The sequence below is a fragment of the Streptomyces sp. NPDC051664 genome (assembly GCF_044453545.1).
GTDB lineage: Bacteria > Actinomycetota > Actinomycetes > Streptomycetales > Streptomycetaceae > Streptomyces.
Window position 1 is genome coordinate 54,340 of record NZ_JBITCU010000016.1, and the last position, 56,313, is coordinate 110,652.

The 56,313-nt window shown below is 71.2% G+C and carries 54 protein-coding genes (2 of these 54 cut by a window edge); 24 read left to right on the forward strand and 30 right to left on the reverse strand.

Features of this window, described 5'->3' with window-relative positions; all coding sequences use genetic code 11:
• Positions 1-488: the beginning of a heavy metal translocating P-type ATPase gene (locus ACIA8E_RS26550; RefSeq protein ID WP_399301812.1), read on the reverse strand. It extends 1,792 nt beyond the left edge of the window; only the first 488 of its 2,280 coding nucleotides appear in the window; its start codon is at positions 486-488; the stop codon falls past the left edge of the window.
• A 247-nt stretch (positions 489-735) separates the two neighbouring features.
• Here ACIA8E_RS26550 and ACIA8E_RS26555 point away from each other — a divergent pair, with 247 nt between their 5' ends.
• Complete coding sequence (locus tag ACIA8E_RS26555; protein WP_399301813.1) at positions 736-1,443, forward strand: copper homeostasis protein CutC; 708 nt, start codon at positions 736-738, stop codon at positions 1,441-1,443.
• A gap of 97 nt (positions 1,444-1,540) precedes the next feature.
• Here ACIA8E_RS26555 and ACIA8E_RS26560 read toward each other — a convergent pair whose 3' ends face one another.
• The gene (locus tag ACIA8E_RS26560; protein ID WP_399301814.1) at positions 1,541-3,634 is read right to left on the reverse strand and encodes a HelD family protein; all 2,094 of its coding nucleotides are present in this window, start codon (positions 3,632-3,634) and stop codon (positions 1,541-1,543) included.
• A 398-nt stretch (positions 3,635-4,032) separates the two neighbouring features.
• Here ACIA8E_RS26560 and ACIA8E_RS26565 point away from each other — a divergent pair, with 398 nt between their 5' ends.
• The gene (locus ACIA8E_RS26565; RefSeq protein ID WP_399301815.1) at positions 4,033-4,260 is read left to right on the forward strand and encodes a hypothetical protein; all 228 of its coding nucleotides are present in this window, start codon (positions 4,033-4,035) and stop codon (positions 4,258-4,260) included.
• Positions 4,261-4,354: 94 nt separating this feature from the next.
• On the opposite strand, the gene ACIA8E_RS26570 is transcribed toward ACIA8E_RS26565, so the two are convergent.
• Positions 4,355-5,998: a DNA repair helicase XPB gene (locus ACIA8E_RS26570; protein ID WP_399301816.1), complete on the reverse strand. Its 1,644-nt coding sequence runs from the start codon at positions 5,996-5,998 to the stop codon at positions 4,355-4,357.
• A 211-nt stretch (positions 5,999-6,209) separates the two neighbouring features.
• Positions 6,210-8,666, reverse strand: coding sequence for a helicase C-terminal domain-containing protein (locus tag ACIA8E_RS26575; RefSeq protein ID WP_399301817.1), 2,457 nt, complete (start codon positions 8,664-8,666; stop codon positions 6,210-6,212).
• A gap of 76 nt (positions 8,667-8,742) precedes the next feature.
• Here ACIA8E_RS26575 and ACIA8E_RS26580 point away from each other — a divergent pair, with 76 nt between their 5' ends.
• Complete coding sequence (locus ACIA8E_RS26580) at positions 8,743-9,822, forward strand: hypothetical protein (RefSeq protein ID WP_399301818.1); 1,080 nt, start codon at positions 8,743-8,745, stop codon at positions 9,820-9,822.
• Positions 9,823-10,306: 484 nt separating this feature from the next.
• Here the strand turns inward: ACIA8E_RS26580 and ACIA8E_RS26585 are convergent, their stop codons facing one another.
• The 3 genes from ACIA8E_RS26585 to ACIA8E_RS26595 are packed head-to-tail and all read right to left on the reverse strand — an operon-like array spanning position 10,307 to position 13,238.
• Positions 10,307-11,158, reverse strand: a complete 852-nt coding sequence (locus tag ACIA8E_RS26585; protein WP_267003394.1) for an ABC transporter ATP-binding protein — start codon at positions 11,156-11,158, stop codon at positions 10,307-10,309.
• On the reverse strand, positions 11,155-12,231 hold the full coding sequence (locus tag ACIA8E_RS26590) for a FecCD family ABC transporter permease (protein WP_399301819.1): 1,077 nt from the start codon (positions 12,229-12,231) through the stop codon (positions 11,155-11,157). The genes ACIA8E_RS26585 and ACIA8E_RS26590 overlap by 4 nt, the downstream gene beginning before the upstream one ends.
• On the reverse strand, positions 12,228-13,238 hold the full coding sequence (locus tag ACIA8E_RS26595) for a FecCD family ABC transporter permease (protein WP_399301820.1): 1,011 nt from the start codon (positions 13,236-13,238) through the stop codon (positions 12,228-12,230). The genes ACIA8E_RS26590 and ACIA8E_RS26595 overlap by 4 nt, the downstream gene beginning before the upstream one ends.
• 137 nt (positions 13,239-13,375) lie before the next feature.
• On the opposite strand from ACIA8E_RS26595, the gene ACIA8E_RS26600 reads away from it, so the two are divergent.
• On the forward strand, positions 13,376-14,002 hold the full coding sequence (locus tag ACIA8E_RS26600) for an HAD family hydrolase (RefSeq protein WP_385640375.1): 627 nt from the start codon (positions 13,376-13,378) through the stop codon (positions 14,000-14,002).
• A gap of 51 nt (positions 14,003-14,053) precedes the next feature.
• On the opposite strand, the gene ACIA8E_RS26605 is transcribed toward ACIA8E_RS26600, so the two are convergent.
• A complete protein-coding gene (locus ACIA8E_RS26605) occupies positions 14,054-14,290 on the reverse strand; it encodes a hypothetical protein (protein WP_399301821.1) in 237 nt (78 codons plus the stop codon).
• A gap of 197 nt (positions 14,291-14,487) precedes the next feature.
• On the opposite strand from ACIA8E_RS26605, the gene ACIA8E_RS26610 reads away from it, so the two are divergent.
• Positions 14,488-14,871, forward strand: coding sequence for a cold-shock protein (locus ACIA8E_RS26610; protein WP_030926546.1), 384 nt, complete (start codon positions 14,488-14,490; stop codon positions 14,869-14,871).
• 53 nt (positions 14,872-14,924) lie between these two features.
• Here the strand turns inward: ACIA8E_RS26610 and ACIA8E_RS26615 are convergent, their stop codons facing one another.
• From ACIA8E_RS26615 to ACIA8E_RS26630, 4 genes are read right to left on the reverse strand one after another with little or no spacing between them, the layout of a single operon-like run.
• Complete coding sequence (locus ACIA8E_RS26615; protein WP_399301822.1) at positions 14,925-15,788, reverse strand: 1,4-dihydroxy-6-naphthoate synthase; 864 nt, start codon at positions 15,786-15,788, stop codon at positions 14,925-14,927.
• Positions 15,775-16,512 (reverse strand): futalosine hydrolase, encoded by a 738-nt coding sequence (locus ACIA8E_RS26620; RefSeq protein WP_399301823.1) that lies wholly within the window; start codon positions 16,510-16,512, stop codon positions 15,775-15,777. The genes ACIA8E_RS26615 and ACIA8E_RS26620 overlap by 14 nt, the downstream gene beginning before the upstream one ends.
• A 29-nt stretch (positions 16,513-16,541) precedes the next feature.
• Entirely contained in the window at positions 16,542-17,021 is a 480-nt protein-coding gene (locus tag ACIA8E_RS26625) for a DUF2771 domain-containing protein (protein WP_399301824.1), read from the reverse strand.
• A 27-nt stretch (positions 17,022-17,048) separates the two neighbouring features.
• Positions 17,049-18,485: an MFS transporter gene (locus tag ACIA8E_RS26630; RefSeq protein ID WP_399301825.1), complete on the reverse strand. Its 1,437-nt coding sequence runs from the start codon at positions 18,483-18,485 to the stop codon at positions 17,049-17,051.
• A 403-nt stretch (positions 18,486-18,888) separates the two neighbouring features.
• Here ACIA8E_RS26630 and ACIA8E_RS26635 point away from each other — a divergent pair, with 403 nt between their 5' ends.
• The 4 genes from ACIA8E_RS26635 to ACIA8E_RS26650 all read left to right on the forward strand — a co-directional run bounded on the left by ACIA8E_RS26635 (position 18,889) and on the right by ACIA8E_RS26650 (position 25,337).
• The gene (locus ACIA8E_RS26635; protein ID WP_399301826.1) at positions 18,889-19,824 is read left to right on the forward strand and encodes a DUF3027 domain-containing protein; all 936 of its coding nucleotides are present in this window, start codon (positions 18,889-18,891) and stop codon (positions 19,822-19,824) included.
• Between the two features lie 287 nt (positions 19,825-20,111).
• Complete coding sequence (locus ACIA8E_RS26640) at positions 20,112-23,318, forward strand: sacsin N-terminal ATP-binding-like domain-containing protein (RefSeq protein WP_399301898.1); 3,207 nt, start codon at positions 20,112-20,114, stop codon at positions 23,316-23,318.
• A 177-nt stretch (positions 23,319-23,495) separates the two neighbouring features.
• Positions 23,496-24,419 carry a hypothetical protein gene (locus ACIA8E_RS26645; RefSeq protein WP_399301827.1) on the forward strand — a complete coding sequence of 308 codons (924 nt, stop codon included), beginning with the start codon at positions 23,496-23,498 and terminating at the stop codon, positions 24,417-24,419.
• Between the two features lie 150 nt (positions 24,420-24,569).
• Positions 24,570-25,337, forward strand: a complete 768-nt coding sequence (locus ACIA8E_RS26650; RefSeq protein ID WP_399301828.1) for a DUF5707 domain-containing protein — start codon at positions 24,570-24,572, stop codon at positions 25,335-25,337.
• A gap of 3 nt (positions 25,338-25,340) precedes the next feature.
• Here the strand turns inward: ACIA8E_RS26650 and ACIA8E_RS26655 are convergent, their stop codons facing one another.
• Positions 25,341-27,809, reverse strand: a complete 2,469-nt coding sequence (locus ACIA8E_RS26655; protein WP_399301829.1) for an HAD-IC family P-type ATPase — start codon at positions 27,807-27,809, stop codon at positions 25,341-25,343.
• A 191-nt stretch (positions 27,810-28,000) separates the two neighbouring features.
• Positions 28,001-28,285 carry a DUF2530 domain-containing protein gene (locus ACIA8E_RS26660; RefSeq protein WP_399301830.1) on the reverse strand — a complete coding sequence of 95 codons (285 nt, stop codon included), beginning with the start codon at positions 28,283-28,285 and terminating at the stop codon, positions 28,001-28,003.
• A gap of 186 nt (positions 28,286-28,471) precedes the next feature.
• On the opposite strand from ACIA8E_RS26660, the gene ACIA8E_RS26665 reads away from it, so the two are divergent.
• Positions 28,472-29,929, forward strand: a complete 1,458-nt coding sequence (locus ACIA8E_RS26665) for an NCS2 family permease (RefSeq protein WP_399301831.1) — start codon at positions 28,472-28,474, stop codon at positions 29,927-29,929.
• Positions 29,930-29,940: 11 nt separating this feature from the next.
• On the opposite strand, the gene ACIA8E_RS26670 is transcribed toward ACIA8E_RS26665, so the two are convergent.
• Positions 29,941-30,165, reverse strand: coding sequence for a ribbon-helix-helix protein, CopG family (locus ACIA8E_RS26670; RefSeq protein WP_399301832.1), 225 nt, complete (start codon positions 30,163-30,165; stop codon positions 29,941-29,943).
• A gap of 135 nt (positions 30,166-30,300) precedes the next feature.
• Between ACIA8E_RS26670 and ACIA8E_RS26675 the strand changes: the two genes are divergently transcribed.
• The 3 genes from ACIA8E_RS26675 to thpR all read left to right on the forward strand — a co-directional run bounded on the left by ACIA8E_RS26675 (position 30,301) and on the right by thpR (position 32,890).
• Entirely contained in the window at positions 30,301-30,741 is a 441-nt protein-coding gene (locus ACIA8E_RS26675) for a MarR family winged helix-turn-helix transcriptional regulator (RefSeq protein WP_030926516.1), read from the forward strand.
• Positions 30,742-30,838: 97 nt separating this feature from the next.
• Positions 30,839-32,173, forward strand: coding sequence for an MFS transporter (locus tag ACIA8E_RS26680; RefSeq protein ID WP_399301833.1), 1,335 nt, complete (start codon positions 30,839-30,841; stop codon positions 32,171-32,173).
• Positions 32,174-32,326: 153 nt separating this feature from the next.
• Positions 32,327-32,890 (forward strand): RNA 2',3'-cyclic phosphodiesterase, encoded by a 564-nt coding sequence (gene thpR / locus ACIA8E_RS26685; protein WP_399301899.1) that lies wholly within the window; start codon positions 32,327-32,329, stop codon positions 32,888-32,890.
• Positions 32,891-33,022: 132 nt separating this feature from the next.
• On the opposite strand, the gene ACIA8E_RS26690 is transcribed toward thpR, so the two are convergent.
• Positions 33,023-33,796 (reverse strand): alpha/beta fold hydrolase, encoded by a 774-nt coding sequence (locus ACIA8E_RS26690; RefSeq protein ID WP_399301834.1) that lies wholly within the window; start codon positions 33,794-33,796, stop codon positions 33,023-33,025.
• A gap of 85 nt (positions 33,797-33,881) precedes the next feature.
• On the opposite strand from ACIA8E_RS26690, the gene ACIA8E_RS26695 reads away from it, so the two are divergent.
• Positions 33,882-34,421, forward strand: coding sequence for a PadR family transcriptional regulator (locus ACIA8E_RS26695; RefSeq protein WP_399301835.1), 540 nt, complete (start codon positions 33,882-33,884; stop codon positions 34,419-34,421).
• Between the two features lie 55 nt (positions 34,422-34,476).
• Positions 34,477-35,472 carry an aldo/keto reductase gene (locus ACIA8E_RS26700; RefSeq protein ID WP_399301836.1) on the forward strand — a complete coding sequence of 332 codons (996 nt, stop codon included), beginning with the start codon at positions 34,477-34,479 and terminating at the stop codon, positions 35,470-35,472.
• 84 nt (positions 35,473-35,556) lie between these two features.
• Here ACIA8E_RS26700 and ACIA8E_RS26705 read toward each other — a convergent pair whose 3' ends face one another.
• Entirely contained in the window at positions 35,557-37,836 is a 2,280-nt protein-coding gene (locus ACIA8E_RS26705; RefSeq protein WP_399301837.1) for a peptidoglycan recognition protein, read from the reverse strand.
• A 180-nt stretch (positions 37,837-38,016) separates the two neighbouring features.
• Positions 38,017-38,988, reverse strand: coding sequence for a prolyl aminopeptidase (gene pip / locus ACIA8E_RS26710; RefSeq protein WP_399301838.1), 972 nt, complete (start codon positions 38,986-38,988; stop codon positions 38,017-38,019).
• A 65-nt stretch (positions 38,989-39,053) separates the two neighbouring features.
• Here pip and ACIA8E_RS26715 point away from each other — a divergent pair, with 65 nt between their 5' ends.
• From ACIA8E_RS26715 to ACIA8E_RS26730, 4 genes are all read left to right on the forward strand, one after another.
• Positions 39,054-39,548 (forward strand): cupin domain-containing protein, encoded by a 495-nt coding sequence (locus ACIA8E_RS26715; protein ID WP_399301839.1) that lies wholly within the window; start codon positions 39,054-39,056, stop codon positions 39,546-39,548.
• A 135-nt stretch (positions 39,549-39,683) separates the two neighbouring features.
• A complete protein-coding gene (locus tag ACIA8E_RS26720) occupies positions 39,684-40,139 on the forward strand; it encodes a MarR family winged helix-turn-helix transcriptional regulator (protein WP_399301840.1) in 456 nt (151 codons plus the stop codon).
• Complete coding sequence (locus tag ACIA8E_RS26725; RefSeq protein WP_399301841.1) at positions 40,136-41,026, forward strand: ABC transporter ATP-binding protein; 891 nt, start codon at positions 40,136-40,138, stop codon at positions 41,024-41,026. The genes ACIA8E_RS26720 and ACIA8E_RS26725 overlap by 4 nt, the downstream gene beginning before the upstream one ends.
• On the forward strand, positions 40,986-41,849 hold the full coding sequence (locus tag ACIA8E_RS26730) for an ABC transporter permease (RefSeq protein WP_329161796.1): 864 nt from the start codon (positions 40,986-40,988) through the stop codon (positions 41,847-41,849). Before ACIA8E_RS26725 ends, ACIA8E_RS26730 begins: the two co-directional genes overlap by 41 nt.
• Position 41,850: 1 nt before the next feature.
• Here the strand turns inward: ACIA8E_RS26730 and ACIA8E_RS26735 are convergent, their stop codons facing one another.
• The 3 genes from ACIA8E_RS26735 to ACIA8E_RS26745 form a co-directional block, all read right to left on the reverse strand.
• Entirely contained in the window at positions 41,851-42,915 is a 1,065-nt protein-coding gene (locus tag ACIA8E_RS26735) for a tetratricopeptide repeat protein (protein ID WP_399301842.1), read from the reverse strand.
• The gene (locus tag ACIA8E_RS26740; protein ID WP_399301843.1) at positions 42,912-44,240 is read right to left on the reverse strand and encodes an AAA family ATPase; all 1,329 of its coding nucleotides are present in this window, start codon (positions 44,238-44,240) and stop codon (positions 42,912-42,914) included. Before ACIA8E_RS26740 ends, ACIA8E_RS26735 begins: the two co-directional genes overlap by 4 nt.
• A gap of 61 nt (positions 44,241-44,301) precedes the next feature.
• Complete coding sequence (locus tag ACIA8E_RS26745; RefSeq protein ID WP_399301900.1) at positions 44,302-44,619, reverse strand: DUF397 domain-containing protein; 318 nt, start codon at positions 44,617-44,619, stop codon at positions 44,302-44,304.
• Between ACIA8E_RS26745 and ACIA8E_RS26750 the strand changes: the two genes are divergently transcribed.
• Positions 44,572-46,365: a serine/threonine-protein kinase gene (locus tag ACIA8E_RS26750; RefSeq protein ID WP_399301844.1), complete on the forward strand. Its 1,794-nt coding sequence runs from the start codon at positions 44,572-44,574 to the stop codon at positions 46,363-46,365. The genes ACIA8E_RS26745 and ACIA8E_RS26750 overlap by 48 nt on opposite strands.
• An 84-nt stretch (positions 46,366-46,449) precedes the next feature.
• Here the strand turns inward: ACIA8E_RS26750 and ACIA8E_RS26755 are convergent, their stop codons facing one another.
• The gene (locus ACIA8E_RS26755; protein ID WP_399301845.1) at positions 46,450-47,478 is read right to left on the reverse strand and encodes a hypothetical protein; all 1,029 of its coding nucleotides are present in this window, start codon (positions 47,476-47,478) and stop codon (positions 46,450-46,452) included.
• Between the two features lie 308 nt (positions 47,479-47,786).
• Between ACIA8E_RS26755 and ACIA8E_RS26760 the strand changes: the two genes are divergently transcribed.
• Positions 47,787-48,383: a TetR/AcrR family transcriptional regulator gene (locus tag ACIA8E_RS26760; protein ID WP_399301901.1), complete on the forward strand. Its 597-nt coding sequence runs from the start codon at positions 47,787-47,789 to the stop codon at positions 48,381-48,383.
• Here ACIA8E_RS26760 and ACIA8E_RS26765 read toward each other — a convergent pair.
• Entirely contained in the window at positions 48,364-49,095 is a 732-nt protein-coding gene (locus tag ACIA8E_RS26765; RefSeq protein ID WP_399301846.1) for a GDSL-type esterase/lipase family protein, read from the reverse strand. The genes ACIA8E_RS26760 and ACIA8E_RS26765 overlap by 20 nt on opposite strands.
• A gap of 59 nt (positions 49,096-49,154) precedes the next feature.
• Between ACIA8E_RS26765 and ACIA8E_RS26770 the strand changes: the two genes are divergently transcribed.
• The 3 genes from ACIA8E_RS26770 to ACIA8E_RS26780 all read left to right on the forward strand — a co-directional run bounded on the left by ACIA8E_RS26770 (position 49,155) and on the right by ACIA8E_RS26780 (position 50,944).
• Positions 49,155-50,165, forward strand: coding sequence for a WD40 repeat domain-containing protein (locus ACIA8E_RS26770; RefSeq protein ID WP_399301847.1), 1,011 nt, complete (start codon positions 49,155-49,157; stop codon positions 50,163-50,165).
• Between the two features lie 79 nt (positions 50,166-50,244).
• Positions 50,245-50,772: a GNAT family N-acetyltransferase gene (locus ACIA8E_RS26775; protein ID WP_399301848.1), complete on the forward strand. Its 528-nt coding sequence runs from the start codon at positions 50,245-50,247 to the stop codon at positions 50,770-50,772.
• Positions 50,756-50,944, forward strand: a complete 189-nt coding sequence (locus tag ACIA8E_RS26780) for a DUF4259 domain-containing protein (protein ID WP_399301849.1) — start codon at positions 50,756-50,758, stop codon at positions 50,942-50,944. Before ACIA8E_RS26775 ends, ACIA8E_RS26780 begins: the two co-directional genes overlap by 17 nt.
• A gap of 65 nt (positions 50,945-51,009) precedes the next feature.
• Here the strand turns inward: ACIA8E_RS26780 and serC are convergent, their stop codons facing one another.
• The 7 genes from serC to ACIA8E_RS26815 all read right to left on the reverse strand — a co-directional run.
• Entirely contained in the window at positions 51,010-52,128 is a 1,119-nt protein-coding gene (gene serC, locus ACIA8E_RS26785; RefSeq protein WP_399301850.1) for a phosphoserine transaminase, read from the reverse strand.
• Between the two features lie 93 nt (positions 52,129-52,221).
• A complete protein-coding gene (locus ACIA8E_RS26790; protein WP_399301851.1) occupies positions 52,222-53,430 on the reverse strand; it encodes a cytochrome P450 in 1,209 nt (402 codons plus the stop codon).
• Complete coding sequence (locus tag ACIA8E_RS26795; RefSeq protein WP_399301852.1) at positions 53,430-54,683, reverse strand: cytochrome P450; 1,254 nt, start codon at positions 54,681-54,683, stop codon at positions 53,430-53,432. Before ACIA8E_RS26795 ends, ACIA8E_RS26790 begins: the two co-directional genes overlap by 1 nt.
• Positions 54,680-55,342, reverse strand: coding sequence for a GTP-binding protein (locus ACIA8E_RS26800; RefSeq protein WP_399301853.1), 663 nt, complete (start codon positions 55,340-55,342; stop codon positions 54,680-54,682). The genes ACIA8E_RS26795 and ACIA8E_RS26800 overlap by 4 nt, the downstream gene beginning before the upstream one ends.
• Positions 55,323-55,685, reverse strand: coding sequence for a DUF742 domain-containing protein (locus ACIA8E_RS26805; RefSeq protein WP_399301854.1), 363 nt, complete (start codon positions 55,683-55,685; stop codon positions 55,323-55,325). Before ACIA8E_RS26805 ends, ACIA8E_RS26800 begins: the two co-directional genes overlap by 20 nt.
• Positions 55,682-56,122, reverse strand: coding sequence for a roadblock/LC7 domain-containing protein (locus ACIA8E_RS26810; RefSeq protein WP_093778269.1), 441 nt, complete (start codon positions 56,120-56,122; stop codon positions 55,682-55,684). The genes ACIA8E_RS26805 and ACIA8E_RS26810 overlap by 4 nt, the downstream gene beginning before the upstream one ends.
• Positions 56,119-56,313, reverse strand: the final stretch of a protein-coding gene (locus tag ACIA8E_RS26815) for an ATP-binding protein (RefSeq protein ID WP_399301855.1). Its footprint extends 1,266 nt past the window's final position; the window shows 195 of its 1,461 coding nt (coding positions 1,267-1,461); its start codon lies off the right edge, out of view — the gene reads right to left on this strand; it ends in the stop codon at positions 56,119-56,121. Before ACIA8E_RS26815 ends, ACIA8E_RS26810 begins: the two co-directional genes overlap by 4 nt.

The window sequence follows — 56,313 nt, forward strand, 5'->3', positions numbered from 1 at the left end:
GCGCCGTGCCGGGCGTTGGTCCAGGCGGCGCGGTGGAACGGCCAGGCGGCGTAGGTGACGACGGGTGCGGTCAGGGTCAGTGAGAGCCACTGCCAGTACATGAACTGCAGCGCCGGGATCATCGCCATCGCGATCACCGGGACGGCGAGCACGACGGCGGTGAGCAGCCGCTGCCGCAGCGGGCGGAGCGCGTCGGCCCCGTCCTCGGCGGCGGGCGTGGACTCCTCGGTCCGTACCGGAGGCGCGGGCTGCCGCGCCGTGTAGCCGGTCTTCTCGACGGTGGCGATCAGGTCCTGTACGGAGACGTCCTCGTCCCGGTAGCCGACCTTGGCCTTCTCGGTGGCGTAGTTGACGGTGGCGGTGACGCCGTCCATCCGGTTGAGCTTCTTCTCGATGCGGGCCGCGCACGAGGCGCAGGTCATGCCGCCGATGGAGAGCTCGACCTCTGCGGTGGTGCCGGTGCCGGTTGCGGCGGTGTGCGCGGGCACGGTGTCCTCCCTGGCGCGATATACCCCTAGGGGGTATCTGATACTGATGTATGTATACCCCCCACCCCTATGAAGTGCAAGGGGGGATCCGGTGCCGAGCTGCGGACCCGGGCGTGTCCGGCCGCCGGGCACCCCTCTGACCTCGCGTATCTTCACGTCCGCAGGGGAAGCTGCACCTTCAGCCGACTGACCCGTAGGCTGGCCATTGGACTAGACCTATAGCTGTTTACTGGAGGAATGGGGTCCCATGAGCAACCGTGCAGTCCTGGAGGTGATCGCTCTCGACGCGGAGGACGCGGTCGCTGCCCAGGCGGGTGGTGCAGACCGGCTCGAGCTGGTCACCGACATGGCGGCGGACGGACTCACCCCGTCCTGCGCGACCTTCGCGAAGATCCGTGCCGCAGTCGACATTCCGCTGCGGGTGATGCTCAGGGTGGCCGACGGCTTCGCGGCCGGTGACATCGACGTACTCGTACGGAAGGCGCGCGAGCTGCGGGCCGAGGGTGCCGAGGAATTCGTCCTCGGCTTCCTGGACGCGCAGGGCCACGCGGACCTCGTCGCCGTCGAGCGGCTCGTCGCCGAGCTGGACGGCTGCAGCTGGACGTTCCACCGTGCGATCGACCGCGCCACCGACCGGGACGCCCTGCGCAAGCAGCTGGCGGACCTGCCCGGCCTCGACACGTACCTCACGGCCGGATCGGCGCTCGGCGTCGACGACGGCATCCCGACGCTGCTCGTCGAGGCGGCACGGAAGGGTGAGCCCGGGTACGAGCCGCAGATCCTGGTGGGGGGCGGGCTGCGGCTCGAACACCTGCCGGAGCTGCTGGCCGCGGGCATCGACGCGGTGCACATCGGGGGCGCGGCGCGCCCCGAGGGATGGGACGCGCCGGTGGACGTGGCAGCGGTACGGGAGTGGCGGACGCGGCTCGACGGGCAGGGCGGCTCGCCGGGGTGACCGGTTCCGTCCTCGATTTCCCCCATGGCCTCAAGGGCATGGGGGACTCCTCGACGGGCGGGAAGGCCCAGCCCGTCAGGCGATCGAGGCTCGGTGGCTACCGGACGGCCCCGGTAGCCCCGAGCGCCTCCGGCAATCCCGCCGCGTGCACCACCGTCAACCCCGACACCGCACGGGTCAGCGCCACGTACAGCCGGCGCAGGCCCGTGCGTTCGTCCGGTTCGCCGTCGACCACCGCCGCCGGCTCGTCCAGCACCACATAGTCGTACTCCAGCCCCTTCGCCAGCGACGCCGGGACCAGCGTCAGCCGGGACTCGGCCGTCGTCTCCTCGCCGGGGGACAGGTACGCGTGTCCCGCCGCCGTCAGCGCCTCCGCCAGCGCCGGGATCCGGGCGTCCGCCGCGATCAGGCCGATCGACCCCTCCTGGGTCAGCGACTCCTCGCACGCCGCGAGCACCGCTGCGTCCAGAGCGGCCGGGCCGGCCACTTCCCGTACCGCCAGTGAACCCGGCGACTCACGCACCGATTCCACCTCCGCGAGACCCGGCGAGATCACCGGCAGCAGCCGTGACGCGTACGCGATGACCTCCCTCGGCACACGGAAGCCCGCCGTCAGCTCCTCCACCACCGCGTCCTCCTTGCCCAGGTGGTGCAGCGCCTGCGCCCAGCTCTCGGTCGACCACGGCGTCGTCCCCTGCGCCAGGTCGCCGAGCACGGTCGCCGAACCGGTCGTGCAGCGGCGGCCCACCGCCCGGTACTGCATGGGGGAGAGGTCCTGCGCCTCGTCGAGGACGACATGGCCGAGCGAGTGTGTACGCGCCACCAGATCGTTCGCCTCGTCGATCAGCACCGCGTCCGCCGCCGACCACTTCGCCGACTTCACGCTCCGGGCCGGTTTCGTCCACAGGATCGTCTTCTGCTCGTCCTCGGTGAGCAGCCCGTCCGCGTGCGCGGCCAGAAACTCCGGGTCGGAGAGAAGCCGCAGCACCAGCTTCGCCGGTTCGACGGCGGGCCAGATCGCCTTCACCGCCGCCTTGACCGCGGGAGTACGGGCCACCGCGTTCTGCACCCGGTCATCAGGGGCCTCGCCGGCCTCCTCCATCCGCACCAGGACGGCGTGCGCGATGCGCTGCGGAAGCGCCTCGTGCGCTGCGCCGTACCGCATCTCGCGGGCCAGCAACTCGGTGACCATCTCTTCCAGTTCGTACGCGGGCACCCGCCAGCGGCGCGAACCGCGCACCACCATCACCGGCTCCGTCGGCAGCGTCACATGCGAACGGATCGCCCGCCGCAGCACCTCCGCCATCCGGGCATCACCCTTGACGACGGCCGCCTCCGCCGCGTCCGTACCCCGCACCTCGACATGCGCCGCCACCAGATCGTCGACGGTCGCCTGCTTCACCTCCAGCTCACCGAGGGCCGGGAGCACCTGCTCGATGTAGTGGAGGAACGACCGGTTCGGCCCGATGACCAGCGTGCCGGTGCGGGCGAGCCGGTCACGGTGCGCGTAGAGCAGATACGCGACCCGGTGCAGACCGACGGCGGTCTTGCCGGTTCCGGGACCTCCCTGCACGCAGACCGTCCCGCCGAGCCCGCTGCGGACGATCTCGTCCTGCTCGGGCTGGATCGTCGCCACGATGTCGCGCATCGGGCCGACGCGCGGCCGCTCGATCTCCGCCTGGAGCAGTTTGCTGGTCTGCGCGGCCTCGGTGGGGTCGCTGAGGTGCTCGTCCTCGTACGCGGTCAGCTCGCCGCCGGTGTACCCGAAGCGGCGGCGCTGTCCGACGTCCTGCGGGTCCTTCTTCGAAGCCCGGTAGAACGGCTGCGAGACGGGCGCACGCCAGTCGATGACCATCGGATCGCCGTCGGCGTCATGGACGTGCCGGCGCCCGATGTAGAACTGCTCTCCCTCCGCGCCCTCGGCCTGCTCGGCACCGACCGGGTGCAGATAGTCGAGACGGCCGAAGAAGAGCGGGGTGTGGGAGAGGTCGGCGAGCGACTTGATGCGTTCGTCGATCTGGGCCTGCAGGACTGCGGCGTTGACCCAGTTCGCGGTGACGTCGCGGATGTCGAGGGCCTGGGCGTCCTCCCGCATGGCGCGCAACGCGGCCCGGGACGCCGCGAGATGGGCGCGCTCGCGAGCCAGCGGATCGGTGGTGGTGGTGTCGCTTTCGTGTTCGTGCGCGGGCACGGTGTTGCCTCCGGCTTTTCAACGCAGGACGGCGGCCCGCAGCTCGCTCCCGGTCACGGCCAGGGGGCGATGCGGTCCGCTCGAGGATCGATCACGGGGTACGCACACAGGTGCACGTACGACTGTCGGCCGGTTTCCGTCCGGTCGGCGGCGCTCCCCCGGCTGCCGGCGACGAGCCGGTACCACGGTGCGGGAGGCGGGCAGACCGGCGATTGTATCGACCGCGATCGGCGGGGTCGAACGAATTAGGCTGCCCGGTCCACCGCCCGTCCACCCACGGTCCACCCCCGCGTCCACCCCGTAGGGGACGGCATGCGACCGGAGGCCTATGCGAAGACCGCGGGGATTCCGCCCGTGGGCCGATGCCCTTACGGGACAGGCGCAGGACCATGGACTACATGAGCACCGCCAGCCTGAACTCACACGGGACCAGCCCCGCGCACGGCGCGACGGCCACCACCGGTCACCCGCCCACCCACCACATCGGCGACGCCGTGCGCGCCGGGAAGGTTTTCGCACGCGCCGCGTTCGGCGTGGCCGTCCTCGGTGAGTACGCGGAGGAGGCGGGCGTCGTCCGCCGCGACCATCGAGAACAGCACGACCGCTCCGTGCGCCGCGAACACTGAGTACGGCGGGGCCACTGACGCACGCGCCGGTACGAGCATCCGGTGCCGAGGTGACGAGCCCCGGCCCGCGCCGGGACCCGTCCGATTCACCTGCTCAGTTGTCCGTCAGCAGCTCGTCCGCGTCCACGATCCGGTACGCGTATCCCTGCTCGGCCAGGAACCGCTGGCGGTGTGCCGCGAAGTCCTGGTCGATCGTGTCGCGGGCGACCACCGAGTAGAACCGGGCCTCGTGCCCGTCCGCCTTCGGCCGCAGCACCCGGCCGAGCCGCTGTGCCTCCTCCTGCCGTGAGCCGAACGTGCCCGACACCTGGATGGCGACGGTCGCCTCCGGCAGGTCGATCGAGAAGTTCGCGACCTTCGACACGACGAGGACGCTGAGCTCACCCTGGCGGAACGCGTCGAAGAGCTTCTCCCGCTGGGCGTTGCTCGTCTCGCCCTTGATCACCGGTGCGTCCAGATGCTCGCCCAGCTCGTCGAGCTGGTCGATGTACTGCCCGATGACGAGGGTCTGCTCGCCCCGGTGCTTGCGCACCAGCGCCTCCGTCACCTTCCGCTTCGTCGCGGTCGTCGCGCAGAACCGGTACTTCTCCTCAGCCTCGGCGGTCGCGTAGGCCAGCCGCTCCGAGTCCGTCAGATTGACCCGGACCTCGACACAGTCGGCAGGCGCGATGTACCCCTGCGCCTCGATCTCCTTCCACGGCGCGTCGAACCGCTTGGGGCCGATCAGCGAGAAGACGTCCGACTCGCGGCCGTCCTCCCGGACGAGCGTCGCGGTGAGGCCGAGCCGCCGCCGGGCCTGCAGGTCGGCGGTGAACTTGAAGACCGGTGCGGGCAGCAGATGCACCTCGTCGTAGATCACCAGACCCCAGTCGCGGGAGTCGAACAGCTCCAGATGCGGATAGATGCCCTTACGGCGGGTCGTCAGCACCTGGTACGTGGCGATGGTGACCGGCCGGATCTCCTTGCGCGTACCGCTGTACTCGCCGATCTCGTCCTCGGTCAGCGATGTCCGCTTCACCAACTCGTGCTTCCACTGCCGGGCCGAGACGGTGTTCGTCACCAGGATCAGCGTGGTCGCCTTGGCCTCCGCCATCGCACCGGCCCCGACCAGCGTCTTGCCCGCACCACAGGGCAGTACGACGACACCGGAGCCGCCGTGCCAGAACCCCTCGACGGCCTGCTTCTGGTACGGCCGCAGCGCCCAGCCGTCCTCGGCCAGCTCGATCGGGTGCGCCTCGCCGTCGACGTACCCGGCGAGGTCCTCGGCCGGCCAGCCCAGCTTCAGCAGCGTCTGCTTGATCTGTCCGCGCTCGGACGGGTGCACCGCCACGGTGTCCGGGTCGATCCGGGCCCCGACCAGCGGCTGGACCTTCTTCGACCGGAGGATCTCCTCCAGCACCGGCCGGTCCGTGGAGGTCAGCACCAGCCCGTGGACCGGATGCTTGGAGAGCGTGAGGCGGCCGTACCGGGCCATCGTCTCGGCGATGTCGACGAGCAGCGCGTGCGGTACCGGATAGCGCGAGTAGTGCACGAGCGCGTCGACGACCTGCTCGGCGTCGTGCCCGGCGGCACGTGCGTTCCACAGGCCGAGGGGGGTCAGCCGGTAGGTGTGGATGTGCTCGGGCGCCCGCTCCAGTTCCGCGAAGGGCGCGATCGCGCGACGGCAGGCATCGGCCTGGTCGTGGTCGACTTCCAGGAGCAGCGTCTTGTCGCTCTGGACGATGAGGGGTCCGGTCACGCGTCTCGGCCCTTTCTACGGGGTGCGGCCGCACGTGCGGCCAAACGTCCAGTGTGCCGCATGCGGGGTAGGTGGCGCGTAGGTGTCGGCCGACGGGATGCCCGGCCACTCGCTCGCGTGGGGGTACCGGACGTGTCCTGGCCCGCCGGTGCCCCACCTCGGGCTGTGGAACGCACGCGCCGGAGGTGGCTCGTCCCGCTGGACCGGGAGGTCAGGTGGTGGCGTCGTCGGCCAGTTCGGCGACGCCGGTGATCCGGTGCAGCGGGTAGGTGCGGACCTCGTCCGCCGTGTGGTCGTACGCCGTCACGAAGCCGCCCTCCACCCGGACCGGGGCGATGACCCGCTGGCTGGCCGCGCCCTCCGCATTGACATACCCGATCCACACCGCGGAGCCCGTCATGGCCGCCGCCTGGACCGTGGCGAGGGTCTCGGCGGATGTCGTGCGGGGCAGTGAGCCGGCCGTGGCGGCGGTCCCGTCCGTCTCCTTGTGGACGACCGTCGCGGCCGTGTCCCCGGCGCGGATCGCCCGTACCGCCGCGCCCAGCAGCGTTCCGTCGGGGACCGGCGGGCCCTCGGGGACGGGGGCGGGCGGTGTACGGGGCGGGGTGCGGCGGGTGCCCGCGCGGGTGATCAGGACGTCGCCCTCGGCGGACTCGGCGGCCGGGGCGTAGCCCATCTCGCGCAGCCCTTCGAGCAGGGACGCCGGGTCGATCTGGGCGGCCAGCGCCGTCGGTGCGAGGCGGCGCAGGCGCAGGGTGGCCGAGCGTCGGTCGGCGAGGATCTCGTTGAGCACGGCCTCGTCGTCGCAGCGTACGTACGCGGACGCGGCGCCGATCCGCAGATGGCCGTGGCGGCGGGCGACGTCGTCGATGAGGTAGCTGAGGGGCTGCGGGACCGGCGTACGGCTGTGCGCGGCGAGGAACGCGTGCAGATCGGCCGCGGACTGTCCGGCGTCCAGCGCGCGGCGTACGGAGCCGGGCGTGAACCGGTAGACCGTCGCACCACCCTTCGACTCGATGTCCGCGAGGACGGACAGCGTGTCGGCGAGGGGGCGTTCCAGCGGGCCGGGCGCAACGGCCGTCAGGTCGGCCTGGAGCAGCACGTGGTCGAGGGGTTCCGGGATGAGCGGGGCGAGCAGCGCGGCGGCCTTCGCGGGCCCGGAGTCGAGCAGGGCGCGGGACTGGGAGGAGAGCGCGCCGCGGCCGGTGATGCCGAGGAGTTCGGACTCGTTCAGCGTCCACAGGGCGATGCGGGACCGCAGGTCGGTGGTGCTCCCGGCGGAGGTGGAGGCGCCGCGCAGCGGCCGCTCCCAGCGGAGCCGGGCGAGCAGCGTCTCCGGGTCCGGGGCGGTGCCGGGGTCCAGCGAGGCGAGCAGGGCCAGGATGCGGTGGCGCACCTCGGGGGCGGCCGAGCGGTCGAGGTCGGGGCCGAGTGCGGACAGGGCCCGGCCCTTGGCGTCCTGGCCGCCGACCAGGCCGGCGGTGCGGGTGGCGGTGAGCCAGGTGGTGGCGAGGTGCACCCAGCGGTCCTGGACGGGGAGTTCGGTCCAGTCGTCGTACGCGGGCGTCGGCGCGTACCGCTCGTCGGCCTCGCCGTCGGAGGCCAGCAGCCCGGCCGCGTAGGCGAGTTCGAGCCAGAACGTGGCGATCGGCTCGGAGACGTCGAGGACGGCCGCTGTCCGCTTCAGCTCGCGGACGCTGAGGCCGCCGGCGCGCAGTATCGGTGGGCCGCCGCCGTTCCAGCTCGTCAGGAGTTCCTCGACGGTGGACACCGCCAGGAATGCCTGCCCCGCCGCCGCTCTGTCCACAGCCTGGGGATCGCGCGTCGCGGCCGCCACGACGGCGGGCGGCAGCGGCTCCGGTACGCGGTGGGCGCGCCCGGCCCGCAGATGCAGGGCAGCCTCGCGCGGCAGGACGACGGTGCGCGTCGACACGGGCAGCAGCAGCCCGCGGTCGCGCAGCCACTTCACGGGCGGAGTCGGGTTCGGGGTCACCTCCCCGTACGGCGGGCCCCACACCAGCCGGTCCAGCACCGACAGGGCCTCGACGGGAGCGGTGTCGAGCAGCTCGCCCATCCTGGTGCGGTCGGTGAAGAGCGCGGACAAGGAGGCGACGGCGGAGACCGGGTCATGGGTGGCGGGCAGCCCGGCCGCCGCCAGGATCTCCTGGAGCCGGCCCGGCGACATGCCGGCTGTGGCCTCGGCGACGGTCGGCCCCAGCCCGGTGGGGGAGGGGTGCTGCGGGGACGGGGCAAGGAGTTCGCGCGCGGTACGCACCAGCCGCAGCCGGCCGTCCTCACCCCAGACGAGGGCCTGTTCGCGCAGCGTCGCGAGGGCGCCGGGTGCCGCGCTCCGGATCGCCGTACCTGCGTCGTCGCGGGCCGTGCCGTCGTCCTGGCCGTCGCCGGTGAGCAGGGCGAGCAGGATGTCGTACGGGGCCGGATCGGGCGCGACGGCCAGCGCTTCCGCGGTCTGCAGGGCGAACCGGTCGAGGTGCTCCAGCGCGCGTACGACAGAGGCCCGGGTGCCGGCCCTCGTGGCCAGCTGGGTGATGTCGTTCGGCACCGGAGACAGAAGATCGGGGCGGGCGCGGAGCAGCCCGGCCAACGACTCGTCGTCCCGGGCGCGCAGAGCTTCGGCGAGCGTCCGCGGTGGTGTGGTCATCCCCATCCGTCCCACGGTAGTCGCTCCGGACAGGCCCGAGGGCGCTACCGTCGGTGCAGGCCGGTCAGAGGGGAACCATCGCGTGGGGATCGAGAGCGACCAGCTCGTCTACGACTACCTGAGCCGGGTCGGGGATCTGGCCCAGCAGCAACAGCTGTCCTCGGGCACCCGGATGCGGCTCGTGACGGCACTGCGCACCGAGATCGACCGGCAGCGCGGAAGCCAGGCCACGGACACGCCGGCGGCGGTGCGCCGCATCATCGGGCGGCTCGGCACACCGGACGAACTGGTCGCCGCAGCGGCCCGGTCGACCGACGGAACGGTGACGTTGCCGGGGGCGGCGGGGGCTCCGGATGCGGGTGATCCGGAGTCGCGGGGGATCCCCCGGCCGCGCAGAGGGACGCTCCGGAAAGAGAGTTCGCGCAAGGGCGCGTCGGAGGGGGCGGCGGGGGCCTCGGGGATTTCGGGGGGCGATGTGCCGGCCCAGCGGGTGCCGTCGCCGCCGCACATGGCGGGGACGGACGAACTGGGCGCGTCCGGGAGCGAACCCGACTGGTGGCGCATCGAGTCGGGGCCGTTCGGGGACGGCGTGGAGGTGCCGGGGTTCGTGGGCGGGGTGGAGATCGCCGAGCTGTTGAGGCCGCCGCGGCCGCCGGTGGAGGGGGCTGCGGAGGGGGCCGGTGCGGATGCGGACGAGGGCGTGGGGGGAGACGGTGCCGGGGCCGGCTCCGACGGTGCCGATTCCGGTGAGGCGGAGGACGTGCCGCGCGGTCGGTGGCGGCCGCGGCTGCGTCGGGGTGCACCCCGCGAGAACAAGGGGTTCCTGTTCTCCCACCCGTTGTTGCTGCTCGCCGCCGCGCTGCTGGTCACCGGTGCGGTGACCGGGTACTGGGTGGCCCTGGCGGGCGGCTGGCTGCTCGCATACGGCTCACGGACGCTCTCGCGCAGGGAGGCCAAGCTGGCCTCGATGGGGCTGCCGGGGGCGGCCGCGGCGGGCGGCCTGGTCTGGCTGTGGGGGCGGATGGACGGCCGTTGGGGCGAGCCGATCCCGGAGGACGGGATGGGCGAGGCGCTGAGCGGGGTGTGGCCGGTGGTGGTGCGGGCGGCGGCGGTGACGTCTGCGCTGTTCCTGGTGTGGCGGGCGCGGAGGCGGGTGGAATAGGCGGGGGGTTGGTGCCGGGGCGTCCGGCTGCCGGCTGTCCTCAATCGCCGGACGGGCTTGGTGTGTGTCCGGTTCCCGGGGCGTCGTCGCCGTGTGCGGTGGGTGGTGGTCCGGGGCCCCTCCGGGGCGTCTCCTCGGGCGACGAACGTTCGGCGGGTACGCGGGGGAGCCCGGGTCTTTGTTCGTCACCCTGCGGGGACTCCCCTGCACGGCCCCGGACCGGCCGTCCCGCGGGTGCGGCGATGCGTTCCACCGGGTCGCAGACGCGGGTGATGCGTGGGTGGGGCCGTGCAGGGGAGGTCCCCGCAGGGGCTGGCGTACATGCCGAGCTCCGCTGCGTAGCGGGCTTCCGCGCCAGTCCCGAGGAGACGCCCCGGAGGGGTCCCGCCCCCCCACCCGCGGGTGGACGCGCCCTCACCCCGTTCCCGGGCAACACAACCCCGAGCCCACCCGGGCATCACTCGCGCCCGCGGCCCGGTGGGGCTCAGGAGGGCGGGGTCCAGGGGGCGCCCGGTACGACCAGGGGTGAACCCGTCACCGGGTCCGGGACGATCACTGCCTCCAGGCCGAACACCTCGCGTACGAGCTCCGCGGTGACGATGTCCGCCGGGTGGCCCTCGGCGACGATCCGGCCCGCCTTCATCGCGACCAGGTGGTCCGCGTACCGCGCGGCCTGGTTCAGGTCGTGGAGCACGGTGACGACCGTCCGGCCGCGGCTGCCGTCGGCCGCCGGTGCGGCGAGCTGGCGCACCAGGTCGAGGACCTCCACCTGGTGCGAGATGTCGAGGTACGTCGTCGGTTCGTCGAGCAGCAGCAGATCCGTCTCCTGGGCCAGCGCCATCGCGATCCAGACCCGCTGCCGCTGCCCACCGGACAGTTCGTCGACCGACCGGTCGCCGAGCGCCGTGATGTCCGTACGGTCCATGGCGTCGGTGACGGCCCGCTCGTCCTCCTCCGACCACTGCTGCCACCAGTGCTGGTGCGGCTGACGGCCGCGGGCGACGAGGTCGGAGACGGTGATCGCCTCGGGCGCGACCGGGGTCTGCGGCAGCAGTCCTATCGACTGGGCGATCTTCTTGGTGGGGATCCGGGACAGCTCCGTACCGTCGAGGAGTACGGCCCCGCCACGCGGCTTGAGCAGCCGGCCCAGCGCGCGCAGGGTGGTCGACTTGCCGCACGCGTTCGGGCCGACGATGACCGTCACCCGGCCGTCCGGAACGGTGAGGTCCAGCTCGTGCACGACTGTGCGGTCCTCGTAGGCGAGGGTCAGTCGGCGCGCGGTGAGCCGGCCGGTCGTCGCCTCGGCGACAGCATCGGACGTGCGGGTCGAGCTCATGCCTTGCCTCCATTGCGGCCACCGTGACCGCGGATGATCAGCCAGATCAGATACGGGGCGCCGACCGCCGCCGTCAGCACACCCACCGGCAGCTCGGTGGGCGAGAAGAGTTTGCGCGCCAGCAGATCGGCGAAGACGACGATCACCGCGCCGAGCAGCGCCGAGCAGAGCAGCGGGATCTGGGCGGTACGTGTCATGCGGCGGGCGATCTGCGGGGCGAGCAGCGCCACGAAGTCGACCGGCCCGGCCGTCCCGGTGGCCACGGATGCCAGGATCACACCGAGCGCGACGAGCCCCAGGCGTACCCGGCCCAGCCGTACCCCCAGCGCGGTCGCGGTGTCGTCGTCCAGCGACACGGTGCGCTGCGCACGAGCCGCCCACAGGACGGCCGGCAGGAGCGCGAGCAGCGTCCAGCCGATCGGCGCCACCTCGTTCCAGCCGCGGCCGTTCAGCGAACCCGTCATCCAGATCTGCGCCTGCTGGGCGACCAGATAGTCGCCCTTGGTCAGGAACAGTGTGGTGACGGACCGCAGCGCGATGGCGAAGCCGATGCCGATGAGGACGAACCGGGTGGCGTGCAGCCCGCCGCGCCATGCGAAGACGTACACGAGCGCCGCCGCCGCGACTCCGCCGATGACCGACAGATACGGCAGCACGGTGTACGAGGTGACGCCGAACGTCATCGCGCCGACCGTGAGCGCGCCCGCACCCTGGCTGATGCCGATGATGTCGGGGCTGGCCAGCGGATTGCGGGCCACCGTCTGGATCAGCGCCCCGGCGATCCCGAAGGCCGTGCCGACGAGCAGGCCGACGACCATGCGCGGCAGCCGCAGCGTTCCGACGACCAGTTCGTCCGGCGACGGCTGCCCGAGGATCACCTTCACGACCTCGGCCGGCGCGACGAAGCTCTCACCGACGCAGAGGTACGCGACACAGACGACCGCCAGCAGCACGACGAGGACCGCCGCGGCGACGGCCGCACGCCGGTGCAGCAGGAACCGCCCGCGCGCCCCGATCCTTACGACGCTGTACCCGGCGGGCCGGACCGCGGTCCGGGTGAGGGTGCCGCTCATGCCGGGACCGCCTTCCGACGTACCAGTGCGACCAGGAACGGCACTCCGATCAGCGCCGTCATCACGCCCGCCGGGACCTCGCCCGGTGGGAAGACGATCCGGCCGATGACGTCCGAGACCAGCAGCATCACGGGGCCGATCAGCGCCGCCATCGGCAGTACCCACCGGTGGTCGCTGCCGACGATCGCGCGGGCGATGTGCGGGACGGCCAGCCCGATGAACGCGATCGGCCCGGCCGCGGCCACCCCGACCCCGGTCAGCACGGTGGCCCCGATGCCGCCGACGATCCGTACCGTCGCGACCTTCTGCCCCAGCCCCTTCGCCACGTCCTCGCCCAGCGCCAGCGCATCGAGTCCTCGCGCCACGGACAGCACGAGCACCGTGCCGGCCAGCAGAAACGGCCAGATCTGCTGCGCCACCTGGGCCTCCCGCCCGGCGATCGAACCGACCTGCCAGAAGCGGAACTCGTCGAGCGCGGACGCCTTCGTCGTCAGCACCGCCATCGTCACGGACACCAGCAGCGCATTGATCGCGGCGCCGCCCAGCGCGAGTTTCACCGGCGTCGCCCCGCCACGCCCGCGCGACGCGATCGCGTACACGGCGACGGACGCGACGGCCGCCCCAGCGAACGCGAACCAGACGTACCCGGTCAGCGTGTGGATCCCCGCGTACGCGATGGCCAGCACCACGCCGACCGAGGCGCCCTGGCTGATGCCGAGGATCCCGGGGTCGGCGATGGGGTTACGGGTGATGCCCTGGAGCACCGTGCCCGCGAGGGCCAGCGCCGCACCGACCATCAGCCCGATCAGGGTGCGCGGCACCCGCAGCCGGCGAATCACTTCGGCGGCGTCGGAGTGCCCGCCGTGCAGCAGGGCGTCGAGCACCGCGGAGGGCGCGATGGTGCGCGCGCCCACGGCAAGGCTGAGCAGGACGGCCACGAGCAGCGCCAGGACGGCCGTCGCCGTCGCGAGAGCGCGTCTGTGGCGGCGAGGTGCGGCGGCTGGCATCGGACCCAATCGGCAAACTGGACGACCTGGCTCTGTGCAGCCACGCAGGGCCGGCACAGCCAGGTAAGGCTTGGCTTAGTCTAGGTGGGGCGCGATGGGGCCCGGAGGGCGAGGGGCAGATCCGTGACCTCGGCACAATGGGGGCCATGGCTTCGCACCCCCTGACGGTCGGCTTCGACCTCGATATGACGCTCATCGACTCCCGGCCCGGCATCAAGGCTGCCTACCAGGCGCTTTCCGCCGAGACGGGGAGGCAGATCGACGCCGATCTGGTGGTGAGCAGGCTCGGTCCGCCCCTGGAGGACGAACTGGCGAACTGGTTCCCGGCGGATGTCGTGGCCGCCACGGCCGACCGCTACCGGGAGATCTATCCCACACACGCCATCACCCCGACCCCTGCGCTGCCCGGCGCCCGGGAGTCCATCGCCGCGATCCGCGAGCGGGGCGGCCGGACGATCGTCGTCACGGCGAAGTACGAGCCGAACGCCAGGCTCCACCTGGCGCATCTCGGGATCGAGCCCGACGAGATCGTCGGCGGCCTGTGGGCGGAGGGGAAGGCGCGGGCGCTGCGCGAGCACGGCGCACAGGTGTATGTCGGCGACCACACCGGGGACGTACGCGGCGCCCGCACGGCGGAGGCGCTGTCGGTGGCGGTCACGACGGGCCCGTGCGACGCGGACGAACTGCGAGCGGCGGGCGCGGATGTGATCCTGCAGAACCTGACGGAGTTCCCGGCCTGGCTGGACGCCTACCGGGCCGCGTAGGGCGGTCCGGCGACGCACCGCCCCCGCCCCCCTGTCACGTCCGCTTTCGCTCTACCGCGTGGCGTCCCGCTTCGGAGACCCTGCCCACGCCGACCGCACCACGCCGGCCGCCGCGATCAGGAATCCCATCCCCATCAACATGCACACCGCGTACGCGATGGACGGGAACGGGTCGGTCCCGAGGAACAGCGGGGCCACTGTGACCAGCGTGGCCAGGGCCCCGATGAAGAAGACGATCGCGCCGACCCGGACGAGCCGGTCGCCTGCACCAGAAGGAGGAGTACTCACCCCGCAAGGGTAGTTCCCACCCTGGAAGAACCCCTCTTCACCCGTAGTGCGCCGTTTCTGGACACAGTCCGGATGACCAGGCTTGACGAGGGGTACTGCACCTGTGGAGGCTTCTGCCAGCAGGGGAGCACGACCATGGTCCGGCCTGACCTGCTGAGGCTTGGTTCCGGCATACGGGTTGAGATGGGGTGCGTGCTTTGCCGACTGGCAAGGTCAAATGGTTCAACAGCGAGAAGGGCTTCGGCTTCCTTTCCCGCGACGACGGTGGCGACGTGTTCGTGCACTCGTCGGTGCTCCCTGACGGAGTGGACGCCCTCAAGCCAGGTCAGCGCGTCGAATTCGGCGTCGTCGCAGGTCAGCGCGGAGACCAGGCGCTATCGGTGACGATTCTGGACCCGACGCCGTCCGTCGCGGCCGCCCAGCGCCGCAAGCCGGACGAACTGGCATCGATCGTGCAGGATCTGACGACGCTGCTGGAGAACATCACGCCGATGCTGGAGCGGGGCCGCTACCCCGACAAGGCGGCCGGCAAGCAGATCGGCGGCCTGCTGCGCGCGGTCGCCGACCAGCTCGACGTATAGCGGACCGGCGACAGGCCGCGCAGCCTGTCGCCGGCCGGAGCCGCCCGTCACCGTCAGATGAACGACAGCGCGTCCGGGCCGAGGGGCGGCACCAGCCCCTCGGCCGCCGCGCGGGTCAGCAGTCCGCGGATGGCCGCGTAGCCGTTCTCGCCGAGGTCCGCGGTGAACTCGTTGACGTACAGCCCGATGTGCTGGTCGGCCACGGCCGGGTTCATCTCCTGGGCGTGCTCCAGCACGTACGGCCGCGACGCCTCCGGGTCGTCCCAGGCCATCCGCACCGACGTGCGCACCGACTCGGCCAGCGCCTTCAGCTTCTCGGCGCCCAGCGACCGCTTGGCGATGATCGCGCCGAGCGGGATCGGCAAGCCGGTCGTCAACTCCCAGTGCTCGCCCATGTCGGCGAGGCTGTGCAGGCCGTAGTTCCGGTACGTGAACCTCGCCTCGTGGATGACGAGACCGGCGTCCACCTTCCCGTCGCGCACGGCGGGCATGATCTCGTCGAACGGCATGACGACGATCTCGCCGACGTCACCCGGGACGACGTCCGCCGCCCAGAGCCGGAACAGCAGATAGGCGGTCGAGCGCTCGCTCGGCACGGCGACGGTCTTCCCCGTCAGATCCGTACCCGGTTCCTTCGTCAGGACGAGCGGCCCGCAGCCGCGTCCCAGCGCCCCGCCGCAGGGCAGCAGCGCGTACTCCTCCAGGACCCAGGGCAGCACCGCGTACGACACCTTCAGCACGTCCAGCTCGCCGCGCTCGGCCATGCCGTTGGTGAGGTCGATGTCGGCGAACGTGACATCGAGGGCGGGCGCGCCGGGGACCCGGCCGTGCGCCCAGGCGTCGAAGACGAACGTGTCGTTCGGGCACGGCGAGAAGGCGATGCGCAGGGCGTCGCCGGTGGTGTCAGAGTCGGTCATGGGGAGTGGTCCAGCCTTCCAGTACGGGGGTGAGCTTCCCGAATGCCTCGGTGAGGGCGGCCAAAGCGTCGCCGATGCGCCAGGCGTTCCGGTCGCGCGGGCCGACGGCGTTGGAGACGGCCCGGATCTCCAGCACCGGTACGCGCAGCCGCTCGGCGGCCTCGGCGACCCCGAACCCCTCCATGGCCTCGGCGACGGCGTGCGGGTGGGCGGTGCGCAGGGCGGCGGCGCGTCCGGCGCTGCCGGTCACGGTGGAGACGGTGAGGACCTCGCCGGTCAGCGCGCCGGTGGCCGCGGCCACGTCCCGTACCAGGTCGGGCGGCGGAACGAACCGTTCCCGTCCGAAGCCCAGGGCGGTGACGGGCACGAAGCCGTCGGGGGTCTCGGCGCCAAGATCGGCGGCGACGATCCCGCTCGCCACGACGAGGGAGCCGACGGGGGCGTCGGGCGCGAACCCGCCGCCGATCCCGGCCGAGACGACCAGGCCGTACGGTCCCGCCCCCGCGCCGGCGCCCGGACCGACCTCCGCCCCGGCCCCCGAGGCCAGGGCGAAGGCTGCCGCGGCGGCCGCGGAAGCCGGACCCGCGCCGCCCGCGACGACATCGAAGGCACCGGCGCGGTGCAGCTCGGCGCCGGGCACATCGAGAACCTGCGGTCTGTCCGTGAACGCACGCGTGACCGCGTCCCGTTCCACCGGGACAGCGGTCACGACAAGCACACGCACGGGGAGGGTCCTCCCAGGTCAGGAGGGGGTCAGCTGATCTTCTTGAGCTCGAAGTGCCAGATGCCGGTCAGCTTCTTGCCGTTGGTCTCCACGATGCTGATCTGCGTCTTGTTCGTGGTCCCGCCGGTCTGGCTGGAGAAGAAGGCGCTGCCCGGGACGGACCGGTAGGTCCTCTTGTACGGCTCCTGCTCGGCCTGCTGGCCGTTGATGAAGAGCGTCCAGCCGTTGTCCGCGATCTCGGGGTCGACGCCGAAGCGGACCTTGTCGTCCATCGCGACCTTGACGGACTTCTCCGCCTTCTTGTTCAAGCAGGCCTGGATCTGCGAGTCCTTGAGGGCGTCGCCGTCGTTGTAGCAGGACGCCTCGGTGGTCACCGAGGTGTCGCCGACCGTCACGGTGGCGAGCGGCGTCGGCTTGTCGCAGGCGGACAGGACAAGGAGTCCCGCGGACACGGCACCAAGAGCGACGCCGATACGACGGCCCTTACCGGAGAAGAACGCAACGGTCATGGGCCGAAGGTTATCGGTCGCTCCGGCTCACGCCACGCGGGGGTGCGGCGAGCCGCGCCGCGCGGCGCTCAGCAGACCCCGTACGGAGGCTGCCGCACCGAGGGCGAGGATCGCCGCAGCGACCGACATCCCCAGTACGCCGTTGAGGGGGAGAGAGATGCCGATGCCGCCGCCGACCACCCAGGACATCTGCAGCAGCGTCTCGGACCGGGCGAACGCGGAGGTCCGTACCTCCTCCGGCACGTCGCGCTGGATCATCGCGTCCAGCGACAGCTTGGACAGGGCCTGGGTGAAGCCCGCCATCGCACTGAGCGCTGCGACCATCAGGGTGGAGAAGAAGACCGCGGCGAGGACGGCGACGCCGAGGGCCAGCCCCAGCACCCCGGCGATGATCACCTCGGGGCCGCGGGTCCGTAGCCAGGAGCCCATGGCCGTACCGAGGGCGTTGCCGACACCGGCCGCGACACCGACGATGCCGAGCGAGACGGCGGCGCTCTGCCCGGCCAGCGGCTGCTCACGCAGCAGGAACGCCAGGAAGAAGATCAGGAAGCCGGAGAGGGCGCGGTGCGCGGCGTTCGCCTGGAGCCCGTGCAGGACGGACGGCCCGACGGTCCGCAGCCCCGGCCGTTTCTCCTTCTCCCCGGACCTCGTGGTGGTCTTCCTGCCGTTGGCCCTTTTCCCGCCGGCCTTGGACGGCTTGGTCAGGACGGACGGCTGATGGCCATGGTGCTCGACCAGCTGGGCCCGGCGCTCACCCTTCGCCGAGTCGACCTTGCGCGGCAATGTGAAGGCGAGCACGGTGCCGCCTATGAAGATCACGCACGCGCCGTACAGCGGCCAGCCGGATCCGACGGTCTGCAGCCCGGCCCCGATCGGCGCCGCCACACCGGTGGCCAGGAGCCCGGCCAGGGTGACCCGGGAGTTCGCCTTCACCAGGGAGAAACCGGGTGGCAGCAGGCGCGGCACGACCGCGCTGCGTACGACCCCGTACGCCTTCGAGGACACCAGGACGCCCAGGGCCGCCGGATACAGCTCCAGACCACCTGTGGCGACCGCGCTCGACATGGTGAGTGCCAGCAGCGCCCGGGCCAGCATGGCGCCCGCCATCGCGGCGCGGCGGCCGTGCGGCAGGCGGTCCAGGAGCGGGCCGATGACGGGGGCGAGGAGTGTGAAGGGCGCCATCGTGACGGCCAGATAGAGGGCTACGCGCCCGCGGGCCTCGTCCGTCGGCACGGAGAAGAACACCGTCGAGGCGAGCGCGACGGTGATCATCACGTCGCCCGCGCCGTTCACGGCATGCAACTCGATCAGTTTGCCGAGCCCGGATTCGCCTGCGCCGTGGGCGTGGGTCGCCTTGCGGATGCCCTTCGCTGTGCCGGTGAACGGTGTGTGCAGGGCATGACCGATCGTCCGGCCCGTCCTGCGGAGCGGGCCGGACCCGTCGTGCGACCTGGCGGAAGCCACCCCGTCATAGTGCCCCAGTCACACCGGTAACGAACCGAGAACGGTGTGAGGCGCGATGAGCGCCGCCCTGTCGGGTCAGTGCGGACCGCGGGAGCCCGTCATCGACGCTACGGCGTCCGTTCCGACACGGACACGGCAGTGGATACGGCCTTGTTTGGGACGGGCAGGTGGGCGGGGAGCGGCGGAGAGGGTAGCGTGCGTAGCGCGCCACCGGCGGTTGTTCTTGGCCGCGCGCCTCTCGGCGATCCCGCAGAATGGATAGCAGAAGGCGCGCCCGAGGCAGGCACAACGGGTGTGGACGTCGACGCGGCCCCCAGGTCCGCTCCGCCCGCAACCGTTATGGCCGAAATCGATGGATCTGCTGGCGCGCTCGTGAGACGGCGTATGGAGAGAAGCGAGACCTGTGAGTGCTGCTACGACGCGAAGCCGTACTGCCCGTACCCCTGCCCCCGACCGCCTGTGCGCCGAGGCGCTAGACCTCGCGCGCTCGGCGGCCGAGGAAGCCGCCGCGCCAGGAGTGGTCGGTGAGCATGTGGCGCTGGTCTCCGAAGGGGACCGGGTCGTCACGCACTACTTCGAGTGCAAGGAACCCGGTTACCGGGGCTGGCGCTGGGCGGTGACGGTCGCCAGGGCCTCCCGCGCCAAGAACGTCACGCTCGACGAGGCGGTACTGCTGCCCGGGACGGATGCGCTCCTCGCGCCCGAGTGGGTGCCGTGGAGCGAGCGGCTGCGCCCCGGCGACATGGGACCCGGCGATCTGCTGCCCACCGAGGCGGAGGATCTCCGTCTGGAGCCCGGGTACACCGGTGAGGACGAGCCGCCGCCGAATTCGGTGGTCTCCGAGATGTCGGAGGAACTGGCCGATCTCGTCGACGCGGAGGACGCGGAGCTGACGACGCGCCCGGAGGCGACGGACCGCGGCTCGATCGCGGCGGTCGCTGAAGAGCTCGGGATGCGGCGGGCGAGGGTGCTGTCCCGGTACGGGCTGCATGCGGCGGCCGACCGGTGGGACGAGACATTCGGCGCGAAGACGCCGATGGCGCAGGCGGCACCGGCGTCCTGCGACACGTGTGCCTTCCTGGTGCCGATCGCGGGGTCGCTGCGGCAGGCGTTCGGGGTGTGCGCGAACGAGTTCAGCCCGGCGGACGGGCGGGTCGTCTCGCTGTCGTACGGGTGCGGTGGGCACTCGGAGGCCGCGGTGATGCCGAAGCCGCCGAAGCCGGCGCCGCATGCGCTGGACACGATGCAGGTGGACGAGTACGTGCTGCGCCCGGCGAGGGACGGCGGGTCGGTTCCGGCGGAGCCGGATGCGCCGTCGGAGGACCTCGGCCACTCCTGACGCTCCCGGCCGCCGGGCAATCCGGGTCTACGGTGCCCGGGGCCGTTTGCGGCGCCCGGCCACCGGGTGACCGCTTCGTCCTCGATCTCCCCCATGGCCTCAAGGGCATGGGGGACCCCTTCGACGGGCCTGTCCGGCGTTTGAGGACAAAACGTGGCGCACGGGCTCGGCGCACCGGCTTTCCGCTCGCGGTACCTTCGGGCGCAGACTGGCGGCACGGGTGCACCCGCACTCCCCGCTGCACACGGATAACGCGTCACCGGACAGAGCGGAGTCAGAGCGTGAGCATGAATGCGACCGAGGGGGCCGATCCGTTCGGGACGGCGCGGCTGCGGCGCGGGGTGCTCGATGCCTGGGGCACCGGTCCCGCCCGGTTCCGGGAGGACGCCAACGCCGAGGAGGACCTCGCGCTCGGCGGCTACCGTGACCGCCTCGTCGTCGAGCTGGCCCAGAACGCCGCCGACGCCGCCGCCCGCGCCGGCGTCCCCGGCCGTCTCCGTCTCACCCTGCACCCCGGCGACGCCGGGAACGCCGTCCTCGCCGCCGCCAACACCGGCGCCCCCCTCGACGCCACCGGTGTCGAATCGCTCAGCACGCTCCGGGCCTCCGCCAAGCGTGAGGGCCACGAGTCCGCCGTGGGCAGGTTCGGTGTCGGTTTCGCCGCCGTGCTCGCGGTCAGTGACGAGCCGGCCGTCGTCGGCCGGCACGGTGGGGTCCGCTGGTCCCTCGCCGAGGCTCGCGGCCTCACCCGGCAGGCCGCCGTCGGCAGTCCCGGCCTCGGTGACGAGCTCCGCCGCCGCGACGGTCACGTACCGCTGCTCCGGCTCCCGCTGCCCGCCGAGGGCACCGCGCCGGACGGGTACGACACGGTCGTCGTCCTGCCGCTGCGCGACGGCGTCGCCGAGGACCTCGTCGGCCGGCTGCTCGCCGCCGTCGACGACGCGCTGCTCCTGACGCTGCCCGGCCTCGACGAGATCGTCATCGACACCCCTGACGGGGTACGGACGTTGCACCGCTCCCAGCACGGCCCGTACACGCACGTCGACGACTCCGTACACGGCAGGAACCGCTGGCGCACGGTCGCGCACCACGGTCCGATCGAACCGGCCCTGCTCGCCGACCGCCCCCTGGAGGAACGGCTGCGCCCGCACTGGTCGGTGACCTGGGCGGTGCCCGTGGACATGGACGGGGCACCGGTCTACCCCCGTACCGCCCCCGTCGTCCACGCCCCGACCCCCACCGACGAACCTCTCGGCGTGCCCGCCCTGCTCATCGCGTCGCTGCCGCTCGACACCACCCGCCGCCACCCCGCGCCCGGCCCGCTCACCGACTTCCTCGTGCAGCGCGCGGCCGACGCCTACGCCGAACTGCTCGCGGACTGGGATCCGGTGAGCGTCGGGACGATCGACCTGGTGCCCGGCCCGCTCGGCAACGGCGAACTGGACGGTGCGCTGCGCGGCGCGATCCTGGAACGGCTGCCGCGCGTCGCGTTCCTGGAGCCCGCCGCCCCGCGCGACACCGCCGCCGAACCGGACCGGTGGGACGCCTGGGACGCGGAGCCGGAGAGCGCCCACGAGGCCACCACTGCGCTGCGGCCCATCGAGGCCGAAGTGCTGGAGGGGGTCGGCGCCGAGACCGTCCGGGTGCTCGCCGAGGTGCTGCCGTGCCTGCTGCCCGCGGGACTTGAGCGCCGCAGCGAACTGCGCACGCTCGGGGTGGCCAGGGTGCCGCTGACCGAGGCCATCGACCGGCTCGCCGGTCTGGAGCGCGATCCCGCCTGGTGGCGGCGGCTGTACGACAGCCTGTCCGGCATCGACCCGGACCGGCTCTCCGGACTGCCGGTGCCGCTGGCCGGGGCGGTGGATCAGGCGGTGGATGGGCCGGACGGCGTTGCGGCCCCGCGCACCACGATCGGTCCCCGCCAGGTCCTGCTGCCGCTGCCCGAAGCGCTCACCGGCCCCGTGCTCGACCGGCTGGCCCGGCTCGGCCTGAAGGTCGCGCATCCGGACGCCGCCCATCCACTCCTGGAGAAGCTGGGCGCCCTGCCCGCCACCCCGCGCGCGGTGCTGACGACCCCGCAGGTGCGCGCCGCCGTCGCCGGTTCGCTGGACGCGGGCGAGGTGTGGGACGAGGACGCGCTGGACGCCGAAGAGCTCGCGGAGACCGTGCTCACGCTGGTCCGGGACGCAGACCTGTCGCCCGGCGACGAACCCTGGCTCGGCGCCCTCGCGCTCCCGGACGAGGAGGGCGAACCCGCTCCGGCCGGTGAACTCGTGCTGCCGGGGAGCCCGTTCGCACAGATCATGCGCGAGGGCGAACTCGCCCTCTGCGACGAGGAACTGGCTGTGCGCTGGGGCGAACAGCCGCTGACCGCCTGCGGGGTGCTGGCCACCTTCGCACTCGTCCGCGCCACCGATGTCGTTCTCGACCCGGACGAACTGGAGCCGCGCGAGGGCGACTTCGCCGAACCCGACGACGCGGGGCTGCTCGACGCCGTCGACGTGTGGTGCGAGGACATCCTCGACCAGCTGCCGGACACCCCTGTGCCGCCGGTCGCCACCGAACTCGTCGCCGTCCGCGACCTCGACCTCGTCGACGACGACGCCTGGCCGCAGGCGCTCGCCCTGCTCTCCCGGCCGCCGCTGCGCGACGCACTGACGCAGCCGGTACGGGTGCTGCTCCCGGACGGCACGACCCGTTCCGTGCGCCCGTACACCGCCTGGTGGCTGCGCGACCACCCGGTGCTCGACGGCCGCCGCCCGGCGGGTCTGCGGGCCGCGGGCGGCGACCCGCGGCTGTCCGGACTGTACGACTCCGCCGACGCGACCGGCTTCGACGACGTCCAGGTGTTGCGCGCGCTCGGCGTACGGACGTCCGTCGCGGCGCTCCTCGACGAACCGGGCGGTGCCGCCGAACTCCTCGGCCGGCTCGCGGACGAGAGTCGCCCGGTCGGCTCCGTGCAACTCCATCAGCTCTACACGGCCCTGGCCGATCTCGACCCCGAACACGTCACGCTGCCGGACGACTTGCGGGCCGTGGTCGACGGCGAGGTGCGGGTCGTCGACGCGGCGGACGCGGTGATCGCGGACGCCCCCGATCTGCTGTCGCTGACGGACAGCCTTCCGCTGCTGCCGGTGGCCCCGGCACGCGCCGCCGAACTGGCCGAGCTGTTCCAGGTGCGGCGGCTCGGCGAGTCCGTCGAGGCGCAGGTGACGACGGAGGGCGAGGAGCACCAGGTGCCGGAGCCGGTACGGATCCTGCTCGGCGCCGGGACCCCGGACACGTACATCGAACACGGTGAACTCCGCGCGGGCGGCGTCGAACTGGACTGGCGCCGCACCCCGGACGGGGTCGTCCACGCGTCGACGCTCGAGGGCGTCGCGGCGGGGCTGGCGTGGGCGGCGGGGCAGTGGCCGCGCCGCTTCGAGGTCGCGGCGCTGCTGGAGGACCCGTCGCGTACGGAGGAGCTGGCCCGGGACCGCTGGTTCGACTGACGGCGCAGGCCAAATTGCCAGGGGCCGGTCATGCATGCGTAAAGAATCTCCCCGGCCGCACAACCGTTCACCCGCCCCATTGATCTCGTCCGTGAAGCCACCAGGCTTCACAGACGATCTTGGGCCCCGCGGACGCACGACCTCCGCGGGGGCCCCTTTCTCCACCGGGGAATGAACATGCGTATACGTGCCACTGTGGCCGCCGTGACCGGCGCCCTGGCTCTCTCCGCCCTCGTCGTACCGTCGGCGGCCAACGCCGCCGACGCGCACCACTCGGTATTCGCCGACATCGTGCGTGCCGCGCACGCCGCGTCCGGCACGAAGTCCGGCGCGCGCTCCGTCGGTGCCGCCGAGGCCGCCCCGCTCGACCTCACCTTCTCCAAGGTCACGGTGAACGGCGGCAAGCCGATCGTCGTCGGCACCACCAACACGAAGACCGTGCCGACCACGTTCACCGTGACGCACGCCGCCGACGTGGACATCTTCGCCGACGACTTCGAGCTGGGTGTCGACCTCTACCGAGGTTCGATCGACGCGCCGACCAACGACCTCTTCGGCGATGTGGCCCCCACCTGCAAGGTCGTCTCCTCGACGGTCGCCACCTGCAAGGGGCAGATCGATGTCTGGCCGCAGGACGACTTCATCGGCAACGTGGACGCCACGACGTGGAAGGCCATCGGCTGGGCCTACGACCTCAACGGCCAGGACCCGTCCGACCCCGACTTCGACCCGAGCCAGATCCGCTCCGCGTTGCAGGACGGACTGGGCACCACCAAGCTGCAGCGCTTCTCCAAGCTGACGGTCAACGCCGCCCCGGAGCCCGTCAAGAAGGGCAGGACCATCACGGTCACCGGCAAGCTGACGCGCGCCAACTGGGACGACTTCGCCTACCACGGCTACACCGTCCAGCCGGTGAAGCTGCAGTTCCGCAAGAAGACCAGCACCGCCTACACCACGGTGAAGACGATCAAGTCGAGCAGCACCGGCGCCCTGAAGACCACGGTCACTGCCTCGGTCGACGGCTACTGGCGCTACAGCTTCGCCGGCACGTCCACCACCCCGGCCGTCACCACCACCGGTGACTACGTCGACGTGCAGTAGTTCCACCAGCGGTTCCACCCGGGCAGCGGGATCTCCGAGCGAGGTCCCGCTGTCCGGCGGAACCACCGACCCATCGGGTCCCGCCGAGGCCCGAGCCATCGGAGTCACTGCCGGCGGGGCGCCTTTCTCCTTTCTCACCTGGGGACCCTCATGCGCATTCGTTCCACTGTCGCCGCCGTATCGGGCGTCCTGGCTCTCTCCGCCCTCGCCGTGCCGGCCGCGCATGCGGCAACGGCTCCCGTCCTCTCCAAGGTCACCGTCAACGGCGGCAAGGACATCGTTCTGGGGACGACGGTGCCGAAGACGGTCACCGTCTCCGTCACCGCCTCGCACGCCTCCGGCATCGCCACCGGCTGGGTGATCCTCTGGCACGGGACGAGCCTGGAAAAGGGCATGGACGGCGCGCTGGTGCCGGCGCAGGAGGCGAGCTGCAAGGACGCGAGCGCCACCACCGCCACCTGCTCGGTCACCCTCACGGTCGACCCGAGGGCCGACCTGACCAGGAACGCGCTGGCCGGTTCCTGGCATGTCCTCGCGGGCGCCGAGGCCAAGGACGGCTCCAGCACGTCGTACGACTCCTACGCCACGACCCATGTGCAGCGGCTGTCGAAGCTGACGGTCAACGCGGCCCCGGAGCCCGTCAAGAAGGGCAGGACCATCACGGTCACCGGGAAGCTGACGCGCGCCAACTGGGAGACGCACGCCTACGCCGGCTACACCGTCCAGCCGGTGAAGCTTCAGTTCCGCAAGAAGACCAGCACCGCCTACACCACGGTGAAGACGATCAAGTCGAGCAGCACCGGCGCCCTGAAGACCACGGTCAAGGGCTCGGTCGACGGCTACTGGCGCTACAGCTTCGCCGGCACGTCCACCACCCCGGCCGTCACCACCACCGGTGACTACGTCGACGTGCGTTGACAGCTATACCGGGAAGCGGCGACTGACCAGGCGCCAGGTGAACTCCAGGGCAGTCGCCGCCACCACCGAAATCCCCACCGCTGCCCACGGCATGACCGTGCCCACCAGCTTCAGCGCGAAGAAGCCCTGCAACCACGGCACCACCAGCACGATCAGGAACGCCGCCCCCATCGCCGCGACCAGGACGATCCGCCACCAGGTGTAGGGGCGGGCGATGATCGCGAGGACCCACATCGAGACCAGGAACAGCGTGAGCGTCGCCGCGCTGGTCTCCGCGCCCAGCGCACCCGGACCCGTGTAGTGGTGCCGGGCGATCAGATACGTCACGAACGTGGCGACGCCCGCGATGACGCCGGACGGGACCGAGTACCGCATGACTCTGCGGACGAAGTGCGGCTGGGCCCGCTCCTTGTTGGGCGCGAGGGCCAGGAAGAACGCCGGGACGCCGATCGTCAGCGTCGACAGCAGGGTCAGATGCCGGGGCAGGAACGGGTACTCGACCTGGAAGCAGACCACCAGGATCGCCAGCAGCACCGAGTAGACGGTCTTCGTCAGGAACAGGGTGGCGACCCGGGTGATGTTGCCGATGACCCGGCGGCCCTCGGCGACCACCGACGGCAGGGTCGCGAAGCTGTTGTTGAGCAGCACGATCTGTGCCACCGCGCGCGTCGCCTCCGAGCCGGATCCCATCGAGACCCCGATGTCGGCGTCCTTGAGTGCCAGCACGTCGTTGACCCCGTCCCCCGTCATCGCGACCGTGTGGCCGCGGGACTGGAGCGCGGCGACCATCTCCCGCTTCTGCTGCGGGGTGACCCGGCCGAAGACCGCGTTCTCCTCCATGGCCGTGGCCATGTCGTCCGGGTCCGTGGGCAGCCGGCGCGCGTCCAGGGTGTGTTCGGCGCCGGGCAGGCCGAGCTTGCCCGCGACCGCGCCGACCGAGACGGCGTTGTCCCCGGAGATGACCTTCGTGGCGACCCGCTGGTCGGCGAAGTAGCGGAGTGTCTGCCCGGCGTCCGGCCGCAGCCGCTGCTCCAGGACGACCAGCGCGGCCGGTTCGGCTCCGGTGGCGCTCTGCGGCCCTTCCAGCTCCCCCTGCGCGCGGGTCAGCAGCAGGACCCGCAGTCCCTGCCGGTTGAGCTGCTCGATCTCGCCGAGCGCCGGGTCGTGGTCCGGGAGCAGCACATCGGGTGCGCCGAGCAGCCAGCTCGACGCCTTGCCGCTGCCCTCGTCGAACGCGGCGCCGCTGTACTTGCGTGCCGAGGAGAACGGCAGCGCCTCCGTGCAGCGCCACGCCTCGCCGTTCGGTGACGGGTACGCGTCGATGATCGCCTGCAGGCTGGCATTGGGCCGCGGGTCGGACGCGCCGAGGTTGGCCAGCACCTGGCGGATGTACGGGTCGTCCGCACCGCCCAGCGCCCGCACCTCGGTGACGTCCATGCCGCCTTCGGTGAGTGTGCCGGTCTTGTCGAGGCAGACGACGTCGACCCGGGCGAGGCCCTCGATGGCGGGCAGCTCCTGCACCAGGCACTGCTTGCGGCCGAGCCGTACGACACCGATCGCGAAGGCGACCGAGGTGAGCAGGACGAGTCCTTCCGGAATCATCGGGACGATTCCGCCGACCGTCCGGGCGATGGAGTCCTTGAGGTCGGTCTTCTTGACGACGAGCTGGCTGATGATCAGGCCGATCGCGGTCGGCACCATCATCCAGGTGACGTACTTGAGGATCGTGCTGATGCCGCTGCGCAGTTCGGACTGGACGAGGGTGAAGCGCGACGCCTCCTCGGCGAGCTGCGCGGCGTAGGCCTCGCGGCCGACCTTGGTGGCGGAGAACGCGCCGCCGCCCGCGACGACGAAGCTGCCGGACATCACCGGATCGCCGGGCTGTTTCACCACGGGGTCGGCCTCGCCGGTGAGCAGCGACTCGTCGATCTCCAGGTTGTCGGCCTCGGCCACCGCGCCGTCCACGACGACCTTGTCGCCGGGGCCGAGCTCGACCAGATCGCCGAGGACGATCTCCGAGGTGGATATCTCGGCGGCGACCCCGTCGCGCCGGACCGTGGGTTTCGCCTCGCCGATGACGGCCAGGCCGTCGAGGGTCTTCTTGGCCCGCCACTCCTGGACGATGCCGATGCCGGTGTTGGCGATGATCACGTAGCCGAAGAGGCTGTCCTGGAACGGTGCGACGAAAAGCATGACCAGCCAGAGCACGCCGATGATCAGGTTGAACCGGGTGAAGACATTGGCGCGGACGATCTCGCCGACGGAGCGGGACGAGCGGACGGGTACGTCGTTGACTTCGCCCCGGGCGATCCGCTCGGCGACCTCGGCGGCGGTCAGCCCGGTGCTGCGCACGGCCGAGTCCGGCAGCTTCATCGGGTGGACCGGGTCGAGTTCGGAACCGGCGTCGATGGGGGCCGGCCGGGGCCGGCGGGGTTTCTGCTTCCCGGAGGAGTCGACTGCCCGCTGCGTCATGGTTCCGACGGTACGGGCGGAACGCCCGATTCACCCGCCGGGGATATGAACATCAAACCGCAGGAGGAGGGGGTGCGGTCCGGGGCGTCAGGGACGTCAGGGGGCGCGTCCCTGGCTTTCGTGAGGGTCGCGCGCCGGCCTGTGTCCCGGATTCCGTCAGTGGTTCGGGTCGGTGGCTTGCGCCGGTGGCGTCAGTGGCTGCCGTCGGCCGTGCCGGCCGTTCCGGCCTTGGCGGCGGCCGCCCGCTTGAGTGCCGCGTCGCGCCCCCGCACGTACCAGATGCCGATCAGTCCGAGCCCGGCACCGGCCAGACATGTCCACACCCACCAGGTGTGCCCGTGGTCGTCGAACCAGCCGTAGAACGGGAGCTGGACGAGGAAGAGGACGAACCAGAGGATCGTTCCGCCGGTGATGGTGGCGACGACGGGCCCCTCCAGGGGCTCGGGTGCCTCGTGTGTCGGTGTCCACTTCGCCATGAGGTCAGTGTATGCGGCCCGTATGTAAAGCCGGTCGGGCCAGTCGGCCCAAGGGTCTACGCGCGGAGATAGCGATCTTCGCCTTATGTATTCATACTGAATCTGCTTACGGCTGTCTCGAATTATTCGTGTAAAAGTCCAAGCTGACCACTCTTCTCCCCCCTCTACGCACGACTGAGGTCATACATGTCCCCCTCGGCCACCGCTTCGGTCGACTCCAGGCAGCCCATAGCTCCACAGCCGCACGGCGGCCTGGACCGCTTCTTCAAGATCTCCGAGCGGGGGTCGTCGGTCGCGCGTGAGATCCGCGGCGGATTCGCCACGTTCTTCGCGATGGCGTACATCATCGTGCTGAACCCGATCATTCTCGGCAGCGCGAAGGACATGTACGGGCATCAGCTCAACGGCGGCCAGCTGGTCACCGCCACCGTGCTGACGGCCGCGTTCTCCACCCTGCTGATGGGCGTCATCGGCAATGTGCCGATCGCGCTGGCCGCCGGTCTCGGCGTCAACACCGTCGTCGCCCTGCAGCTCGCCCCCCGGATGAGCTGGCCGGACGCGATGGGCATGGTCGTCCTCGCCGGCATCGTCGTCATGCTGCTCGTCGCGACCGGGCTGCGCGAACGCGTGATGAACGCCGTACCGAAGTCGCTCCGCAAGGGCATCGCGATCGGTATCGGTCTCTTCATCCTGCTGATCGGTCTGGTCGACTCGGGCTTCGTCTCCCGTATCCCGGACGTCGCGCACACCACCGTGCCGCTCCAGCTCGGCATTGACGGTCACCTCAACGGCTGGCCGGTTCTGGTCTTCATCCTCGGTGCGCTGCTCACCCTCGCACTGATCGTCCGCAAGGTGCCGGGCGCGATCCTGATCTCGATCGTCGCCATGACGGTCGTCGCGATGGTCATCGACACGGTCGCCGACCTGCCGGGCGAGGCCTGGGGCCTGACCGTTCCGCAGTGGCCGGGCAACCCGGTCGCCACCCCCGACTTCGGACTGATCGGCAAGGTCAGCCTGTTCGGCGGCTTCGACAAGGTCGGTGTGCTGACCGGCATCCTGTTCGTCTTCACCGTGCTGCTGTCCTGCTTCTTCGACGCGATGGGCACCATCCTCGGTGTCGGTGACGAGGCCAAGCTGACGGACAAGGACGGCAACTTCCCCGGCATCAACAAGGTGCTGTTCGTGGACGGCATCGCGGTCGCCGCGGGCGGTGCGAGCTCCTCCTCCGCCAGTACCTGCTTCGTGGAGTCCACGGCGGGTGTCGGAGAGGGCGCCCGCACCGGCTTCGCGAGCGTGGTGACGGGTCTGCTGTTCACGGTGGCGCTGTTCCTGACGCCGCTGGCGACCATGGTTCCGTCGCAGGCGGCCACGCCGGCGCTGCTGGCGGTCGGCTTCCTGATCATCGCGGGGTCGGTGCGGGACATCGACTGGAGCGACTACACGCTCGCGATCCCGGCCTTCCTGGCCATGGTGATGATGCCGTTCACGTACTCGATCACCAACGGCATCGGCATCGGCTTCATCGCCTTCTCCGTGCTGCGGGTGGCGGCCGGTCGCCGGCGCGAGGTGCCGGTGGCCATGTACGTGGTGTCGGCGGTCTTCGTCTTCTACTACGCGATGCCGGCCCTCGGCCTGACGTCGTAACCCTTCACACGTCACCCGCTGCGGGGCGGACAGCCGGGCGCATCATTCACCCGGTCGTCCGCCCCGTAGAACTTTTCCGTCTCCTCGACGGCCGTTTTGAAGCGCTCGTCGAAATCGTCGCGGATGAGCGTCCTGACGACGTAGTCCTGGACGCTCATTCCGCGTCTGGCGGCGTGCTGACGGAGCCGGTCGAGCAGCTCACCGTCGATCCGCAGGCTGAGCACTGTCGATCCCATGGCAAGCAGGGTTACGGCCTTTGAGGTCGTTTCGCGTCACTTTCCGGATCTCACTCACTCATTTGGGTGATCGATAGGCCGCGCGTGTACCAGCCAAGTGGTATTTAGGGTAGGTAATGAGTTACGCTAACAAACATGCCTGACCTGATCCACGACGGCGAGAGTGCCGCCGCCGTGAGCTCCCTGCGTTCCGCCGTGATGCTGCTGGGCCGACGCCTCAAGCACCAGCGCGTCGACGAGTCGCTGAGCCCTACCGAGATGTCGGTGCTCGGCACACTCGCCCGATGCGGTTCCGCCACCCCCGGTGAGCTGGCCCGCAAGGAGCATGTGCAGCCTCCGTCGATGACCCGCATCGTCGCGCTGCTCGAAGCCAAGGGACTGGTCAGACTGGAACCGCACCCCGATGACCGTCGCCAGAAGATGGTCAGCCAGACCGAGCAGGCCGAGGCCATGCTCGAGGAGAGCCGCTCCAAGCGGAACGCCTGGCTGGCCACCCTCGCCGAAGGCCTGGACGAGGACGAGTGGGAGACGCTGCGCAAGGCCGCACCTGTGCTGGAGAAGCTCGCCCACCTGTAGCGGTACGGGGGGTGCGCCGGGCCAGAGTCCGCGTGCAGCCCGTACGGCCGCATCCCGTCAGTCAGCACGCAGTCCACGCCCGAGGAGGCGAACCCTTTTGAGTACGGGATCCGGAGCAGACTCCGCCCCCGCACCGACGTCCACCCACGAGAGCAAGCCCGGCGGGACCTTCTCGTCGCTGAAGATCCGCAACTACCGCCTGTTCGCCACAGGCGCGGTGATCTCCAACACCGGTACCTGGATGTCCCGCATCACGCAGGACTGGCTCGTTCTGAGCCTCACCGGGTCCGCCGCCGCCGTCGGCATCACGACGGCCCTCCAGTTTCTTCCCATGCTGCTCTTCGGCCTGTACGGCGGCGTCATCGCCGACCGGCTCCCGAAGCGCAAGCTCCTCCTCGTCAGCCAGGCCGCGCTCGGTCTCTGTGGGCTCGTCCTCGCCGCCCTCACCCTCTCCGGCGTCGTCCAGGTGTGGCACGTCTACCTGATCGCCTTCCTGCTCGGCATGGTCACGGTCGTGGACAACCCGGCCCGCCAGTCCTTCGTCTCCGAGATGGTCGGCCCCGCCCAGCTGCGGAACGCGGTCAGTCTGAATTCGGCCAACTTCCAGTCGGCCCGGCTGATCGGTCCCGCCGTCGCGGGTGTCCTGATCACCACGGTCGGCAGCGGCTGGGCCTTCATGTTCAACGGCCTGTCCTTCGGCGCCCCGCTCATCGGCCTGCTGCTGATGCGCACGAGCGAACTGCACAAGGCGGTCGTCGTGCCGCGTGCCAAGGGGCAGCTCCGCGAGGGGCTGCGCTATGTCTCCGGGCGCCCCGAGCTGATCTGGCCGATCGTCCTGGTCGGCTTCGTCGGCACGTTCGGCTTCAACTTCCCGATCTGGCTCACCGCTTTCGCGGACGAGATCTTCCACGGCGGCGCGGGGATGTACTCGTTCTTCAACATCCTCATGGCGGCCGGTTCGCTGGCCGGTGCACTGCTGGCCGCCCGTCGGCGCTCCTCGCGGCTACGGATGCTGGTGGCGGCGGGGACGGTGTTCGGTCTCCTGGAGATCATCGCGTCCATGTCGCCGTACGTCTGGCTCTTCGCGATCCTGCTGGTCCCGATCGGCATGATCGGCCTGACCACCAACATCAGCGCGAACACGAGTGTCCAGATGGCCGCCGACCCGGCCATGCGCGGCCGGGTGATGAGCCTGTACATGATGGTCTTCGCCGGGGGTACGCCGGTGGGCGCCCCGATCGTGGGCTGGATCAGCGACACGTACGGCGTCCGGACCGCCATGGCGGTCGGCGGCGCGTTCTCGATGTTCGCCGCACTCGGCGTCGGCTTCATGCTGGCCCGCGTCGGCGGCCTGCGCATCAAGGTCGACCTGCGGCCGGGCCGCCCGCATGTCCGGTTCGTCCCCCGCGAGCAGCTGGCGACGGCGGCCTGAGGACCCCCCGTACGCGACGTGGCAAGGCCCCGGCCGGTGGATACCGGCCGGGGCCGTCCCGTAGGTACGCGGGGCCGTTTCACAGATACAACGCGATACGCACAGCGACCGGGACGCGTGCCGGTGCGGTGCGACACTCGGCCCATGAGCCGCATGAGACTCTTCGTCGCCGTCCTGCCGCCCGACTCCGCCGTCGCGGAGCTCCGCCGTGCCGTCGCCCCGCTGCACACGCTTCCGGGGGCCGGTGGCATGCGCTGGACCGGCACCGACGCGTGGCACTTCACGCTCGCCTTCCTCGGTGTGGTCGACGAAGGGCTGCTGCCCGATCTGCATGAGCGGCTGGGGCGCGCCGCCCGCCGCACCGAGCGGTTCCCGCTGCGCATCCACCGAGGCGGCCGGTTCGACGGCCATGTGCTGTGGGCCGGGGCCGCGGGCGAACTCGACACGCTGAGGCTCCTCGCCGAGCGCGCCGACGCGGCAGCCCGCCGCGCCGGCGTCGCGATGGACGAGCATCGCCGCTACACCCCGCACCTCACCCTCGCCCGCAGCCGCTCCGAGACCGACCTGCACCCCTATCTGGAGGCCCTGGACCCCTTCGAGGGCACGCCGTGGGAGGTCGGCGAGATCGCTCTCGTACGCAGCAATCTGCCGATCGCCGGGGTGCCCGGGGAGCAGCCGCGGTACGAGGTGGTTGCCTCCTGGCCACTGGGGCACTGAGCGGTGCGGTTACGCTCGACGGGTGGACCCGAAGACCAGAAACCGCATCATGGCCGCCGTGCTCGTACTGATGTTCGCCGTTGTCGCCGTGACAGCCGCAGTCGGAGGCTGAGGCACTGACACCGGCTCCCGTCAGCCCAGCCCCAGGGCCCCGGCCGTCTCCTTCGCGAACGCCTCGGGGTTGTCCAGCATGATGTTGTGCTCGCACCCAGGGACCGGCACGACCCGCACCCCGCCCTCGACCAGACCGTCCTCGTCGGGCAGCGGCCCGTCGCTCTCCGGCCGCAGGTAAGTGCGCGGAATCTTCAGCTCCAGCAGCTGCTCGCGCATCGTGGGCGTCGTTCCGCGCGCGAGGTGCACGGCGCTGCGGTGCAGTGCCTCCGAGCCCGAGAGCCGCATCGTCGACCACCAGTGGGGTCCCACCCGGTCGCGCACCTCGGCCATGCCCTGATCGAGGAACTCCTCCTCCGTGTACGCGGCGATGCCGCTGCTGCCGGGCCGTTGCCGATCGGGCGCGACCGGGTCGAGGTTGGCGTCGATCAGGACGAGCCGCGCCACCAGCTCCGGGTGGCGTGCCGCGAGCACGATGGCCACCGAACCGCCCATGCTGTGTGCGACGACGTCCGTCGCGTACGCATCGGCGGCCCTGAGCGCGACGGCGATCGCGTCGGCGTGCGCTTCGAGCGTGTAGTCGAAGTCCGTGGGACGGTCACTGATGCCGAAGCCGAGCATGTCCATGAGCAGCGAACGGCTCCCGGCGAGGAGCGGATGGACGGCGCTCGCGGTGAAGTACGGACCGGACGAGGCGCCGAGCCCATGCAGATAGACGCGGGTCCGTCCGTCGCTGCCGGGGATCTCCACCCACCGGATGCGCGCACCGTCCGCAGTCACCTGTGCGTTCTTCATGTCTCCCGCTCCCCTCCGGCCATGAAACCATCGGCGAGACCATATATCGGTGCCGATGTATGAAGCGAGGGGGGAGGATGCTCGGGTGCTGGAACTGGCCATCCTGGGATTTCTGTACGAGCAGCCGCTGCACGGCTACGAGTTGAAGCGACGCGTCGCCCACCTCACCAGCCATGTCCGCCCGATCGCGGACGGCACGCTGTACCCGGCGATCAAGCGCCTGGAGCGCGCCGGGTGGCTCGGCCGCCGGACCGAGCCCGGCAGCAGGGCCGCACCCCGTCACACGCTGACCCTGACGGACGACGGGTGCGAGGAGCTGCGCCGCCGGCTGCGCGAGGCCGACGACGTGGACATCAGCGACGAGAACCGCTGGTTCACCGTCCTCGCCTTCCTCCGCCACCTGCGGGCCCCCGTCGAGCAGGCGGACGTACTGCGGCGCAGGCTGACGTTCCTGCAGGAGCCGAGCAGTTTCTTCTACGACTACGGCTCCGGGGGCGAGCGCCCGCTCGGCCCGGAGGCCTTCGACGACCCGTTCCGACGAGGCGTTCTCACGATCGCCCGTGCGGCGAGCGAGGCGGAACTGAGCTGGCTGACAACGACCCTCAAGGATCTCGAAACCCGCTGAGTCCGCCCGATGAGCCCTTGCTTCGAGCGGACTCGAAGGCGTTGGCTTGGTGCCCATGAAGTACACGCAGCTCGGACGCACCGGACTTGAAGTCAGCCGACTCGTCCTCGGCACCATGAACTTCGGTCCGCAGACCAATGAGGCCGACAGCCACGCGATCATGGACGCCGCGCTGGACGCGGGCGTCAACTTTTTCGACACTGCCAATGTCTACGGCTGGGGCGAGAACAAGGGCCGCACGGAGGAGATCCTCGGCACCTGGTTCGCCAAGGGCGGTGAACGCCGCGACAAGGTCGTACTCGCCACCAAGGTGTACGGGAACATGGCCGCGGAGGGCGATTCCTGGCCCAACCACCACAAGCTCTCCGCGCTCAACATCCGGCGCGCCGTCGACGCCAGCCTCAAGCGGCTGCAGACGGACCACATCGACCTGTACCAGTTCCACCACATCGACCGCGCCACCCCGGTCGAGGAGATCTGGCAGGCCATCGACGTCCTGATCCAGCAGGGCAAGATCCTCTACGCGGGCTCGTCCAACTTCGCCGGCTGGAAGATCGCCCAGACCAACGAGACCGCGAAGCGCCTCGGCTCGTACGGTCTGGTCAGCGAGCAGTGCCTCTACAACCTCGCCGAACGCCGCGCCGAGATGGAGGTCATCCCGGCCGCGCAGGAGTACGGCCTCGGTGTCATCCCGTGGTCCCCGCTGCACGGCGGACTGCTCGGCGGTGTGATCCGCAAGGAGCGCGAGGGCGGCACGGCCCGTTCGACGTCCGGCCGGTCCGCGGACGCGCTCGCCAACACCGCGGTGCGCGCGCAGATCCAGGCGTACGAGGACCTGCTGGAGAAGCACGGCCTGGAGCCCGGCGAGGTGGGCCTGGCCTGGCTGCTGACCCGTCCGGGCGTGACGGGCCCGATCTCCGGCCCGCGTACGCGTGAGCAGCTCGACTCGGCGGTGCGCGCCGTCGACCTGGAGCTGTCGGACGAGGTGCTGGCCGCCCTGGACGAGATCTTCCCGGGCCCCGGCCCGTCGCCGGAGGCCTTCGCCTGGTGAGTGGGGGAACCTCTCTGTGAACACCTGAGCCCGGCTCCGCGGCACAAGCGCGCGGAGCCGGGCTCAGGTCATCGTGCGTGGCGGCTACTTGAGGTAGACCAGTCCGTCGGTGGTGATCGTCGGCCGTCCCGAGGTGGCGACGACGACGATCTTGACCGTGTGCTTGGCGCTCGTGGACCAGCTCTTCGTCCACAGCGCGTCACGGTACTTGGTGGTGGACGACTTCAGGTCGACCGTGGCCACCTTCGTGCCGTCGACATAGACGTACGCCTGGCCGGACGTACTGGCGCGCGAGACCACCCAGGCGGCCGACCTGCCGGTGAACGTCCAGGTCAGGCTCGCGCCCTTGGACGAGCTGGAGTACGACTTGCCGCCGAGATAGCTGGACGACGACTTCGTCGTCCAGGTGCCGGTCTTCGTGGCCGAGGTCTCCTGGAGGATTACCGGGGTGCCGGAGACGGAGGCGGCCGCGGTGTTGCCCGCCAGGTCGTACGCGGTCATGGACCACGCGGTCGCCACACCGGACTTGGCGGTGTGCGAGGCGCTCGTGGTGGTCGGGCCGTAGGTCTTGGCGACCGGGGCGGTCAGCCGGACCTCCTTGAGCGAAGCGGTGTCGGTCGCCTTCCACTTCAGGGTGAGCGGGACGGCGGTGGTGCTCACCGTGCCGGTGCGCAACGCGAGGTTCGGCTTGGTGGTGAAGCTCGGCGCCGTCTGGTCGGCCACCACGGTCGCCGCCGCGGACAGGGCCGTCTTCCCCGACTGGTGGGTGGCGCGGACCTGGACGGTGTGCGTGCCGGCGCCGAGGGTGGCCTTCGCCGAAGTGGCGGTGCCCGCGGTGGTGGCGACGCTCTTGCCGTCGAGCAGCAGCTCGTACTTGGAGATGAAGGCGCTCGGCGTGCTCGCCGACCAGCCGACCGTGATCGCGGACTTGGTGTAGTACGACGTCCCGGACAGCGTGGCACCGGTCACCGACTTGATGGCCAGTCCGGTGACGGGGCCCGCGGCGAGGCTGCGGATCGCGGGCAGCTGCCCGTACAGCTTGGTGCCGGGGCACTCGGTGTTGAAGCCGTCGCCGTGGCCGGAGATCGTCTTGAAGGAGTACGCCGATCCGGCGGTGAACGTCTTGTGGAAGTGGTTGTTGCCGTCGGCACCTGCGGTCAGCATCGTGCTGCCCGCCGGGTCGACCTTGTACTGGCCGAGTTTCCACGCGGCGATCCGGGCCACCGAGGTGGTCACCGCGCTGGGGGCGGCCACATCCGTGTAGGTGCCGAGCACGGAGATACCGGTCGACTCCCGGTTGAAGCCGTAGGTGTGCGCGCCGAGGACCGGCCGGTCCACGCCGCCCTTGCGGCCCTCGAAGATCGTCCCGCACTTGTCGACCAGGAAGTTGTAGCCGATGTCCTTCCAGAGCTCGCTCTGGACGTGGTATGCGTACACGCTGCGCACGATCGCGGCGGAGTCGGCGCAGGAGTAGTCGTTGGTCCCTGCGGTGTGGTGGACGAAGACGGCCTTGACCGTGGTGTTGTACTCCGGCGCCTCCGGGCTGATCGACTCGTCGGCGCCCCAGCCCGCACGCGAGGTGATGGGCGGCTTGGGCACGGTCGACGGCGGCGCGGGCGGCAGCGATGCGGACGGCGAGGTGCTCGCGGTCGGCGAGGAGCTGTCGCTCGCCGTGGGCGACGGGCTGTCCGTCGCCGTCGCGGAAGGTGTCACGGTCGGCGTCCCGGATGCCGGGGCGGTGTCGGACTCCGTGGCCGTGGGGGTCGGTTCCGAGGTGGCCGTCGGATCGGCCGAGGGGGAGTCGGACGACGACGGGTCGGCCGGGGTCTCGGTTCCGGCGACGAAGGCGGCCGGGTCCGCGTGCAGCGACGAGCCCTTGCCGGGGTCGACGGTGTCCAGCCGCAGCCCGGCGGGCAGCTTCGCGGAGACCTTGGCGCCCGCGGTGACGCGTACCTCGACGCCGTCGGACGGGCCGACCCACCGCGGTTCGGTGGACCCACGGACACCGGAGCGGCCCGCCTCGGTAAGGCCGTCGTTGTCGGTCTCCAGCGGCGTCCAGGACGACCAGGTGCCGTTCGAGGCCGACCTGGTCCGTACGTCGACCGCTCCCGTCACCTTCGCCGCCGGGTCGGTCCAGGTGACCCCCAGCATGCTGAACGGTGCGGTGTCGCGCCGGCCGAGCGACGCGGAACTGCCGTCGGCGGACACCTTCAGCGCCGCCTCGCGCACCTCGGCCCGAACCGGACCTGCCTTGCTGTCGGCACTGTCGCCGGAATTTCCGGTCATGCCCTGGAACACCAGGACACCGGCCACCGCCGTCGTCGCAACAGCAGCCGTGGCCCAGAGTCTTCGCCGCGATCTCAAGTCGTATCCCTCGGGTGAGTGGTGGGACAGTCAGGTTCCGTCGGCTCGGGGGCACGTTGGGGGAACGCCACGGGAATTCCGACGAGAGGAGCAAGATCCGCCGCAGTGCGGCGGGCTGCACAGCATGCCACTGCTCTCTCCGGCCGACGGGACCGCCCCCGCGTTGCGCCGACTTGTCCTCTACTGCGGGGCGAACCGGTCCAGCGCCTCCAGGACCGCCCGGGTGGTCGCCGGCCCGCCCAGATGCCCCGCCCCGTCGATCACGGTCAGTTCCGCGTCCGGCCATGCCTTCGCCAGCTCCCACGCGGTGATCAGCGGGCCGCCGAGGTCGAACCTGCCGTGCACCAGCACCCCCGGGATCCCCGCCAGCCGCCCGGCGTTCCGGATCAGCTGCCCCTCCTCCAGCCAGGCGCCGTGGGAGAAGTAGTGCGAGCAGATCCGTACCAGCGCCTGCTGCGCCCTGCCCGGCCGGCCGCTGTAGGGGGGTGGTCCCGAGTACGTCTCCTGGGAGAGCACCGCGTCCTCCCAGGCGCACCAGTCGGCGGTGGCCTTCGCCCGTACCGCAGCGTCCGGGCTCTCCGTCCGCCGGGCGTACGCGGCCACCAGGTCGCCGTCCCCGGCCGCCTCCGGGACGCCCGCCCGGAACAGGTCCCACGCCTCCGGAAAGATCTTCCCGACGCCCCGGTACAGCCAGTCGATCTCACTGCGGCGGGTCGTCGTGACGGCCGGGATCACGATCTCGGAGACCCGCTCCGGATGCTCCTCGGCGTACGCCAGGATCAGTGTCGACCCCCAGGACCCCCCGTACAGCAGCCACTTCTCCATCCCGAGACGGACACGCAGCCGCTCCATGTCGGCGACGAGGTGGGCGGTGGTGTTGTGCCGCATGTCGGCGGCCGGGTCGCTCGCGTGCGGGGTCGACCGGCCGCAACCCCGCTGGTCGAAGAGGACGACCCGGTACCGGTCCGGGTCGAAGTACTGCCGGGAGTGTGCGCCGCACCCCGACCCCGGACCGCCGTGGACGACGAGCGCGGGCTTGCCGTCCGGGTTGCCGCAGACCTCCCAGTACACGAGGTTGCCGTCACCGACATCGAGCATGCCCTGGTCGTACGGTTCGATCGGCGGGTACTTCTCGTCGGGTTCGCGGTCCATGGCGGCGTCGTCCTTCCGGTCCGGGCCAAAGGGCTCACCTTATGGCGGGGCGTAGCGTGGCTGCCGTGACTTCCACCCCACGGGTTCTGGCCGTACTCGACGATCTGATCGCCGCCGCGGCCCCCGACCGGCGCGGTGCACTCTGGCAACTGGCCGAACAGGGGCGGGAGCTGGACGCCAACCTGGTGCGTCTGCCGCCGGGCGCCGAGGTCGGTGAGCATCAGGAGGACGTCCTCGACGTGCTCCTCGTGGTCATCGCGGGAAGCGGCCGGGTGGCCACGGGCGCAGAGGTCCTGGAGCTCGCCCCCACCACGGTCCTCTGGTTGCCACGCACCTCCCGCCGCGCCCTCGCGGCCGGACCGGACGGCCTGGCGTACCTCACCGTCCACCGCCGCCGTCCCGGCCTGACCATCAAGCCCTCGGTCGAGGTCCCGGCGGCGTACGAAGGCGGCGAGGGGCCCTGCATGCTGGACCGGGTCTGTCCCGGCTGCGGCCGCCTCTCGGCGGATCCGGCGCCGGTTTTCTGCAGCAGGTGCGGGGAGCGGTTCCCGGAGCGGTGAGCCCGCCGCGGTCTGTTCGTCGGCGGTGGGTTTCCCGGGGACTCCTCCGTTCACTGCGTCAGCCCCGTGGCCGCCTGTCGGACCGTGACCGTCGCACCCGGGCCGATACCTCGCACACAGAGCTAAAATGGAGACATGGCGGCAGGTGACCTACCTGATGAGCTCGCCGTACTTCTGCCCCGCATCCAGAGGCTCGCCCGGCGACGGCTGTGGAGCGGGCTGCCCCCACCCAGGCTGCGTGGGGCGCACGCCGAACTGCTCCGTCTCGTCGACACCGAACCCGGCATCCGGGTCTCCGCCGCCGCGCACGACCTCTGCCTCGCGGCCAACTCCGTCAGCACCCTGGTCAACCACCTTGTCGCGCGAGGACTGTTGCGACGGGAGACCGACCCCGGCGACGGGCGTGCCGCGCTGCTGTACCCGACCCCCGCAGGCGTCGCGCGGCTGCGCGAGTGGCGTGCCCGGCGCGACGCGCTCTTCCGTGAACACGTCGCGAAACTCGACGCGGCCGACCGAGCCGCGCTGACCGCCGCGCTCCCGTCACTGCGCGGACTCGCCGACTCATTGCGCGAAGGGGAGGAGCCCCCGTGACCCCCGCTCTCAGCTGCACCGGTCTGACCTATTCCTTCGGTACGTCGAAAGCCGTCGACGGGCTGGACCTGCTGGTCCGCCCCGGCGAGGTCTTCGGCCTGCTCGGGCCCAACGGCGCGGGCAAGACGACCACCATGCGCGCGATCACCACCCTGCTACCCGTGCCGTGCGGTGTCATCGAGGTGTTCGGCCATGACGCGGCCCGGCAGAAGATGGCCGTACGACGCCTGCTCGGTTACGTACCGCAGCAACTGTCGGCCGACGCCGGCCTCACCGGCCGGGAGAACGTCGCCCTCTTCGCCCGCGTCTTCGACGTGCCCCGCCGCCAGCGCGCGGCCCGCGTCGGACAGGCGCTGGACGCGGTCGGCCTCGGCCCCCAGGCGCACCGGCTCGCCGCCACGTACTCCGGCGGCATGGTGCGCCGCCTCGAACTGGCCCAGGCCCTGGTCAGCGCACCCCGCTTGATGATCCTGGACGAGCCGACCATCGGCCTGGACCCGATCGCGCGCGACAGCGTCTGGGACCGCATCACCGAGATCCGGACCGGCACCGGGATGACCGTGCTGGTCACCACCCACTCCATGGACGAGGCCGATCAGCGCTGCGACCGGCTGGCCCTCATGCACCTCGGCAGGCTCCGCGCGCTCGGCACGCCCGCCGAGCTCAAGGCCGAACTGATCGCGCACCGCCGGGAGTCCGGTGAGACCGCCCTGCCGCCGCCGACGCTGGAGGACGTCTTCCGGTACCACGCCGGAAGCGGCCTGGACGACCCCGGCTCCGGCCCCGGCTCAGGTTCCGGTTCCGGCCCCGGCTCAGGTTCCGACGAAGGGAAGGGAGCGTTCCGCGATGTCCGCCGTACCCGTCGCACCGCATCACGCCTCGGCTGAACCCGGCTCGCCCGACCAGCGGTTCGCTCTCCTGCTGGACCCGCCGCCGTCCCGGACCGGCTGGCGCGTCGTCCCCGCGCGCGTCACCGCGATGTGCGTCGTCGAAATGCAGAAGCTGCGCCACGACCGTACCGAGATCTACACCCGCGCCGTGCAGCCGGCGCTCTGGCTGCTGATCTTCGGCGTGACGTTCTCCCGTATCCACGCCATCCCGACCGGCGGCGTCCCCTATCTCGACTTCCTGGCGCCCGGCATCATCGCCCAGTCCGCCATGTTCATCGCGATCTTCTACGGCATCATGATCATCTGGGAGCGGGACTCGGGAGTCCTCACCAAACTCATGGTCACACCGACGCCCCGGACCGCCCTGGTGACCGGCAAGGCCTTCGCCGCCGGAGTGAAGGCCGTGATCCAGGCGGCGGTGGTCATCGTGATCGCCGCGCTGATCGGTGTCGGCATGACCTGGAACCCGTTGCGCCTGCTCGGCGTGGTCGTGGTCGTCGTCCTCGCCTCGGCGTTCTTCTCCTGCCTGTCGATGTCGATCGCCGGCATCGTCCTGACCCGCGACCGGCTGATGGGCATCGGCCAGGCCATCACCATGCCGCTGTTCTTCGCGTCGAACGCGCTGTACCCGGTCGCCCTGATGCCGGGCTGGCTCCAGGCCATCAGCAGGGTGAACCCACTGAGTTACCAGGTCGACGCCCTGCGCGGGCTGCTCATCGGTACGCCGGCCCACCTGGGGCTCGACTTCGCGATACTCGCCTTCGCCGCGCTCGTCGGCATCGTCGCCGCAGGTTCGCTGCTCGGCCGGCTGGCCCGCTGAGCTACCGCGTGCGCGGACGGTCGAACCAGATCGTCAGCAGCGTCGGCCCGAGCCCCACCCAGAACACCACCTGCGGAACACCCCGGTCCGTCCACGGCACCGCCACGACGGCCACCGCGCACAGCGTCCCCAGCACCGCCTGCGCCAGCACCAGCCGTGCCCAGAACATCCGCCGCAACAGCGACCGGACACTCAGCTGCACCCCCGCGCGCAGCTTCCGGTAGCGCCGCCACGCGCCGAACGCCCAGACCACCCCGATCAGCGCCAGTACGTACAGCCGGGTGCCGATCGGCAGCGGCAGCTCGGGCCCGTCCCCGTCGGACGGGAACAGGTTGATCGCCGCACCCGCCAGCACCAGACTCAGCACGGCGAGCCACCGGGTGCCGCGCAGCATCTGGAACACGGCCCGGTCCAGCCCCATGCGCATGCTGTTGGAATCGGGGTCGGCGGCCAGCGCGGAGGCGTACACCTCCGCCCGCCGCTTGGGCCCCGTGCCGGGCGCGGCGGCCTGCTTCTCGGCGAGCTCACGCAGCGCCCAGGCACTCGTCGGGTCGAGCCGCAGCGTCTCGCGGATCGCGTGGTCCCGCACGTCGAAGGCCCCGTTGAGCAGCGCCGCCTTCCACAGCCCCTGGTACGCCGCCGGTTCCTCCGGGGCCAGCCGGACCGCCGTCTGCGCCAGCTCGAGCACCTCGGGCCAGCGCGGCTGCCAGGCACTGACCGCCTCCGCGAGCGCGTTGAGCGCCTGCCACGACTGCGGGCTGATCCGCACCGCCTCCTGGGCCGCCGCGAGCGCCTCGTCCCGACGACCGGTGCGGCGCAGCCCGTACATCCGCACGATCCACGCGTCGCAGTCCTGCGGGGCGATCCGCAGTGCCTCACCGGTCGTGGTGACGACGTCCTCGAACTCCCGCTCGCGCAGATGGCAGCGCGCCAGCCGCACCCAGGCCCGGAAGTCCTCGGGGTCCTCGGCGAGACGCTTGGTCAGCAGTGCCTTCGCCTCGTCCGTCCGGTCCAGGCCGATGAGGGCGGCCGCCTGCTCGGTCAGGGGGTGCTCGGCAGTCGTCACAGCTTGCGCTTCCTCTTCAGATAGGCGAGCAACTCGTCATACATCCCACCCTCGTTGGCGAACATCGCGACATTGCGCGCCGAGGCGAACCAGGGATCGGTGGACGGCCGGACTTCCTTCGCCGCACCCAGCAGATCCTTCATGTTGATCATCCGGACCACCCCGGTACGGGTCGAGTCGAGCAGCGCCCGCTCCGAGGCGGATTCGCAGACGTGGGCCAGATCGGCGCCCGACAGATCCTCGGTGACCTTGACCAGTTTGCCCAGGTCGACGGATTCGATCGGCCGGTCGCGCAGGTGGTAGCGGAGGATCGCCTCACGTGCGGGCGCGTCCGGCGGCAGGACGAGCAGGGTGCGGTCGAGCCGGCCGGGGCGCCGCAGCGCGATGTCCACGTCCCAGGGGACGTTGGTCGCGGCGAGCACGAACACGCCCTCGTTGGCCCCGCCGACGCCGTCCAGTTCGGTGAGCAACTGGTTGACGGTGTTGCGCATCCCGCCGTGCTGCATACGGCTGCGCTTGGCTCCCAGCGCATCGACCTCGTCGAGGAACAGCACGCACGGCGCCTGGCGGCGGGCGGTCTCGAAGACCTCGTGCATGTTGCGCTCGGAGTTGCCCATCCACATGTCGAGCACGTCGTTGATCGACACGGACATGAAGCTCGCCCCGAGCTCACCCGCGACGGCCCGCGCGATGAACGTCTTCCCGCAGCCCGGCGGCCCGTACATCAACAGCCCGCCGCGCAGGCTCTTCCCGTACAGCCTGCCCAGTTCGGGATTGCGCATGGGGGCGAGGAACGCGGCTTCGAGGCGCTCCTTGATCTCCTCCATGCCGCCGACGTCGGCGAGCGTGACGGTACCGGGGGTGTCGACCTCCCAGGCCGTGGCGTCCCCGGGGTCGCCGCCGCCGTCCGCGGCGAGGGGTGCCTCGGGGACGGTAGAGGTGGGGCCGGGGGTCACGAACCGCGGCGGTACGGCGTCCGCGACCTCGTCCTCGGCGGCCGCCCAGTCGAAGCCGGTGGGCGGCGCCGGTGCGTCGGGCACCTCCGGTGCGGTCTCCTGCGCACCGGGCTTCTCCGGCGCCGGCGTCGGTACCGACTGCGGCTTTTCGGCAGCCGGTGCGGGCAGGCCCATCGCCCGCATCATGAGCGCCCGCGCCCCCGCGTCCCCGGGCGCGTGCTGCAACGCCACGGCGGCCTCGGCGACCGCGTCCTCGCTCAGACCCTCACCGAGCAACAGCTCGGCGAGATGTAGGCGCAGAGGTACGTCGGTGGGAGCCGCGGCGACAGCGGTCCGCATGCTCTGGATCAGGGGCGACTCGGTGGACATGCCGACACCCTACGGAGCGGGTCCGACAGCCGGCGACGCGGCCTCCGACGCCGCCCGGCCGCTACTGCCGCGCGGCGTACGGGAGGAAGTCCGCCCAAGCGGTGGGGGAAAGGGCGAGGACGGGAACGGCGAGGTCCTTGGAGTCGCGGACGCGGATGGTGTGGGGGCAGCGGGTGATCTCTACGCAGTTGTCGCGCTGGTCGTCGCTGTGCCGCTGAACTGGCCGCTCGGTGGGCGAAGTTCGGCACGCCTCGCCGACGCGGGCGCCGACGGGTCGGCCTTGGATAGGGTGCCGTGTCGATGATGCGTACTTCGGGGGAGACGTGAGTTCATGAATGCACAGCAGCCGGACCGGGGGAGTTCGCCTCAGGTCTTTCAGCCGCTTGCGGGAGACGACCCGACAACCATCGGCGGATACCGGCTCGCCGCCAAGCTCGGTGCGGGCGGCATGGGCAAGGTGTATCTGTCGTACACGCCCGGTGGGCGGCCCGTGGCCATCAAGGTGATCCGCCCCGAGTTCGGGGAGGACGCCGAGTTCCGCCGCCGGTTCGCCCAGGAAGTGCAGTCCGCGCAGCGGGTGCAGGGCCTGTTCACGGCACCCGTCATCGACGCCGACACCGACGGCGCACAGCCCTGGCTGGCCACCGCGTACGTGCCGGGGCCCTCGCTCGCCGACGCGGTCGTCGCGCATGGGGCGCTGCCTGTCGAGACGGTACTGCTGCTGATCGCGGGCATGGCGGAGGCCCTGCACGTCATCCATGGCGCGGGCATCGTGCACCGCGATCTCAAGCCGTCCAATGTGCTGCTCGCCGCCGACGGGCCCCGCGTCATCGATTTCGGTATCGCCTACGCCGCCGACGCGACCTCGCTCACCGGCAGTGGCGTCACCATCGGCACGCCCTCGTTCATGGCCCCCGAACAGGCCGCGGGGCGCAGGGTGACTGCGGCCACCGACATCTTCGCGCTCGGTCAGGTCGCCGCGTACGCGGCGACGGGGACGCCGGCTTTCGGCGAGGGGACCTCGCACGGTGTGCTCTACCGGATCGTCCATGAGGAGCCCGACCTCAGCGGGGTCCCGGAGCGGCTGACGGAGCTGGTCACCCGATGCCTCGCCAAGGACCCCGGGGCCAGGCCGTCGGTCGCCGAGGTCATCGGGCTCTGCCAGTCCGCGAACGCGGAGACGGTGCTGCGGCGCCCGGAGGACTGGCTGCCGGGCTCGGTCGCCGCCGACATCACCGGGCGGGCGGCCGCCCCGGCCCCCGCCCGGACCCCGCCGCCGCCGAACTCCGCCCCGTCCGTGGCGTACTCGCCCACCGCCCCGGTGGGTCCGGCCGCCGCGCCCGCGGGCTACGGTCCGCCCATGGTGTACCGGCCCCCTCAGCAGTACCGGACGCCCACCCCGGCACAGGCCGCCCATGCCCACGCTCACGCACCGACCCAGGGTCCGGCGTACGCACAGACGTACCCCGGACACTTCGGACAGTCCGTTCCGTCGGCGCCCCGGTCCTCGAAGGGCGCGGGCGGGCGGGGAGTGGTCATCGCCCTTGCCGCCGCACTGGTCTTCGGTATCGCGGGTGGCGGCACGTACGTCCTGCTCAAGGACGAGGGGCAGCAGGAGCAGAGCAGCGGCTCGTCACAGGGCAGCCAGGGCGAGAAGGACAAGCCGGAAAGTCAGGAGGGCAGCGGGGGCGGGACGGCCGAATCGAAGCCCGACGCCAAGCCTGCGCCGAAGCCCGTCGTCCACAAGGGCATCAACCTCACAGCCGGGTACCACCTGACGCTCGGTGACGACGACGTCCGGCCCGTGCAGGGGGAGGACGGAGGGTACGAACTCTCCTACGACACCGGCGGATATCTCGACGCGGAGAGCCAGGACGGAAACCTGGTCCTGCTCGATCCGGGGCAGGAGGGATCGCTCGACGCCTGCCGCAAGGACACCCGGTTCACCAAGAACATCTACGTGAACAAGCTCTCCAAGGGGCGACAGATCTGCGTCACCACCGGGACAGGACACATGGGGCTGGTGACGGTGCAGGGCTTCTCGGCCGAGGATTCGCCCAGTACGTACATGACTCTGGACCTCACCGTCTGGCGCAACGCCGTCGCCTCCGGCTCGGGCGGCTGAGCCCGCGCCGCACGTTGCCGACCATGCGTGAGCCGGTCATGGGGGCGGCGACAACTCTGCTTCCTGTTACCGAATGGGCGTCCGTCACGAGTGGTAGAGGACCCGCACGACCATTGTGTCGCCGGGCAGGCCGTCCAGGCAGGCGTTGAACATCTGCTCGTAGCCGGGGCCGCCGGCCTCCACCCACCGCCCGTCGAGGGTGAGCAGGGCCGGGGTGGACAGCACGGCGGCCACATGGCGGGCCACGTAGGTCTCCAGGTCCTCGTCGAAGTGAAGGACGGGGTCGGAGGTGAACCGCTCCTCCAGGGCGGGGTCGGCCTCGATCGCCTGGATCAGAGGCTGTTCACGGAAGGAGGCCACGGCCGCCTCCCTGGCGTGTTCGGGCGCCAGGGTCCTGGCCCGCTCGGCGAAGTGGTGGAAGGGCAGCGCGGACGGGTAGCGGTCGGCGAAGGAGTGGTACGCCGTCCAGGTGCCGCCCGCCCGGCGGGCCGCGGCGGCGCGGGGCGTGTCGAGGTCGAGGATGCCGCGCGGGCCGCCGTGGCAGCGGGAGGGCGGCAGGTCCTCGGGGGGATCGGTCCAGTCGTCGTACCGCACGAGCCGGGGGTCGTCCTCGTGGCCGGGCAGCACGTCGAAGAGGCAGCCTGCCCCGGAGGCGAACCAGTAGCTCCACTCCCCCACCCAGCCCGGGTGGGGGCGGTCCTCACGGTCGTACCAGAAGGGGGCCATGGCCTGCCCGATCGCCTGCTTCAGTCCATCAGGACCGACGGGCGGCAGGCAGACGGTGATGCGCTGTTTGCCCATGGTGTCCCCTTGTGTGGTGCGGTCCGTGCGCGGGTCGTGGGGTGTGGTGCGCGGCCCACCTTGGCAGGCCGCGCCGGTCAGGCGGTCGGCGGGGGCCGAAGGAGACAACGACGACGTCGCAGCCGCGTTCCAGCGTCTTCCAGCCATCCCAGATGAACGCCAGGTCGGCGAGGAGCGCCGCCCGTCCAGCAGCGGACCCCGCAGATACAGCCCGCCCTTCACCCGCTGGTCAGCACGCACCGAAGGCGCGAACACATCCCCGGCGAACTCCTCCAACTGCCCACGGCATGCCCCCAGTTCATCTGCCCTCATACCAGCAGGAAACCGCCACGACCACCGCCTGCCCAGAGACGTAACAAAGCCCCACTGGTCCGTAGCGGCAGGAGTGCGGCGGGCGAACGGAGTTGGGGCGGGCTCGGAGCGCCTGTCGATCGGCGGGCGTCGAAGGCGTGGCGGATCCTCCGCTTGTGGGGCGAAACAGGGAGAATGGCGGCGTTTCCTGGGTTGCCGCCCCGAGTCGGGATGTCGGGGCCGACGAAAGAGGACCTGTGGTGGATGCCCTGGTGAGCCGCGGAACAGGGACGGGCGAGGCGGGCGGGCCGGTCGGGACGGTCCATGCGATCGCCGAGGACCGTGCGCAATGGCGTGGACGGCTGATGCGGGCCGGACGGGCCCTGTTCGCCGCCTACGGCTACGCGACCACGACCGTCGAGCAGCTCTGCGCCGAGGCAAAGGTGCCGGTCCGGGCCTTCTCCCAGCAGTTCACCTCACGTGAGGCGCTGTTGATCGCACTGTACGACGAGGTGGCGACCCGCGGACTGCGTGCGTCCGAGGCGGTCCTGCTCTCCGACGGCATGGACGAGTGCTCGACCGAGGAGCGGTTCCGTCGCCTCTTCGACGCCTATGTACGGGCCGTCACGGCTGATCCGCGCGCCGCGCGGGTGGCGTTCGTCGAAGTGCTCGGCGTCAGCCGCACGGTGGACGAACATGTCGCGATGTGGCGGACGATGTGGTCGGAGTTCCTGACCTGCGAGGCCGAGCGTGCCGCGGAGCGGGGTGAGGTGGGGGACGGCGACCAGCGGGTCGCGGTCATGGTGATGACCCACTCGGTCGACGAGCTCCTCGCCCACCACGGCCGGCGACCGCGCCAGGTCACGCCCGCCTGGCTGACCGATGAGCTGACCCGGCTCTCCCTGATCATGCTGGGCTCGCCGTGACAGTTCGCCGTTGCCCCCGATCGCCGGACGGGCTCGATATGGAGGGACCGCCCAGGCCCCACGCCTGGTGCATCGCGTCGGCGAACGCCGCGGCCAGTTTCTGTTCGCCGGTGGGGCCGGGGTGCGTACCGTCGTAGGTGTCCGTGTGGATGTCGTACGTGGCCGGGCGCGACGCCAGCAGGATCGGGGACGTCGGCGCGTCGAGATCGGCGACGGCCTTCGCGAGCAGTTCGTTGAAGCGGTCGCACTCGGCGGCGAACGGGGCATCGGACTCGGCCCGGACGTTCGGTATCACCGGCAGGAGCACGGCCTTGATGTGCGGTGCCGCGGTGCGGGCGGCCTCGATGAACGCCCTTACGTTCAGAGCGGTCTGCTCGCTGTCCGTGTAGAACCCGAGGTCTATCAGGCCGAGCGAGACAAGCAGTACGTCCGCGCGGGTAGCGGTGACCGTGTCCGCGATCACCGGGGCCATGTGCAGCCACCCCTCGCCCCAGCCCGCCAGATGGCGGCGGGCCTCGGCGGGGAACTCCGGGTCGCCGTACGCGTACGAGACCGGGGTGTTCGTCACGGTGTCGTACAGCTCGGTGCGCGGGCCGACGATCTCGTACGGGCCGTCGAAGGCCGCTTCGAGGTGCTGCCACATGCGGTAGCGCCAGGTGAAGTCGCCGGCGCGCCCGATGGTCATGGAATCGCCGACGAACATGAAACGCATGGCGACATCATGGCGGATCAACGCGCCGGGCTGCGACGTGACGATGGACACTTGACCCCATGCGTTCGTATCTGACTGTCTCCGGCGCCGCCGCGCTGCTCGCCCTCGCCGGTGCGGCCGTGACCGCGACCCCGGCCACGGCCGACGACGGAGCTGCCGACCGCAGCTTCACGATCGAGGACCCCCGGATCACCGAGTCCAGCGGCCTCGCCGCGAGCCGCGCCCACCCGGGCATCTACTGGACGCACAACGACAGCGAGGACGGACCGTACATCTACGCCGTCGACTCCCGGACCGGGAGGACCGTCGCGACGATCACCATGCGGGGGGTCGGCGCCCCGCGCGACGTGGAGGCGATCTCGCTCGGACCCGACGGCAATCTGTACGTCGGCGACATCGGTGACAACCTGAACGGCAGCTGGGACCACGTCTGGATCTACCGGTTCCGCGAACCGAAGGTGCTGAAGGACGCGACGGTCCGGGCGACCCAGTTCGACGTGAAGTACGCGGACGGGGCGCGCAATGCCGAGGCGCTGATGGTCCACCCGAGGACCGGCCGGGTCTACATCGCCTCGAAGAACGAGGACGGCGGCGGACTCTACGAAGGACCCGCACGGCTCACCACCGGCCGGACGAATGTGTTCCGGCGGGTCGGGGACGTGCCATGGGTGACGGACGGGACGTTCTCGCCGGACGGGAAGGAACTGGTGCTGCGGTCCTACTTCAGCGCCCGTGGCTACGCGTTCGAGGACGGACGGCTCGGCGCCGACCACCGTGTGGACGCGCCGTTGCAGGGGCAGGCCGAGTCCGTGACGTACACGGCGGACGGCTCGGCGCTGATGTTCGGCTCGGAGGGCGCCCGGAGCGAGGTGGTACGGGTGGACGTCGCAGGAGCGCGCGGCAACGGCAGCGACTCCAAGTCGCCGTCGAAGGACGGCGGCGGCGCGTCGTCCGCCGGCGGCGCTGGCGCGGGCGGCGGTGAGATGAAGGGCAGCACGCTGGTCGGAGCGGCGCTGCTCGCCGCCGTGGGCGCACTCGTCTTCATGAACCGGCGCCGCAAGCGCGGCTGACCGACGGCACCCGACCCCACCGGCGCACGTCCCGGGCCCGGAGCCGTCCCCTGATGCGCCGCACGTAGGGTCGGGCGCTATGACGAACCAAGGGCCCGAGGCCTTCTCCACCGAGCGGCTCGACGCAACTCCGCTGCGAGCCGCGCACGCCGAGGAGATGGCGACGGTCCTCGCCGACCCGGCCCTGCACACGTACACGGGCGGCGCCCCGGAGGACCTCGACACCCTCCGGGCCCGGTACACCCGCTGGGAATCCGGCTCCCCCGACCCTGCCGAACACTGGTGGAACTGGGTACTCCGGGTCCGCGCCGACGGCCGTCTGGCGGGCTGGGTCCAGGCCACGGTGGCGGGTCCGCAGGCCGAGATCGCCTGGGTGATCGGCTCCCGGTGGCAGGGCCTGGGCTACGCGAAGGAGGCGGCGGCGGGGCTGGTGGCGCACCTGCTGGCCGGCGGCTCGGTCCATACGGTCGTCGCGCACATCCACCCCGACCACACCGCGTCCGCGGCGGTGGCCGCGGCGGCAGGTCTCGTCGCCACCGACGAGTGGGAGGACGGGGAGCGGCGGTGGCGCCGCACGGACGTCACTTCCGGTGCTGCCCAGCCTTGAGCCGCTTCCGGCGCTTCCTCTGGAGCTGCGAGGCCTTGCGGTTCAGGCTCTTGACCGGGTGGCGACCGAGCCGTCCGAGCTGCTCGAGCTGTGGAGCGAGGGCGGCCACGGGGAGCCGTGGGAGGAAGGGATCGGCAGGCTCCGGACGGTCCTGGTGGAGGCGGCGGGGTGAGGAACGGCGAGGGGCCCTTGGTACGGATCCGTACCAAGGGCCCCTCGGAGTCGTACAGCTGCTCGTTACAGCTTCTCGATCACGTAGTCGACGCAGGCCGTCAGGGCCTGGACGTCCGCCGGGTCGATCGCCGGGAACATCGCGACGCGCAGCTGGTTGCGGCCGAGCTTGCGGTACGGCTCGGTGTCGACGATGCCGTTGGCGCGCAGCACCTTGGCGACCGCGGCGGCGTCGATCTCGTCCGCGAAGTCGATCGTGCCGATGACTGCCGAGCGCTTCCCCGGGTCGGTGACGAACGGGGTCGCGTACTTCGACTCCTCGGCCCAGCCGTACAGGTTCCGCGCCGACGCGGCGCTGCGGCCGGTCGAGAAGTCCAGGCCGCCCTGGCTGTTGAACCAGGTCAGCTGCTCGTTCAGGAGGAACAGCGTGGCCAGGGCCGGGGTGTTGTACGTCTGGTTCTTGAGCGAGTTGTCGATCGCCGTCGGCAGCGAGAAGAACTCCGGGATGTGCCGGCCGGAGGCGTGGATCCGCGCGGCGCGCTCCAGGGCCGCCGGGGAGAACGCGGCGATCCACAGACCGCCGTCGGCGGCGAAGACCTTCTGCGGCCCGAAGTAGTAGACGTCCGTCTCGGCGACGTCGACCGGCAGACCGCCCGCGCCGGAAGTGGCGTCCACCAGGACCAGCGAGCCCTCGTCGGCGCCCGCGACACGCTTGACCGGCATGGCGACACCGGTCGACGTCTCGTTGTGCGTGAACGCGTAGACGTCGACGCCCGCCTCCGCCTGCGGGTCCGGGTGGGTGCCCGGGTCGGAGGAGATGACGCTCGGGTCGGCGAGCCACGGGGCGAGCTTCGCGGCCTTCGTGAACTTCGACGAGAACTCACCGAAGTTGAGGTGCTGGGACTTCGTCTCGATCAGACCGTGCGTCGCGATGTCCCAGAAGGCGGTGGAGCCGCCGTTGCCCAGGATCACCTCGTATCCCTCGGGGAGGGAGAAGAGGTCGCGCACACCCTCACGCACCGAGCCGACCAGGTTCTTGACCGGGGCCTGGCGGTGGGACGTGCCGAGGAGAGACGTTCCGGTGGCGGCCAGCGCGTCGACCGCCTCCGTCCGCACCTTGGAAGGACCGGCGCCGAAGCGTCCGTCGGAGGGCTTGATGTCAGCGGGAATCTGGATATCGGCCACGAACCGGAGCGTAGTACCTCACGGACACGGTCGAGGACCGTGTCCGTCGGATGAGACACCCGCTCCGGCCTGTGGGTCACCGCGAACGGCGGATCAGCCCAGCTCGACCGGCAGGTCGTACAGGTCGTTCTGGGTGACGATCGGCTTGTTCCGCAGCTCGGAGGCCGGGACGGCGAGCTCCAGGTCCGGGAACCGCTCGTACAGCGCGGGCAGCGCCACCTCCGCCTCCAGCCGCGACAGCGCCGCCCCGGGGCACACATGCGGGCCGTGGCCGAACGCGATGTGGCGGTTGGGGGAGCGGGTGACATCGAAGTCACCGGCGGTCGGCCCGTACTGCGCCTCGTCGCGGCCCAGTGCACCGAAGGAGACGATCAGCGCCTCGCCCTTCGGCAGCACCTTGTCGCCGACCTCGACGTCCTCCGCGGCGAACCGGATCAGCACATGCGAGGTCGGGGTGTTCCAGCGCAGGGTCTCCTCGATCACGTTCTCCCACGGCACCTCCCCGCCGAGTACCTGCTTGCGCTGCTCGGGGTGGGTCTGGAGGGCGACGACCGCGTTCACGATCAGGCTGATCGTCGTCTCGTGACCGGCCGCGATGATCAGCTGGAGGGTGTTGACGATCTCCTCGTCGGTGAGGTGGTCGCCGTCCTCGGAGGCCGCGATCAGGGCGCTCGTCAGATCGTCGCCCGGGTTCTCGCGCTTGGCGTCGACGATCTTCGTGAAGAGGGCGCCGAGGTCCGCCATCATCTGCGGGACCTCCTCCGGCGGCGTCTGCGTCGAGAAGAACTTCTCGAAGAGCTCCTTCAGTCGCGGGTGGTCGGCACCGTCCACGCCCATCAGCTCGCTGATCACGTTCATCGGCAGCGGGTACGCGAACTCCGCCTTCAGGTCGATCTGCTCGCCCCGGGGCAGCGCCGACAGCCGGTCCAGGCTCGCCGTCGTCAGCGCCTCGATGCCGGCCCGCAGCCGCTCCACCCGCTTCACGGTCAGCGCCTGCGCGACCAGGGTGCGCAGCCGGCGGTGGTCCGCGCCGTCGACCGTCAGCATGGAACGGCCCGGGTTGGCGAGGCCGATCAGCGGCCAGTCCATCGGTATCTCGCCGCGCTGCCAGGCGGTCCAGACGTTGATGTCCTTGACCACCCGGCTGTCGGTGAGCAGCTGCCGCGCCTCGGCGTGGTGGGTGACCGCGTAGCAGTGCACCCCGCCCGGCAGCTCCACCTCGGCGAGCGGGCCCGCCGCGCGCAGCCGGGCGCTCTCGCCGTCGAGGTCGGTGACGAAGGGGTCAAGGGCGATCCGGGTCATCAATGGCCTCCAAGGGCGGGAGTGGGAGTGAACGTCACGGGCAGGTCCGTCAGGCCCCGCAGCCAGGGGGACGGGCGCCGGGTCAGCTCTTCGGCGGGGACGGCGAGGTCGAGGTCCGGCAGCCGGTCCAGCAGCACCTCGATGCCGGTACGGGCGATGACCTCGGCGGTCTCCTGGGCCGGGAACGGGCAGCGGTGCTCGCCGTGCCCGAAGGAGAGAAACGCATTGTTGCCGCCGGTCAGTGACGAGCCGTCGGTACGGACCTGCGGATCCCCGTTGGCGGCGGCGATGCCGAGCAGCAGCAGGTCGCCCGCCTGGATGTGGCGGCCTCCGAGGTGGGTGTCGCGCGACGCCCAGCGGCCTGCCACGTTCTGCGTCGGGGTGTCCTCCCAGAGGACCTCGTTCATGGCCTCGGCGACGCTGTGCCGGCCGCCCGACAGGGACGCGGCGAACCGGTCGTCGGTGAGCATCAGCCGCAGCGAGTTGCCCATCCAGTCGGCGGTCGGCTGGTGGCCCGCGGCCATCATGACCATCAGGTCCTGGGCGATTTCCTCGTCGGTGAAGCCGCCGGGGTCGGCGAGCATCCGGGTGGCGACGTCGTCGGCGGGCTCGGCGTTCTTGTCGACCAGCAGCTGGACCATGGACGAGGCGAGGTGCTGCTGCCCGGCGAGGGCCCGCTCCCGGCCGTCGATCATGTCGTTGATCGAGCCGACGAGCGCAAATCCGGTGTCGCTGCCGAAGCCGTAGATCTTCGCCAGGACGAGCGCCGGGAGCAGCATCGCGTAGTCGGCGATGATGTCGGTCCCGCCCTTGGAGCAGAACCGGTCGATGAGCGTGTCCGCGAAGTCCTCCGCGTACCGCTTGAGCGCGAACGGGTCGACGGCCTCCAGCGCGTTGCTGATCATCGCGGCACGCTCGGTGTGGCGCGGGCCGACCGTGTACAGGATCGACGGCTGCTTGCGGCCGATCATCGGCAGCAGCGGCCAGTCGTCCGGGATGCGGTCCCACTGGTTCCACAGGTCGGAGTCGCGGCTGAACAGCACCGGATCGTTGGTCAGCTGGTGCAGTTCGCGGTAGCCGAGGACGAGCCAGGCGGGTACGTCGCCGTCGAGGACGACCGGCGCCACGGCTCCGTGGTCACGGCGCATCTCCCGGTACAGCCGGGTCGGTTCGGTCTGGAACCGGGGGCCGGAGAGCGGCGCGGGGCCGTGCGGGACGGGGCAGCCGGCGGGGGGTGCCGGGGGCTGGGTCACGAGCTGGGCTCCGGGGTCTTCTGCGGTGCGGGCTCCGGCGCGGTCTCCGGACGGGCGGCGGACGGGGCGGGCACCTGGCCCTGCGCGAGCGCATGGAGGTGCTCGACCAGCGTGATCAGTACGTACTTGCTCGACGAACGGTCCCGGGCGTCGCACTCCACCAGGGGTACGTCGTCCGAGAGGTCGAGCGCCTCACGTATCTGCTGTTCGGTGTGGAGCGGGCCGCCGAAGTCGTTGCACGCCACGATGAACGGCGTGCCGTGGTGCTCCAGGCGGTCGATCGCGTACCAGGAGTCGGCGAGCCGGCGGGTGTCGACGAGGACGACGGCGCCGAGCGTGCCCGAGAACAGCCGGTCCCACAGGAACCAGAAGCGTTCCTGACCGGGGGCGCCGAACAGGTACAGCACCGAGCGTTCGTCGAGCGTGATCCGGCCGAAATCGAAGGCGACGGTCGTGGACGATTTCGCGTGCACCCCGTCGAGACGGTCGACGGCCTCGCCCGCGCGGGTCATGGTCTCTTCCGTGTTCAGCGGACGGATCTCGCTGACGGAACGGACCATGGTGGTCTTGCCGACCCCGAAGCCGCCGACGACGACGATCTTCAGTCCGTTGTCGGCCGTCGCCTGCAGGGCGGAACGGTCAGAGGTTGCGGAGTCCAACGAGCACCTGTTCCAGAATGTCGGGGTCGGGGAACCGGTCCGCGACACGGGTGGTACGGGGGTGACGGGCGCTGATCCGGCCGGTGACCAGCAGATCGGACAGCATGATCCGGACGATGCTGACCGGCAGGCCGAGGCCCGCCGCGATCTCCACGACCGCGGTGGGGCGCTCGCACATGCGCAGGATGCTGACGTGCTCCGACTGCGTGCCGGGGGACGGCTCGCATTCGGAGACCACCAGCGTCACCAGGTCGAACGCGTCCGAATCGGACCGGCTGCGGCCACCGGTGAGGGTGTACAGCCGGTCCGGACCGTCGTCCCGGCCGGGTCGGGGGCGGGTCATACGTCGGCGGTCGCGTCGACGGTGGCAGCCGGGTCCGAGGGGGAGCGCGGCGGGGCGCTGAGGTGCTCGCCGAGCTGCTCGACGAGCTCGCTCATGTTGTGCCCGATGAGGCCGACATCGGCGTCCTCGGAGGCGACGACCGCGAGATGGGCGCCGGCGCCCGCCTCGACGATGAACAGCACGCCGCCGTAGAACTCGGCCATCGCGGACCGTACGCCGCCGGTGCCGTCACCGAACTCGACGGACGCGCCGTGCGACAGGCTCTGGATGCCGGCCGAGATCGCGGCCAGCTGGTCGGCCTGGTCGACGGAGAGCTCGGGGGTGCGGCACAACTTGAGGCCGTCCCTGGACAGGACGAGGGCATGCCGGGTGCCGGGGGTGCGCTCCAGGAGCCCCTCCAGCAGCCAGTTGAGCTTCTCGTCGGTGGTCGCGGTCATCGGGTGTTGCCTTCCGGGTGCGGGGAATTGGGCCGTACAGCCTGGCGGAAGCTGCTGAAGCGCGCTGCCTGTTCCTTGGGGTCGGCCGTACGGGGCCGGGGAGTTGCGGTGGCGCCGTCGGTCCGGGTGCGGGCCTCGGCGGCGGCGAGGGTGCGGCCGCGGGCGCGCTTGGGCAGTCCGCTGTCGCCGGT

Bases quoted from the DNA above. Each gene is read 5' to 3' on its own strand.
- ACIA8E_RS26555 (WP_399301813.1), top strand. From the start codon at position 736: ATGAGCAACCGTGCAGTCCTGGAGGTGATCGCTCTCGACGCGGAGGAC.
- ACIA8E_RS26565 (WP_399301815.1), top strand. From the start codon at position 4,033: ATGAGCACCGCCAGCCTGAACTCACACGGGACCAGCCCCGCGCACGGC.
- ACIA8E_RS26575 (WP_399301817.1), bottom strand. From the start codon at position 8,666: ATGGGGATGACCACACCACCGCGGACGCTCGCCGAAGCTCTGCGCGCC.
- ACIA8E_RS26585 (WP_267003394.1), bottom strand. From the start codon at position 11,158: ATGAGCTCGACCCGCACGTCCGATGCTGTCGCCGAGGCGACGACCGGC.
- ACIA8E_RS26590 (WP_399301819.1), bottom strand. From the start codon at position 12,231: ATGAGCGGCACCCTCACCCGGACCGCGGTCCGGCCCGCCGGGTACAGC.
- ACIA8E_RS26595 (WP_399301820.1), bottom strand. From the start codon at position 13,238: ATGCCAGCCGCCGCACCTCGCCGCCACAGACGCGCTCTCGCGACGGCG.
- ACIA8E_RS26600 (WP_385640375.1), top strand. From the start codon at position 13,376: ATGGGGGCCATGGCTTCGCACCCCCTGACGGTCGGCTTCGACCTCGAT.
- ACIA8E_RS26615 (WP_399301822.1), bottom strand. From the start codon at position 15,788: ATGACCGACTCTGACACCACCGGCGACGCCCTGCGCATCGCCTTCTCG.
- ACIA8E_RS26625 (WP_399301824.1), bottom strand. From the start codon at position 17,021: ATGACCGTTGCGTTCTTCTCCGGTAAGGGCCGTCGTATCGGCGTCGCT.
- ACIA8E_RS26640 (WP_399301898.1), top strand. From the start codon at position 20,112: ATGAATGCGACCGAGGGGGCCGATCCGTTCGGGACGGCGCGGCTGCGG.
- ACIA8E_RS26645 (WP_399301827.1), top strand. From the start codon at position 23,496: ATGCGTATACGTGCCACTGTGGCCGCCGTGACCGGCGCCCTGGCTCTC.
- ACIA8E_RS26650 (WP_399301828.1), top strand. From the start codon at position 24,570: ATGCGCATTCGTTCCACTGTCGCCGCCGTATCGGGCGTCCTGGCTCTC.
- ACIA8E_RS26655 (WP_399301829.1), bottom strand. From the start codon at position 27,809: ATGACGCAGCGGGCAGTCGACTCCTCCGGGAAGCAGAAACCCCGCCGG.
- ACIA8E_RS26660 (WP_399301830.1), bottom strand. From the start codon at position 28,285: ATGGCGAAGTGGACACCGACACACGAGGCACCCGAGCCCCTGGAGGGG.
- ACIA8E_RS26665 (WP_399301831.1), top strand. From the start codon at position 28,472: ATGTCCCCCTCGGCCACCGCTTCGGTCGACTCCAGGCAGCCCATAGCT.
- ACIA8E_RS26670 (WP_399301832.1), bottom strand. From the start codon at position 30,165: ATGGGATCGACAGTGCTCAGCCTGCGGATCGACGGTGAGCTGCTCGAC.
- ACIA8E_RS26675 (WP_030926516.1), top strand. From the start codon at position 30,301: ATGCCTGACCTGATCCACGACGGCGAGAGTGCCGCCGCCGTGAGCTCC.
- thpR (WP_399301899.1), top strand. From the start codon at position 32,327: ATGAGACTCTTCGTCGCCGTCCTGCCGCCCGACTCCGCCGTCGCGGAG.
- ACIA8E_RS26690 (WP_399301834.1), bottom strand. From the start codon at position 33,796: ATGAAGAACGCACAGGTGACTGCGGACGGTGCGCGCATCCGGTGGGTG.
- ACIA8E_RS26700 (WP_399301836.1), top strand. From the start codon at position 34,477: ATGAAGTACACGCAGCTCGGACGCACCGGACTTGAAGTCAGCCGACTC.
- pip (WP_399301838.1), bottom strand. From the start codon at position 38,988: ATGGACCGCGAACCCGACGAGAAGTACCCGCCGATCGAACCGTACGAC.
- ACIA8E_RS26720 (WP_399301840.1), top strand. From the start codon at position 39,684: ATGGCGGCAGGTGACCTACCTGATGAGCTCGCCGTACTTCTGCCCCGC.
- ACIA8E_RS26730 (WP_329161796.1), top strand. From the start codon at position 40,986: ATGTCCGCCGTACCCGTCGCACCGCATCACGCCTCGGCTGAACCCGGC.
- ACIA8E_RS26740 (WP_399301843.1), bottom strand. From the start codon at position 44,240: ATGTCCACCGAGTCGCCCCTGATCCAGAGCATGCGGACCGCTGTCGCC.
- ACIA8E_RS26750 (WP_399301844.1), top strand. From the start codon at position 44,572: ATGAATGCACAGCAGCCGGACCGGGGGAGTTCGCCTCAGGTCTTTCAG.
- ACIA8E_RS26755 (WP_399301845.1), bottom strand. From the start codon at position 47,478: ATGAGGGCAGATGAACTGGGGGCATGCCGTGGGCAGTTGGAGGAGTTC.
- ACIA8E_RS26765 (WP_399301846.1), bottom strand. From the start codon at position 49,095: ATGCGTTTCATGTTCGTCGGCGATTCCATGACCATCGGGCGCGCCGGC.
- ACIA8E_RS26770 (WP_399301847.1), top strand. From the start codon at position 49,155: ATGCGTTCGTATCTGACTGTCTCCGGCGCCGCCGCGCTGCTCGCCCTC.
- ACIA8E_RS26775 (WP_399301848.1), top strand. From the start codon at position 50,245: ATGACGAACCAAGGGCCCGAGGCCTTCTCCACCGAGCGGCTCGACGCA.
- ACIA8E_RS26790 (WP_399301851.1), bottom strand. From the start codon at position 53,430: ATGACCCGGATCGCCCTTGACCCCTTCGTCACCGACCTCGACGGCGAG.
- ACIA8E_RS26805 (WP_399301854.1), bottom strand. From the start codon at position 55,685: ATGACCCGCCCCCGACCCGGCCGGGACGACGGTCCGGACCGGCTGTAC.
- ACIA8E_RS26810 (WP_093778269.1), bottom strand. From the start codon at position 56,122: ATGACCGCGACCACCGACGAGAAGCTCAACTGGCTGCTGGAGGGGCTC.